Source organism: Vibrio proteolyticus NBRC 13287 (assembly GCF_000467125.1).
Lineage (GTDB): Bacteria > Pseudomonadota > Gammaproteobacteria > Enterobacterales > Vibrionaceae > Vibrio > Vibrio proteolyticus.
Genome location: NZ_BATJ01000027.1, coordinates 1 through 57,671, shown reverse-complemented (window position 1 = coordinate 57,671; position 57,671 = coordinate 1). Strand labels below are relative to the sequence as shown.

Below are 57,671 nucleotides of genomic sequence, written 5' to 3'. Positions count from 1 at the left end.
CGAACAATACGCAGAGCATTGCGAGTAATAATTAGTTACACTTGGGCTTCTCCTCAACACTCTTATTGGGAAAAGAAAACAAATGGATATCAGCCGTCGTCAATTCGTCAAAACGTCGTTCGCCTTATCAGCTATGTGCGTGATGCCTGCGTGCTCTTTGGTGCAATCTCGCGGTCGTGACGGCCGGTATATTTACGACTTGACTGCACAGCCTGCGAGCGCCGAGTTAGTGCCTGGTTTCACGACTTCGGTGTTAGCGTTCAACGGTCAGATCCCAGCGCCGACAATTCGCTGCCGGCAAGGAGAAAAGGTCACCATTCGTTTTACCAATAAACTGGATGAGCCAACTACCATCCATTGGCACGGGCTGCGTATCCCGATTGCTATGGATGGTGTAGCGTTCCTCAGCCAGCCGCCTATCATGCCTGGTGAGACGTTTATATACGAATTTACGCCACCAGACGCAGGCACATTTTGGTATCACCCACATATGAATAGTGTCAAGCAGCTCGGTATGGGATTGGTGGGGCTGATCATTGTTGAAGAGGCAGACCCGGTTCATTTCGACGAAGAGCACGCTTTAATGTTGAAACACTGGCATTTGGATCCGCAGGGTCAGTGGAAAGATTTGATGATTCCACGCTATAGCGCACGCATGGGCACACCAGGTGAGTGGGGGACCGTCAATGGAGTCCATGAGCCGGTCTATTCACTGAAAGCGCATGCCACTGTGCGTCTGAGAATTGCGAACGTCGACAATACAATAACGTATCCGGTTGCCGTCGAAGGAGCCGAGGCCTGGGTCATCGCCATTGATGGTAATCCGGTAAAGACGCCAGTGAAGCTCACTCAGCATAAAATTGGCCCAGGTATGAGGGTTGATATTGGCTTGGTGGCGCCCAAGGCAGGAGAGCGGGTTTATGTGCGTCAAATGAAAGGCAAATTCCCATTTCCTCTGTGTGAGTTTAAGGTGATGTCATCAGAACTACCATCTGGTCAGTCTTTGCCTACTCTGCCACTCAACCCGGTACCGTCAGTTGATCTGGCCAATGCACAGGAAATCGACTTTGTATTTGAGTGGGAAGGCGCTATTACCCCAGCCGATCCATCCGGGCATGCGATGCCGACCTTCTGGTTAGTTAATAAGCGCGCCTGGGAGGGTATGAGTGCGACATCCATTCCCGAACCGCTGGCGTATTTAGAACGTGGGAAAACGTACATTTTTGACCTTAAGAACGTCACCCAGTACCACCACCCAATCCATTTACACGGACATACTTTTACCGTATTGGAACTGAATGGAAACAAGCTTGCAGAACCGTTTCATACCGATACGGTGTTACTGGGCAAAAATGGCAGCGCTAAGGCGGCATTCGTGGCGGACAACCCTGGGCGCTGGATGTACCACTGTCATGTGATTGAACACATGAAAACCGGCCTCATGGGTTTTATTGAGGTAAAGTGACGCCTGTAACTTTTAAAATCTATTTCAGAAACACAATCTTATTACTGCGGATTTAACCCTTGGATCGCTCGATTTTTCAGCGAATAAGATTACAATGTTCGCATCAAAAATTAAGGGGTTACTATGGGGCAGTTATCCATTCTCGGCTTTATCGCTGTCGGCGGCGCATTTGGTGCGTGTTCGCGTTATCTGATCTCTGAATTGTGCGTGGTGTTGTTTGGGCGGGGCTTTCCCTACGGGACGTTGACGGTCAACGTTGTGGGGTCATTCATCATGGGCGCATTGATCGCACTGTTTGAAAATGAAATGCTCGCCACCGAACCATGGCGCCAAATCATCGGTCTGGGCTTCCTTGGAGCATTGACGACGTTTTCGACCTTTTCAATGGACAACGTGTTGATGTTGCAACAAGGTGCTTTTTTCAAGATGGGCCTCAATATCTTGTTGAACGTGGTATTGAGTGTTTCCGCCGCCTGGGTGGGTTTTCAGTTGTTGATCAAAAGTTAGATAAAATTTGTACAGGTCGGCTTGGTTTAACCAAGCCGTTTTTATATACTGATTTTACTTGTCGGAGTGCCATAAGGCTGAGACCGTTAATTCGGGATCCGTTGAACCTGATCAGATTAGAATCTGCGAAGGGAACAAGAGAAGATATCTACACCAGAGTTCTATCTGGTCGACCTATCAAATAATCGAATGCTGTTTAGACGAAGAGCACCTGCATAATCTGTCCATCATTCGATTCCTCTTGTCGCATCTATCCGCCAAGCATTTTTATCCCCAATACCAATAAGGAAAAATGCTATGTCGAGTCGCAAACAAGCGAGACTGGAAGCCAAACAGTTCATTGAAACACTCTCGGTACAGCCGTACCCAAATTCCACAAAAGTATATGTAGAAGGTTCACGTCCAGATGTTCGTGTACCTATGCGTGAAATAGCGCTAGCAGATAGTCTGATTGGTGGCACAAAAGAAGCGCCTATTTTCGAGCCGAATGAAGCCGTCCGAGTCTACGATACGTCAGGTGTTTATACTGATCCGAACTACGATATTGACCTTTATAGTGGCTTACCAAAGCTAAGAGAAAGCTGGATTGAAGAGCGCGGTGACACAGAGTTACTTGATGAAGTAAGCTCGGTGTACACCAAAGAACGCTTAGAAGACGAAACACTAGACGATCTTCGATACGGTAATCTACCACGTATTCGACGTGCCAAAGATGGGCAGTGCGTGACTCAGTTACACTATGCTCGCAAAGGTATTATCACCCCAGAAATGGAATTCATCGCGCTACGTGAAAATATGGGACGCGCTCAATACCGTGATGAAGTGCTGAATCAACAGCATCCGGGTCAAAGCTTCGGAGCGAACCTTCCAAAAGACATTACCGCCGAGTTTGTGCGTAAAGAGGTCGCCGAAGGTCGCGCGATTATCCCTTCTAATATCAACCACCCAGAATCCGAACCAATGATCATTGGCCGCAACTTCTTAGTTAAAGTGAATGCCAACATTGGTAATTCATCCGTGACGTCTTCCATTGAAGAAGAGGTTGAAAAGCTAGTTTGGGCCACTCGCTGGGGTGGTGATACGGTGATGGACTTATCGACGGGGCGTAATATTCACGAAACTCGCGAGTGGATTCTACGTAACAGTCCAGTGCCGATCGGTACCGTACCAATGTATCAAGCGCTTGAGAAAGTGAATGGTGTTGCGGAAAACCTTAACTGGGAAGTGATGCGCGATACTCTGATTGAGCAAGCAGAGCAGGGCGTTGACTATTTCACTATCCATGCCGGTTTACTACTTCGCTATGTGCCAATGACTGCAAAACGCGTTACCGGCATCGTTTCTCGTGGTGGTTCTATTATCGCGAAATGGTGTTTAGCCCATCACCAAGAAAGCTTCTTATATACCCACTTCCGAGAGATCTGTGAGATCTGTGCCAAGTATGATGTGGCACTTTCTCTCGGTGATGGTCTGCGCCCTGGTTCGGTGGCTGATGCTAACGATGAAGCGCAATTTGCTGAGCTGCGCACCCTGGGTGAACTGACCAATATTGCTTGGGAATATGATGTACAGGTCATCATCGAGGGGCCTGGACACGTACCTATGCACATGATTAAAGCCAATATGGAGGAGCAACTCGAGCATTGTCATGAGGCGCCGTTTTACACCCTTGGTCCACTGACCACGGACGTGGCTCCGGGCTATGACCATATCACCTCCGGTATTGGCGCGGCGATGATCGGCTGGTATGGCTGTGCGATGCTTTGCTACGTTACTCCTAAAGAACACCTCGGACTGCCGAATAAAGAAGACGTTAAGACCGGTTTGATCACCTACAAACTGGCGGCGCATGCGGCGGACTTAGCTAAGGGACATCCTGGGGCTCAGGTTCGCGATAATGCGCTTTCCAAAGCGCGCTTCGAATTTCGCTGGGAAGACCAGTTTAACCTGTCACTTGACCCTGATACCGCTCGCGCTTTCCATGATGAAACCCTGCCTCAGGAATCAGGTAAGGTAGCGCATTTCTGTTCCATGTGTGGGCCTAAGTTCTGTTCAATGAAGATTTCGCAAGAGGTGCGGGAGTATGCGAAAGACACCGAACAAGTGGCTGCGGACCAGGCTATCTCGATCAAAATGCTTGATGACCCGCTAGAAGGCATGCGCCAGAAATCACAAGAGTTCAGAGAGTCAGGCTCTGAGCTGTACCACCCAGCAGTGCATGTGGAGGTCAGCGACTCATGAGTAAAATCCTAGTTCCGTCATCCTTGATTGAACTAACTGGCTTAGTTCAACAATGTTTGTTGTTGGCGAAAGAGCAGGGTTTTAGCATCGAAGACATTGAGTTGGGTGTTAGCCCAACTCAATCTATTCAGCTTGTTCGTGACCAACACATTACGTACGTTACTACGGATCTGATTGATGCCCATAACGCCGATCCAGAGCGCTCTTTGGCGCTTTGTTATCGCTCTGGTTTATCAGTAGAAGCGTGCCTAGAACAGTCTTCGACATCGGTTTTGATTGGCATTTTTGACGACCAGGCTGTCAATCCACAGGGCGAGGTATCTCAACTTGATATCTGGCGTCATCCAATCGACCATGAAGTGAGAGCGCTTTCCGTTAAGGTCAAACTCAACACTGTGTTTGTACCTGAGCATCACCTAGCATGGGTGGTGGCATTGACTGTGCTCGATTTTCCCATCGAAGATGCGCTGACACTCGCCCGAGGAATGACGACACAACAGACGAATGTTTCACGTGAAACACGCTTGGTTCAAAACCACAATGTGGAGCGAGTCAATCAGTGGGCGTGCCAGTTCGATGATTTTCCCACCCCAGTGCTTGACGATCAGCGCTTAGGCATCCGAGTCGGATGGTCAGCGCAAGGCGAGCGCGTCCGCTTTTCAACCTTAGCGAAGCAGAGTTTAGGGCTCTACCCAGTGGTGGATGATGTCACTTGGATCGAGCGTTTGCTGCCATTGGGCATCCATACTATCCAACTGCGTATCAAGAATCCGCAACAGGCTGATTTAGAACAGCAGATCATTCGAGCAATTGAGTTAGGTCGTCAATACCAGGCCCAAGTGTTTATCAATGACTATTGGCAGCTTGCGATTAAGCATGGTGCTTACGGTGTGCATCTCGGTCAGGAAGATATTGAAGAGTCGAATTTGGCCCAACTCACCAAAGCCGGTATTCGTCTTGGTCTCTCCACTCATGGCTATTACGAACTGCTTCGTATCGTACAAATTCATCCTAGCTACATCGCGTTAGGACATATCTTCCCAACCACCACCAAACAGATGCCATCTAAGCCGCAGGGGTTGGTGCGTTTGGCGTTATATCAAAAGCTGATCGATAGCATCCCTTATGGCGCAACACAGTCTGATGTTGGTGCCCAAGCAGAGCAGGGGGTAAGTGCTGGCATGTTCGGTTATCCAACTGTCGCGATTGGTGGCATTGCCCCGTCCAACGCTGAGCAAGTCTGGCAGACGGGCGTCTCAAGTTTAGCGGTCGTTCGAGCCATAACATTGGCAGACTCACCTAAGTCTGTCATTGCATTTTTCACTGCTCTGATGAAGGAAAGACAACTTACGTTTGCCGGCCTGAACAACGAATCTACAGATGGCGTAAGGGATAAACATGCTCACGGATAAGCAGTTCCTTCGTTATCAACGCCAAGTCGCGCTGCCTGAAATCGCAGAAAGTGGGCAAGTGCGACTGAGCGAATCGCACGTGCTGATTATCGGCTGTGGCGGCTTAGGGAGTGCGGCGAGTTTGTACTTGGCGTCGGCGGGCGTCGGTAAGCTAGTAGTGGTTGATGATGATGAGGTTGAGAGCAGTAACCTGCAGCGTCAGGTGATTTATCGCGAACGAGATCTCCAAGTCACCAAAACGCAAGCCACCGTAAGACAGCTCACTGAACTCAATTCGATGGTTCAGGTTCGTGCTCTCAACAAGCGTTTAGACAAAGCGCAACTGCAGCTTGAAGTCATGCTGGCGGATGTGGTGTTGGACTGCACTGACAACATGCCCACTCGTCAGCTGATTAACCAGGTTTGCTTTGAACAAAACACACCACTTATCTCAGCAGCCGCTATTGGCTGGCAAGGGCAATTTGCCGTCTTTGACTATCAAACACCAAGTCAGGATGGGGTGGAGAGCAAAGCTTGTTACCGCTGTTTGTATCCGTTTGATGAACACCAACAACACCAAAAATGTAGTCAGAGCGGCGTTGTCGGTCCGGTGGTGGGCACGCTTGGCAACTACCAGGCCCTGGCGGCGATCCAGAAACTGGCAACTGGGACGTTTCATGTCGAAACCGCCACGTTGCATCTGTTTGATGGATTGAAGATGCAATGGCAAACCATGGGGATCAGCAAAGACAAACAATGCCAAGTTTGCGCTCAAGTTTAGCGGGCGAACTTTGTCGCGCTAAATTTCCCCATCACCGATATAAGCAATGGCCGGAATCAAGAGAGTTGGAAGCAATGACGTCATCAGAACAACAAACAACACAATCGCTAGCTGCGCACTTAGATGTGCTCACTATTGTCATCAATGACCAGGCTCATCAAGTGGCCAGCGAGTTAAATCTACAGCAAATCATTAGCCTGTTTGAGTTGCCGGAAATGGGGTGTGTTGTTGCCATTAACAACAGCATTGTGCCGCGCAGCGAGTGGGCCAGCACCGTTCTTTCACAGGGAGATCGCATCTCCTTGTTTCAAGCAATCGCAGGGGGGTAAAGTCGATGCTTAACATTGGTGATAAACAATTCGAATCACGACTGTTCACCGGAACAGGTAAATTTGCCAACAGCCGACTAATGGCGCAAGCGATTCACGCGTCGGGCTCTCAACTTGCGACCATGGCGTTAAAGCGCGTTGACGTGAACGACCAGCAAGATGATATTTTGCTGCCGTTGGTTCAAGCGGGGGTGAACTTACTGCCCAATACCTCCGGTGCTAAAAATGCCAGAGACGCTGTGTTTGCCGCGCAACTGGCGCGTGAAGCGCTGGGGACCAACTGGCTGAAACTGGAAATTCACCCAGACCCTAAGTACTTGATGCCGGATCCCATTGAGACACTAGCGGCTGCTGAGCAGTTGGTCCGAGAAGGATTCATTGTGCTTCCTTACTGTCATGCTGACCCTGTGCTGTGCAAGCGACTGGAGGAAGTAGGCTGTGCTGCAGTGATGCCATTGGGGGCGCCGATTGGTTCGAACAAAGGCATTGTTTCTCACGATTTTCTGGAAATCATCATCGATCAAGCCAATGTCCCGGTCGTGGTAGATGCAGGTATCGGAGCACCTTCACATGCGGCTCGTGCCATGGAGATGGGGGCCGATGCAGTTCTGGTCAACACGGCGATTGCGGCATCGAGCGATCCTATTGCGATGGCGAACGCTTTTAAGTTGGCGGTTGAGTCAGGGCGTATGGCTTATGAAGCCGGTCTTGCGGGTAAAGTGTCTCATGCGGTTGCGTCGAGTCCACTGACTTCATTTCTGGATGAGTTTTAAGTTCTAAGCGAGGAAAACATGAGCTTCGTAGAGCAATTTAAACAGCTCAATTGGGATGACATTTCGATGTCGATTTACGCCAAGACAGCGCAAGATGTCGAGCGGGCATTAAGTAAACCCAAGCGTGATCTGGAAGATTTTAAAGCGCTAATTTCACCTGCTGCAGAGCCTTATCTGGAGCAGATGGCGCAGTTGTCATACTCGGCGACTCGTAAACGTTTTGGTAATACCATGTCGCTTTATATTCCATTGTACTTGTCTAACTTGTGTGCCAACGCTTGTACGTATTGCGGCTTCTCCATGGAGAATCGTATCAAGCGTCGTACGTTGAATAGGGAGGAAGTGTCAGCGGAAGTGGCGGCCATCAAGCGCATGAAGTTTGATAGCGTATTGCTGGTTACCGGTGAACACGAAACCAAAGTCGGGATGAAATACTTCCGCGAAATGGTGCCGATGATTAAACAGCGCTTTAACTATCTGGCGATGGAAGTGCAGCCGCTTGACCAAGACGATTACGCCGAGCTTAAGGCGTTGGGTTTGGATGCGGTGATGGTGTATCAAGAGACTTATCATCCTTCGACGTACGCCGAGCATCATTTGCGTGGCAATAAAATGGATTTTGTATACCGACTGGATACACCAGATCGCTTAGCAAAAGCGGGAATCGATAAGATTGGTATTGGCGCCTTAATCGGGTTAGAAGAGTGGCGCACGGATTGTTTCTATGTGGCGGCGCATCTCGACTATCTGGAGCATAGATACTGGCAAACACGTTATTCGATTTCATTTCCACGATTGCGGCCTTGCGCAGGCGCGCTGCAGCCCAAATCGGTAATGACGGACAAACAGCTGGTGCAACTGATCTGTGCGTATCGCTTATTTAATCCGGAAGTGGAGCTGTCCCTCTCCACCCGCGAATCTCCACAATTTCGTGACAATGTATTACCGCTTGGGATCACCAGCATGTCTGCTGCATCGAAAACCCAGCCGGGAGGGTATGCTCTGGAAGACACAGAACTGGAGCAGTTTGAGATCAGCGACGAGCGGAGCGCGGCACACGTTGAACGCATGATTCGTGACAAGGGATTCGACCCAATTTGGAAAGACTGGCACAGTGCTTATTCCGGTTAGGTGTTTCACGTGAAACAAAAAAGGCGACCTTATGGTCGCCTTTTTATTACTTTCACCGCCCTGATATTAAGCGTAATCGAGCGGCTGGGTTGCTTGTTCTAACCACTGTTTCACTTCACCATCCACCAGAGGGCTGACGTCTTGCCACACTTTCTGATGATAGTCATTGAGCCATTTCAGCTCTGGCCGCGTCAGCAGATTCACGTTGATGTTGCGTTGGTCGATCGGACAGCGTGTCAGCGATTCAAAGCCAAGCATATGATGGTCGCCTTGAGTCGCAACTTCCACCACCAGTTCCAGGTTTTCAATCCGGATACCAAACGCATCGGCACGGTAATAACCCGGTTCGTTGGACAGAACCATACCTGGTAGCAGGGCAGTCGGGTTAACCGCTTTGGCGATACGCTGCGGCCCTTCGTGTACGCTGAGGAAGTGACCAACACCGTGGCCAGTCCCATGATCGTAATCGTAACCGTTGGCCCACAGATATTGCCGCGCCAAGGTATCCAATTGGTGTCCACAGGTACCTCTCGGGAAACGTGCGGTTGCCAGTGCAATATGGCCTTTGAGGACCAAAGTGAACTGATCTTTCATTTCCTGATTCGGCAGCCCGATGGCGACAGTACGAGTGATGTCGGTCGTGCCGTCTTGGTACTGGCCACCCGAATCCACCAGGTAGAGGGTGTCCATCGTCAACTGACCCGGTTGCGGCTGATTTTCGTGATTGTAGTGACACATGGCCGCATTTTCACCGGCCGCAGAAATGGTATCAAAGCTGAGGTCAGCCAGGGTTGGATCTTGTTCTCGGCAGCGCTGGAGATGGTCGGCCAGCACAGCTTCGTCGTGCAGGCGTCCAGCCGCGACTTCCTTATCCAGCCAGCAGAGAAATTGGGTCATGGCAGCGCCGTCACGGATATGACAGGCTTTCATGCCAGCGATTTCTGTGGCGTTTTTGGCGGCTTTGGGCAGCAGGCAGGGATCGGCCGCGTTGATCAGTTGCGCGCCGGTACTTTGCAATGTCAGGGTAAACCAGGCGTTACTGGTGGCTGGGTCGACCATCACTTTGCGGCCTTCAAGCGTAGCCAGCTGGGCTTGCAGGGCGTCTGGCTCATGAACACGTACACCTTGGCCGACATGCTGTTCAAAGCCAAGTGGCAAACGCTCAGACTTAAAGAAAAAATCGACGCTGGCGTCACGATGGACAATCGCATGACACAGCACCACGGGGAGGCGTGATACGTCCAGGCCGCGAATATTGAGTAGCCAGCAGATGGAATCCAGTTCTGTCAGCAGTGCTGCATCGGCTTTTTTGGCCGCAATTAACGCTGCGATCTCTGCGCGCTTGTCGGTGCTGGATTGCCCAACCAGTGTCAGGTCCATCAGGCGAACCTCTGATTCCTGCGGTTGCGGGCGATCTTGCCACAGCTGGTCAATCGGGTTGTCGCTGACCGGACTCAGATGCAGTTCACCGTCCAGGGCCGTTTGTGCCGCAGACAGCCAACTGGCGCGGTGCATTCTCGGATCGTAAGCGACTTTGGCGCCACTGGCGAGCTGAGTTGTCAGCCAGCCCAAAAACGGTTCTTCAATCAGGTGACGATATTCAAATACGTCGGCAGGGACCTGTTTGCGTACCTGTACCGTATAGCGGCCATCAACAAAAATCGCTGCGTTATCGCGGGTGATCACCGCGGCGCCGGCTGAGCCGGTGAAGCCGGTGGCCCAGAGTAGACGCTCGTTGTGGGCCGGTACGTATTCACCTAAATATTCGTCTTCATGCGGAATAATGAGCGCATCGTAGCTGTGTTGCTCCAGCCAGTTGCGTAGCGCATCGACGCGTTCGGAAATGTGATTTTGCATCTGAAAGTATCCTTTTGCTAAACGTCCTTTTGGGCAGAACTGTATGGTCTGAGACCTGGTCGACTAAGCTACTCCTTTTACGTCGGAGCTGCAAACGCTGGCCGACAATTATCTGAGGTGCAGAGTTTTCTCTTTAATAATATCCCGCAGCCAGCGCAAAGCGGGGTCACTTTCTCTGTCTCTGTGCCAGAAAAGAGTGTAAGCCATCGGAGGAAACTCCATTGGCAGTGGCAGGACCACCAAATCCATCTGTTTGGCGACCAACAAGGTAAAGTGGCTCGGGGCCGTGAAGACGAAGTCAGTGTAGGTACATAAGCTGGCGGCGCTGTTGAAGTCAGGCACTACAATGGCGATGTCGCGTTCACAGCCCATGTCCGACAGGCGGTAGTCCAGCAACCAGCGGTCGTACCCGTCGCAGCGGACCTGAACGTGACGCATGGCCAGATAGGTGTTTAGGTTCCAGGGTTGTTTGAGGGCCGGATGATCTTTGCGCATGACGCACATTTGTACGTCACGATAGATCTCCTGCTCGCAGATGTCGTCGGGAGGGTACATGGTCAGTTTCGCATCGTTGACGTCGATGTCTTTGCCCGTGATGCCAAGATCCAGTTCGCCCATCTGCAGGCGTTTAAACGTGTTTTCATTCCACACATGCATGGAGATGTTGAGGTTGGGACCATGTTGAAAAATCGCTGGCAGGAAATGCGGCAGGATCAACGGATAGACACTTTCAACCGCTGCAATATGGAAACGGTATTCGCTTTCACTCGGGGAAAACTCAGGTGGCTGGGTGATCATTTCGAGCTGATTGACCAACATTTCCAGTTTCGGTTTCAGGTAGAGTGACTTGGGGGTCGCTTTTAAGCCATGAGAGGTGCGAATGAACAAAGGATCATCAAACTGCTCACGCAATTTGGCCAAGGCTTTGCTGACCGCTGATTGGCTGAGGCACAAGCGCTGCGCGGTGCGAGTTACGCTCAGTTCTTCGATCAGTACATTGAGACACACCAGCAGATTGAGGTCGATGCGCGCCAGTTTTTCGATGTTCATGGTGTTTTTCTGATTTGGAATATTGGTAATGAGTATAAGCCATTTTTACTCATATCTGAATCTGGGTAAGATGGCCGCCGTTTTGATGAATTTGTTGGAGTATCTTGTGTCTCAATCCGGCCCGGTTCCTATCAGTAAAGTGCAGTTGGCACTGCTGACCTTATTGGTGTTGTTCAGCCCATTGGCGATCGACATCTACTTGCCGGCATTGCCGCAGATTTCGCAGGCGTTTCACGTGGAACACGCGTTAGCACAAGATACGATCACCTGGTTTCTGTTTGCCATGGGCGTCGGTCAATTGTTTGCCGGTCCACTGGCGGACAAACTCGGACGTCGAACTGTTGCATTGGGTGGCATCAGCATCTACGCCCTGAGCGCCTTATTGGCGTGGGGGGCTCAGAGCATTGAGTGGATGTTGATGGCCAGACTGCTACAAGGCTTAGGTGCATGTGCGACATCGGTAGCAGCCTTTGCAACAGTTCGCGATATCTTTGGTCCGGAGAAAAGCGGCCGAATGATCAGCTACCTGAACGGCGCCATCTGCTTCATTCCGGCATTGGCGCCCATCCTGGGCAGTTGGCTAACGCAGCAGTTTGGCTGGCGAGCCAACTTCAGCTTTATGGCACTGTATGCTCTGACTGTAGGAACGTGGTTGCTGATCAACATGAAAGAAACCAACCCCAGCAGCGAGAAACAAGCGGTGTTTAAGCTGGAGCGTTACTGGTCGGTAGTGAAAACGCCGTCTTTCCTGTTTCATGCCTCTTTGTGCATGTTGGCAATGGCGGTTATTCTGGCGTACGTGACATCCGCCCCGGTGGTGCTGATGGAAGGGCTGGGGTTAAGTATGAACCAATTTACGTTCTGGTTTGGGGTCAATGCGGCGATCAACATTGTTGCTTGTATGACGGCTCCAAAATTCATGGAACGCTTCGGGACCCACACAACGTTGTTGGTTGGCATCGTGACCTTGCTGGTCGCTGGCGGCGTAATGTTGGCACTGGCCGGAACGGCAACCGCACTGGCGTTCATGTTGCCGATCTTCCTCTCTTCTGTCGGGTTTGCCTGGATTCTCGGTGCGGCTGCCGGAAAAGCGCTGGCACCGTTTGGGGATAAAGCCGGTACGGCTGCGGCGTTGTTGGGGCTGTTTCAGATGAGCGGTTCCGGCCTGGTGGTGGGGACGATGCAGCGCCTAAATCTGGACCCGCAACATATGATTGCTTTGCAGATGTGGCTGGTGGCGCCAGCCGTGATCATTCTGCTGTCGAAAGCAGGCCGGCGCTGGCATTATGCGGCGGCGTAAGCGCCTGATACAAATGAAGTGAATAGATGTTTGATAACAACCAAAAGGCGTGTATATTTGTTCTTCTTTTTGTGTTGCAAACCTATTTAGATTGGAACCTCAATAACTATGTCAATGACAACGTATGAAATGGCCAAAGTGCTGGAGCAGCTGGAAGAGTCTCCAGAGAAGATCATGTTTGGCAAATTACTCAATGAGTTGGGTAACCAGAGCAGTGAGCGTATTCGCAGCGCTGCCAAGCAAGTGCCGTTACATATGCTGCGTGATATCGTCTATCAGTTCCAGCAAGTTATCGATGCACGCAAAGGCGAAGAAGTGGATATGCTGGCTCAGCAACTAAAAGAACAAGGCATCACTGCCGAAGAGCTGAAAGCTTACCTCAGCCGCTAATGCTTCACAATACAAAGGCCCCGATACGTATCGGGGCCTTTGTCGTTTCAGGGGTTGACGTTGCGGTTGATCGGATTTTGCAGTGAGATCAGGGTTTCGGTCGACTGCACTTCATCAATGGCCTGCAGCTTATCGATCAGCACGTATTGCAGTTCTTCAATCGATTTGCACATCAGCTTGACGAAAATGTTGTACGCCCCGGTGGTGTAATAGGCTTCCACCACTTCGTCGAGCGCATTGAGCTTTTCCAGCGCGGAATGGTAGTCACGGGCCGCGTTCAGGTTGATGCCGATGAAGCAGCACACGTCGTAACCGAGCTTTTTGGTATCGACGATCACTTCCGTGCCCTGGATGATTTGTGCCGATTTCATTTTCTCGATCCGCACATGAATGGTGGCCGGACTGACCTGAAATTGCTTGGCCATTTCCGCATAAGGCGTACGGGCGTCTTCCATCAAGGTTTTTAAAATGGCCCGGTCGAGATCATCGAGTTTGGCTTCATGGCTCTGCATCATGCATCCTGTTTAAAAAGTTCAGCGCGCTACGGCACGTGATAAAAGTATAAATTATCATCAGTTATGATACTGTCTTATCACTGACGAATGAAGAGAGAGTGTAGAGCGTGCGAGTTGTCTTGTGTCTGATCGCGTTGTTGTTAAGCGGCGTTGCGTCCGCCACGGACCGCAGTGTGCTCATCGTTCACTCGTATCATCTCGGTTTCTTCTGGACCGATGCCTTCCAACATGGTGTCGACGACGTCCTGACACCGCATACCGACATCAAAACCCGTGCGGTCTACCTCGACACCAAACGGCTGCAGTCCGCGCTGTATTTTGACCAGATCTACCAGCTGTACAAAACGCTGCTGGAGCAGGAGCGTTATGATGCGGTGCTGGTAAGTGACAATAATGCGCTGAGCCTGATGCAGCGTCTGGCGCCGCAACTGGGCGACACGCCGGTGATCTTCGGCGGTATCAATAATTACTCACGTGAGATGCACCGTGATCTGCGTGCAACCGGGGTAACAGAAGACATTGATATCGAAAGTAATATCGCGTTAATCCGCCGATTGCAACCCAATGTCGAACGGATTTATGTCGTGACCGACTTTTCCCGTACCGGGGCTGCGGTGCGTCAGCAGCTCAACCACTTTATTGCGCGGTCGCCGCAGTACCAGTCGCTGATCCAGCCGCTGGTGCCGGATACCTTTGAGCATCTCTACCAGCGCGCAGCAGGTATGAATCGCAACGACGCCATTTTGTACTGGGTGTATTACCGTGACCAGCAAGGCGAGGTCAGTGATCTGGTGCAGTGGAATACTTTTATTCACCACGCTCAGGCGCCGGTCTACGTGGTGCATGATCTCGGCATTGGCAACGGGGCCATTGGCGGCGTGGTTCTCAGCGGTCACTCGCAAGGTAAAGCGGCCGCCGACACCTTGCTTGAGGTACTGGCCAACCCGTCGGCGCCACTGCCCAAGGTCAAACGTGTTCCTCCGGAAATCAAACTCGATTATCAGGCCGTGACCCGTTGGGGGCTGGGTATTGAAGGGGAGCCCGCCGGGGTGTTCTTTAATAAACCACTGCCGTTTGCCGAACGTTATCAGCGTGAGCTCGAACTGCTGGTGATGACTGTGCTGGTGTTGTCGCTGATCCTGCTGAGCTTGATCTATTACACCCGGCGGCTGAAAAAGAGTGAGCAGATAGCCCGCCACAGCCAGGTGCTGCTCGAATCGGTGTTTGATCAGAGTTATCACTACATCGGTATGTTGGATCAACATGGCCGGATCGTATCAAGCAACAGCAAGTTGCAGGAGCTGCTCTATAACCCTCAGTATCAACTGGACAAACCGTTGTGGCAGCACAAACATTTGGAGGCGGGCTCAGCGCAGCGTATCAAACACTATTTCGCTGCGCAGCAAGCGTCGCGTCCGGCGCAGTTTGAAGTGGAAGTGTGGCACCCGGAGCACGGGGTGCAAATTCTCGAGTTGTCCCTGAAACCATTACCCAAAGATGTCGGCCAGCAGGTGCGCTTTCTGCTTGAAGCGCGTGACATCACTTCACGCAAACAGACCGAAGACAAACTGATGCAGCGGGAAGCCAGCCTCAGTCACTATTACGATCAGCAACCGGTGATGATGCTGACGCTTAATGAGCAGAACCGTATCCAACAGGTGAACCGCTTTACCGAGCAGATGCTCGGCTACGAAGAGCAGCAGTTGCTTGGTCATCGGCTGCGCGAATTCTATCTGCACGCCGATGCCATTGTACCGCGTCAGGTGCTGCTGCAGCCTAAGCAGGTGGCTAAAGGAGTCTGGCAGCGGGAGATCGAATATCTCCACGCTGATGGGCATGCGATGTGGGTGCGCGAGAACATCCGCCCATTGGCAGAAACCGGCCATTTGCTGATTGTCGGGGAAGACGTGACCGAAACGCGGAAGCTGGCCGATCAACTGGCGTATCAGGCCCGTTATGATTTGCTGACGGACACTTACAACCGTAACCAGTTTGAACTGGAACTGGACAAAGCCCTCAGTGAAGTGGAAAGCCACCTGCGTACCCACGCCATGCTGTATCTTGACCTGGACCAACTGAAGGTACTCAACGACACCGCCGGGCATGAGGCGGGCGATGCCGCGATCAAGTTCTGCGCCAGCATGCTGCAGGAGATCCTGCCGTACAACACGATTCTGGCGCGCATGGGCGGGGATGAATTTGCGCTTTTGCTCAAAGACTGCACCGAACGCGACGCGGTACACGTGGCGCGCAGTATCATCAGTACCCTGGCTGAGCAGGCGTTTATCTGGAACGACATTCGACTCAATCTGACCTGCTCGATTGGGATTCGCTTGATAGACCATACTGCCACGTCCCCCCAGATGGTACACGCACAGGCGGATACCGCCTGCCATGCAGCCAAAGAAGAAGGGCGTAACCGCTTCAACCTCTATTGCCAGGACGATCAGGATCTGCGGCGTCGCGAACTGGAAATGGAGAGTGTCAGCCTGGTGCATGATGCGCTGGCGAATCAGCGGATTGAACTGTTTGGCCAACGGATCCTCAATGTGTCGCAACCAGCGGACAGCCTGTACTGTGAAGTATTGGTGCGAATTCGTAATTCAGACGGTGAGTACATTTCGCCTGCGATCTTTATGCCCGCTTCCGAGCGCTACAACATCGCGCATCTGATTGATAAGGTAGTGGTTAGCCAGAGCCTGGCGTATTTCGCATCCCATCCGGATGCGCTGGCCCGACTGGACTTGGTGTCGATCAACTTGTCGGGTCACTCAATGGGCAACCGCGAATTTGTTCAGTTTCTGTTGCAGGCGCTGGCCAGCAGTCCGGTTCCGTGCGGGAAGATTTGTCTGGAAATCACGGAAACGGCGGCAATGAGCAATATGGAGCAGGCGATCTCGCTGTTCAGTCAGCTCAAACAACTGGGGTGTCTGATCGCGCTGGATGACTTCGGCTCCGGCCTGTCGTCGTTTGGTTACCTGAAACGCTTACCGGTGGACATCGTCAAAATTGACGGTTTGTTCGTGCGTGATATTGACCATAACGAGATGGATCGCCTGATGGTGCGTTCGATCAACGATCTGGCCCAGCAGATGGGTAAACGGACCGTGGCGGAATTTGTCGAAAACCGCGCCATCTATGAGCATCTGGTAGCGTTGGGTGTGGATTACGCTCAGGGGTATCTGATTGGCCGGCCGAAACCGCTGGCGGAACTGATGAGCGAACTGATGGGTGAGGGCGGGCTCGATTTTGCATAGCCTCAGCGTGGTGACGGTGAGTGAAATTGGGTACACTGCGCGCCGTGTAATGAATCTAGTGGAGAAGCCACTTTGCAGCTGCAACTGATATGCGAAGACCCCAATCAAGCCTCACGTCTCGATGAGATCGGCCAACGCTGGCACCTGCAGCACACCCCGCAGAGTGAATTTGCTCTAGTGCTGACGGCGCAGCGTCTGGAGCTGCGTAAGCTCGACGAGCCCAAACTGGGCGCGATTTTTGTTGACCTGGTGGGCGGGGCGGTTGGGCACCGACGCAAATTCGGCGGCGGTAAAGGTCAGGCGATTGCCAAAGCGGCCGGGCTTAACAAAGGCGTCACGCCTACCATACTGGACGGCACGGCGGGCCTGGGCCGTGATGCGTTTGTGTTGGCATCGTTAGGGTGCCAGGTACAGATGGTTGAACGGCATCCGGTAGTGGCGGCCTTGTTGGAAGATGGCCTGTTGCGCGCGGGTCAAGACACGGAAATTGGCCATTGGGTGCAGGAGCGAATGACCTTGCTGCATGCGTCCAGCCATGATGCGCTGGCCCAGTTGGCGGCAGATGCGGAGTTTGTCCGTCCGGATGTGGTGTATCTCGATCCCATGTACCCGCATCCGGAAAGCAAGAAAAAATCCGCTTTGGTGAAAAAAGAGATGCGGGTGTTTCAGTCGCTGGTCGGCGCGGACACCGATGCGGATGCGCTGTTGCAGCCGGCCCTGGCTTTGGCCAGCAAGCGGGTGGTGGTTAAGCGCCCGGATTACGCTGAGTGGCTGGCAGGGCATAAGCCAACCATGGCCATCGAAACCAAGAAAAATCGCTTTGATGTTTACGTGAATGCCGCAATGGCGGCAGATTGACTTTACCAGGACGATTTGTGCTTGCTTAAACGCGTCGCTGCGGTTATATCTAATTAAGAACTCTTCGTATTCTTGGCTTTGGAGTGGTGGCATGGCGAAACGTTTTTGTAAGCTGGATCGACGCGACATCGCGGCCAGCCTGGGCGAGATCCAGTCATTGGTGGCGGCGCCGAAGTACCTGTGTCGCTCCTGTGCGCGCGCATCGGCCGATAAGAGCGCGTTGTGCAAGCCGATGGCGCTGCCAGTAAGCGACGCCTCACCAGCCATTTCAGCCGATGAGCGCGAGCTTATCATACCGGTTGCAGTCGATAAAGACGGTGTGGCTCAGCCAGTGTCGAAAAAAGCGCTCAAGCAGGCCAAAAAGAGCGCCAAGAAGCAGGCTAAATTTCATAAAAAGATGAAGAAGGTGCTGAAAAAACAGCAAAAGCTGCTGAAAAAGCATCACAAACTCGAGCGCCAGTTCAGCCGTGTCAATCAGCGTCTGACGACGCTAAACCCAGCCGACAGCAGTGCCGCTCGGATGCACTGATGAAACGAGATAAAAACGCCCGCATCATGCGGGCGTTTTTTTATGCCGTTAGGCGTTCTGATAACGGCGTTCAATACGGCGTTTGACCCAGGTTTCATTGACCCACAATGACAATAGGATCACCGCACCTCCCAGCGCCAGACGCATCAGATCGACATCGCGGTTCCAAATCAAAATATTGACGATCAGCCCCGCCGGCACCAGAGCGTTGTTCATCACTGCCAGCGCGCCAGCGTTAACCTGACAGGCGCCGCAGTTCCAGGCGAAATACCCCAAGCCAGACGCAATCAGACCCAGGTAGATCAGCACGCCCCATTGCAGTGACGTGGCAGGCAGTTGGTGCGGATTCCCCAGTAGCGCAAACGCCACCAGTGCGACACACAGTGCCCCAAGGTAAAAATAGCCGAATACGGTATGCTGCGGCAATTCAACCGGCTCACGCTCCATGACGTATTTATAGCCGACCTGACCGATGGCAAAACACAGGTTGGCGCCCTGAACCACCAGAAAGCCCTGCATAAAATGCTCGTTGACGCCGGCAAATTTGATCACTGCGGCACCAGCGACGGCGATCATCGCGGTCAGCAGATACCAGGGGGAGAAGCGGCCTTTGAGCAGGTCATAAATCAGGGTGACGTAAATTGGCGTGAAGACAGTAAACAGCAGTACCTCCGGCACCGACAGCAGCAGGAAGGATTGATAGTAAAAGCAGTACATCAGGCCGAGCTGCACGCCACCAATCGCCATCAGCTTCACGATTAAGGGTTTGGCAACGCCACGGAATTTGAGAAAAGGCAGAAACACTAAGCTGGCGAGGGCTACTCGCATCAGCACCGAAAACCAGGAATCGACCTGACCGGCCAGATAAACGCCGATCAGGCTAAAAGAAAACGCCCACAACAGGGTGACTGCAGATAAATAGGTCATAACAAATCAGAGTGATGAATATTTGCTCTGCAGTCTAACCGAGTTTTGTCGTGTCGTCAGTCTTTGAGTGGTACTACCAACATGTCGACCGGAGAACAGTTGATCAACTGGCGAGTTGAGGACAATAACTTACTCCAGAAATCCTGATGGTGACCGCAGACCACCAGATCGATGGCGAACTCCTGGATGGTATCGCACAGCTCGTTGCTCAGGTCGCCACTGCCGACTAAGGTATGCTTGATTGGGTACTGCGCGTGATTCGCCAGTGCTCTGAGCTGATCCTGTGACGCTTCCATTGCCTGATGCTGAGTTTCGGCCAGATTAATGTCGATCAGTCCGGTGTACAGCTCCGCGTAGTTAACGTCGATATGAATGAACGACACTTCAGCCTCCAGGGGTTTGGCCAGTGCCACGGCTTTTTCGACCAGTTTCTTGCTGTCTTCAGACAGATCCACGGCGACTAAAATGTGTTGATAACTCATGGTGCTATCTCCTTATTGGGGTCTATCTACAGGTTAGCATCCGGTGCGGATAATTTTTGTCGTGGCGATCTCATATCTACATCCGCCGGGCGAAGTGTTATGGTTGGCAAAGTGATATAGTAACGACAATACAATCAGATACAGTGACTAGGAGTACCCGATGTTGTCTCAAGCGATGGTCGATCAGCTCAATGAGCAAATTAATCTCGAATTTTTCTCATCCAATCTATACTTACAAATGAGTGCCTGGTGTGAGGACAAAGGATTTGACGGGGCGGCTGAATTTCTTCGCAAACACGCCGTAGAAGAGATGGAGCACATGCAGCGTTTATTCACCTACGTGAGCGAAACGGGTGCGATGCCGATTCTGGGTGCGATTGACGCACCGAAACACACCTTCGCCAGCTTAGGTGAAGTGTTTCGTGAAACCTATGAGCATGAGCAGATGATCACCGATAAAATCAATAAGCTCGCTCATCTGGCATTCACCAGCCAGGACTACTCAACGTTTAACTTCCTTCAGTGGTACGTTGCGGAGCAACATGAAGAAGAGAAGTTGTTTAAAGGGATTTTAGACAAGCTGGAACTGGTCGGCGAAGATGGTAAAGCGTTGTTCTTCATCGATAAGGATCTGGCGGCAATGGCAAAAGAAGGCTCATCTTCAATCATGGATGCCTCTGCTGAATAAGTTGGATTCAGCGTAAAGATAATCGACAGATCGTCTTTTCCTTTCGGGCACCGGTATGAAGATGTAGGGAGGAAAAGATGATCAGTGGAGACACCATTCTATTTGCGCTAATGCTTGTCACTCTTGTCAATATGGCAAGGTACTTCACCGCACTACGTTCTCTTCTTCATATCATGCGCGAAGCGCACCCTTTGTTGTATCAGCAGGTCGATGGCAACGGCTTTTTTACCACCCATGGTAACGTCACCAAACAGGTGCGGTTGTTTCACTACCTGAAAAGTAAAGAATACCATCATCATCACGACGAACTGTTCACCCACAAATGCGATCGGGTGCGGGAGCTGTTTGTGCTGACCACGGCGCTGCTGCTGGTGACGCTGATGGCCGCTCTGGTGTTGTAAGTGGTGAATTGGCAAGCCGTGCATTTGCCGTTAGAATAGCGCCCGAATGGCAAGGATGTGCACCCGCACATCCTTTTTTATTGCACAAGAGCCGGGAAAGACCATGAGTGAGAAGTTTGACGTTGTGATTATAGGTGCGGGTGCTGCCGGCCTGATGTGTGCGGCGCACGCCGGTCGGCGTGGCCGGCGGGTGCTGGTGCTCGATCACGGCAAAAAACCGGGCCGTAAAATTCTCATTTCTGGTGGTGGTCGGTGCAACTTTACCAACTATGATGTGTCCGCCGCTAACTACTTGTGCCGCAATCCGCATTTCGTGAAATCGGCCTTGTCTCAGTACACCAACTGGGATTTCATCACCATGGTGAGCAAGTACGAAATTGAGTTTGAAGAGCGTGATCATGGTCAGCTGTTCTGCGTCAACTCCGCCAAAGACATCGTGAACATGCTGTTGAGTGAGTGTGACCAGCCCAATATTACTCTGCGCTATCAACAGGAAATTCTCCACACCGAGCAGACGCCGCAAGGTTTTGCGGTGAACGTGGCGGGTCAGACGATCGAATGCCAGTCGCTGGTGGTCGCCACCGGGGGGCTATCGATGCCGAAACTCGGGGCCACCCCATTGGGTTATCGTTTGGCGGAGCAGTTTGGCTTATCGGTGGTACCGACCTGCGCGGGACTGGTGCCATTTACGCTGCACAAAGCCGATAAAGAAGCGTTTGCCGAGCTTTCCGGAATCGCGGTTCCTGCGGAGATCACTGCCCAAGATGGCACGGTATTCAAAGAAGCGCTGCTGTTTACCCACCGAGGTTTATCCGGACCTGCGGTGCTGCAGATCTCTTCGTTCTGGAGAGCCGGTCAGAGTGTGACCATCAATCTGGTGCCGGATGCGGATGTCGGCCAGTTGCTGACGTGTTCGCGCGAGAAACACCCCAACCAGAGCCTCAAAAACACTCTCTCCAAGGTGCTGCCGAAACGTCTGGTGGAAGTGTTGATTGAACGTAAAGAGCTGTGCGACAAACCGCTTAAACAGTTCAACAGCCATGATCTGGAAGCGATTGCGCAGCATCTTGAGCATTGGACAATTGCCCCCAACGGCACTGAAGGTTATCGTACTGCGGAAGTGACGTTGGGTGGGGTGGATACCCGGCACCTATCGTCCAAAACCATGGAATGCACCAGCGTCAAAGGCTTGTATTTCATCGGTGAAGTGATGGACGTTACCGGTTGGCTCGGCGGTTACAACTTTCAGTGGTGCTGGTCGAGTGGTTATGTAGCCGGTCAGTGGGTGTGATCAGTCCAGCCTCCGATTGTAGACCACAAACTCATTATCTCGCACGTAGTGGTGTTGCTCATACAGCGTCTGAGCGGGGTGATTGTCTTGGGCGGTGCTGAGCATGATAAATGCGGCATCGCTCTCGCGGCCGAGTTGATCGGCCCGCTCTAGTAATGCCTCTGCGACTCCGTGTCGGCGCGCTGGCGGCGTGACGTACAGATCGTACAACAGCCAGATGCGCTTCATTTCCAGTGAACAAAACAAAGGGTAGAGTTGGCAAAAACCAGCCACAGCGCCGTCCAGCTCCGCATAAAAAATCCGTGATTGGCCCAAGTTCAGGCGCTCGGTCAGGTACTGCTGTGCCTGCATGGTGGTTTTTTGCACCTGATAAAAGTTCAGATAGCCCATGTACATGGGCAATACCCGTGGAACGTGTTGCGGCTCGGCGGCATAGATACGAAGTGTCATGATGGTGTCCTCTAGTGAAAACCACATCCTAGTCACACCACGTGGCACAAGTCCTCAAGATAGATACGGAATAGCTAAAACGTTATCAGGCACACCGGGGTTGATATCAAGATTTTCTCAACGCGTGTATTGCCCTGTGCTCGTCTCAGAGCGCAAGCCGGGTGGATGATCCGGCCGATTCAGGCACCCTTAAGCAGGGTGGTGGCGGCTTCGGCGTCCATCGGGCGGCCGAGGTGATACCCCTGACCGTAGCAACAACCCTGGCGCAGCAGGTAGTCTTGCTGCTGCGAATTCTCTATTCCTTCCGCAATCACTTTCAACCCCAGAGTGTGGCCCATGGCAATGATCGCGTTGACGATGGCGTTGCTGTCGGTGTCATCCGGCACATCACTGACGAACGAACGATCGACTTTGAGTTTATGCAGTGGCAGGCCTTTCAGGTAGGAAAGGGAGGAATAACCGGTACCGAAGTCATCCAGGGCGATTTCAACGCCCAACTGGCGAACCTGATCGAGATACCGAATGGCCTGCTCCTGATCTTCCATCAGCAGCCCTTCCGTGATCTCAATTTCCAGCCGGTTGGCCGGGAAGCCGGTGTCATGCAGAATTGCTTCCAGACGTTCGGTAAATTCGCTTTGCTGCAATTGAATGGCCGAAACGTTGACCGCCAGTTTGCCAAACTCATAGCCTTTATCCAGCCAAGTTTTACCTTGCCGACAAGCGGTGGTGAGTACCCACTTACCCATTGCCTGCATTAAGCCCGATTTCTCCGCAATCGGGATAAACTGGGCTGGCGAGATTGCACCGAGCTCTGGGTGTTGCCAGCGGATCAGAGCTTCAAAGCCAGTCAGATGGGCGTCGGCCAGTTGATACTGGGGTTGGTAGGCGAGCGAAAACTGCCCCAGCTCGAGTGCTTCATGCAGCGCCGACTGCAGCCGCACATGCGACACCGCGACATCCGTCAGCTCCGGGGTGTAAAAGGCGTAACCGTTGCGGCCATTCTTTTTGGCCTGATACATCGCTGTATCGGCGTTTTTGAGTAAGGTTTCTCCGTCGTCACCATCACAAGGGAACATCGCGACACCGATGCTGGTCGACAGGCGCAGGGCGGCGCCTTCGTGCGGAGAAAACGTCTGCTGGAAGCTGGAGAACAGGCGCTGCATCATCAGTGACAAGTCGGCGGTGCTGTCGAGGTCACTGAGGATGATCACAAATTCATCCCCACCGATACGGGCGATGTGATCCTGGTGACGCAGATGCGCTTTCAGTCGGGTGGCAAGCTCAGACAATATTTTGTCGCCACTGAAATGGCCCAGACTATCGTTGACGTGTTTGAAATGGTCGACATCCAGTACCAGGGTTGCGAAAGATCGGCCGCTTTCGCGGCTGGCGACAATCTGTTCGTCGAGCAACTGAATCAGGTGGGTACGGTTGGGCAAATCGGTCAGCGGGTCGAAATACGCCATCTGCTCGATTTTTTCTTCATGCTCTTTATAGAGAGAGATGTCCTCAAACACACAAATGTAATTCATCAACTGTTTGTATTCGTCGTATACCGCGCTGATGGTAGCCAGTTGTGGGTAAACGGAACCGTCTTTGCGCCGGTTGATGAATTCGCCTTTCCAGCGTCCGTCCCGTTTCAGTTGTGCCCACATGTCGCGGTAAAATGCGCGATCGTGGTGGCCGGACTGCAACAGGCGGGGATTATGGCCGATCACGTCCTGCGGCGGATAACCAGTGATGTCGCTGAACGCGGCGTTGATTTCGACGATCTTGCCGTCGGCATCGGTGATCACCACACCCTCATGGGAGTTGCTGAAGATTTTGGTGGCGATGCTGAGCTGATTTTCGACCTGTTTGCGCTGGGTGGCATTACGTGTCATGCCGAGAATACCGACCAGGCGCTGCTGGTGATCAAAGATGGGGGCCTTGATGGTCTCATACCACTGTTTGTCGCCCCGGGTGCCTTGATCGCAGCACTCATCGACGGTCATGGCTTTGCCGTGTTCCATCACCTTGTGATCGGAAGCGATGAATTTTCGCGCCAGCTGCGGACTGAACAACTGATGGTCGCTGGCACCGACGATCTCACTCAGCGTACGTCCCCAGGCTTGTTCAATCGCCAGGTTACCCATGATGTATATCCCGTTTGGGTCTTTGACCCAGGCGTGATCGTCCAGGCTGTTTATGAACTGCTGCAAAGTGGGCAGCGTCAACGATTGCCCGAGAGTGTGGGTCAGGCTGTCGGCGGCAGTGCGTGTTAGCCAGGCCGTTTGCGGATGCGCAGATTTGACAGCCAGCAGCGCGATCAGTGTAGACGCATCCTGCCAGATAGGCGCCAGAGTCACACCGCTGTGCTGGCAGTGATACAGCTCGGATTGGCCCGGATACCATGAGGCCAGCTCCGCTGTCACGTGAAGTGAGTCTCCCAGCACAGGTTGGTGCGGCATATGGCCACTCAGCAGGGCACATTGGCCGCTCAGTAAGGTGCGCAGTTGATGCAGTGCCTGTGTGATGGCATCAGCATGCAGGCTGATTAATGGGTTATGAGACATAGAATTGTGTTTGACCAATGACGTCTGTTTGCCACCGGCTGCGTGAGGCCGGTGCGGGATTTGGTATCTATTATTGACTTTATTATTAATCCAGTTCACGTGGAACTGATGGAATAATCCCACTAAAGCAGCGACTTAGCCGTGTTGTAAAGTCAAAGTGTTATCTTGGTTCAAAAATGACGAGGCGGATTTGCAAGCCAATCAATCGGTTTGCGGGGTAAGCCAGCGCCTGCGATACCGAGCCGCGGGCGCTGCGTTGTGACGCTACTCAGATGCTGATGAACGGTCGGGATCGTGGCGACGGGTTTTGATCTGCTGGATCGCCAGCCCGGTGATGATCAGCATCAGGCCGATCAGTGTGGTCGGATGGATCTGCTCACCGATAATGGTGGCCAGTAGCAACAGTGAAATAAATGGCGACGCAAAGATAAGATTGCTGATCCGGGCAGTGTTGCGGGTGGACTTGAGAGCGGTGAGCCACAAAACAAAGGTAATGCCCATCTCAAACAGTCCTACATAGCCCACCGCCAGCCAGCCCCGGACACTGATGTCTGACCAACCGGCGCCTTCCCAGCCACTGATTGCCAGCGCAAACGGAATGGCGACCAGAAAACCGAGCAGTACGCTGATGACAGGATCGGCGTGGTTTTTGGTATTGAGAATCCAGTAACTGGCCCACAACAGGGTTGAGAGTAACGCCAGTCCGACGCCGAGCGGGCTCTCAAAGTGCATGCCGAGAACATCGCCCTGTGTTGCAATGACCACCACGCCAAAATAACTGAACGCGCACGCCAGCCAGTCCTGTTTGCGAATTTTCTGGCCGAGAAATACCGCGGCCATCAAGGTCAGGGTAATTGCCCAGCTGTAGTTGATGGCCTGAGCCTGTGAGGCGGGCAGCAGATCATACGCTTTAAACAGAATCAGATAATAGCCAAGCGGATTGATCAGCCCGAGCAGGACAAAATAAAGCGGATTGGCACTGAACGTCGGCACTACCTGAGGCAGCTTCCCTTGCAGTGCACAAACCAGCGTCAGTGCCAGCGCAGAGACGATGCTGGCGACAGTCAGCATTTGCACCGGTGTGAATTCGGCCAGCGTGAGTTTAAATGCCGTGGCGACTGTGGACCACAGCAGCACCGCAGACAGCGCAAATCCGAGCGCGCGGCGTTCGTTCATGATATTCCTTATCGACGAGAGGCAGAGCAAAACGCCTAGTCTAGCTGCTCGATATCTGGACGACAAACTGGACATTTATCCAGTGTCGAAATACCATGATAAAAAACGTCTGACACGGGTTAAACCTTTATTATGCAATGGATTCTGGAACATCAAGGCTGGTTGCTCAGCGCGATAGCAAGTGCGCTGGCTGGCGGTGTCGCCACCGGGTGGTGGGTCAAACAGAAGATGCGCTATCAAAATCAATTGCTTGAACAGCAGCTGAATGCCAATCAACAGTGGCATGACACTCAGCTCGACCAGTTACGTCAGGAACTGACTCAGGCGCAAACGGAGTTAGATGAGCTGGACAATGAACGCGACAAAGCCGAATACGAACGGCGTCAGTCGCATGGCAAACTGATGGCGGTGATGGAAAAGCTGCGTTATTTCGACACGGTCAGACAGGAACGTCAGCAATACGCGGATCAGCTCAATCAGGTGCGCGAACAAAAGTCTCAGCTCGAAGCCCGGTTACGAGAGCAGGAAGCGCGCCATGAACAGGCAATGCTCGCCAGTCAGGAGAAACTGGAGTTGCTGGAGAAAGCGGAAGAGCGGCTCAAGCAGCAGTTCGAGCATCTGGCCAATCAATTGTTCGAAAGCAAAACCGCGAAAGTTGACCAGCAGAATCGTCAGAGCCTGGACGGCATTCTGACGCCGCTGCGTGAGCAGTTGGAAGGGTTTAAACGTCAGGTCAGCGACAGTTTTACTCTTGAAGCCAAAGAGCGTCACACGCTGGTGCACGAATTGAAGAAACTGCAGCAGCTCAACGAGCACATGACCCGTGAAGCGGTGAATCTGACACAAGCGCTCAAAGGCGATAACAAGCAGCAGGGCAACTGGGGCGAAGTGGTGCTGGCCCGGGTACTGGCCGAATCCGGTCTGCGTGAAGGCCATGAGTACCAGACCCAGGTCAGTTTGCACAACGAGGCGGGCAAGCGTTATCAGCCGGATGTGATTGTGCATCTACCACACGATAAGCAGGTGGTGGTGGACTCGAAAATGGCGCTGGTGGCTTACGAGCGGTACTTTAACGCCGACACTGACGCGCAGCGTGAACGTGCGCTGAGCGATCACCTGTTGGCGATCCGTGCGCACATCAAGGGATTGAGTCACAAAGATTATCACCAGCTCAAAGGAATACAGAGTCTCGACTATGTACTGATGTTTATTCCGGTTGAACCGGCCTTTCAGGTCGCGATTCAAGCGGATCCGAGTTTGGTGAAAGACGCCATGGAGCACAACATCATTTTGGTCAGCCCAACGACGTTACTGGTGGCGCTGCGCACCATCGATAACCTGTGGCGCAATGAGCGTCAGAACCAGAACGCCCAGATCATCGCGGAGCGGGCGAGCAAGTTGTACGACAAGCTGCGCCTGTTTGTCGACGACATGGAAAGCCTGGGCGGGGCGCTGGATAAAGCCAATCAAAATTACCAGGGCGCGATGAATAAACTGGCCACCGGGCGCGGGAACGTCATCCGACAGGCGGAAAGCTTCAAACAATTGGGTGTCGAGGTCAAACGGCCGATTTCGTCTGCTCTGAGCGACATCGCGCAAAATGAGGCTTTCGCAGAAAATGACTCGTTAGTAGAAAGACATCACGCTGAGGATAAAGTAAACTAACCGCCCGCAGCAAAGAGGCCGATTGAGCCTCTCATCGTCAGTGTTAACGCTGCTCAAGAGGACAGAGAATGACGGATACCAACGTGCAAGCCGAAACGGCACCAGATCATCAGGAAACCACCCATTTCGGTTTCACCACGGTCAAAAAAGACGAAAAAGTGGCGAAAGTGGCCGAAGTCTTCCACTCCGTGGCCGCGAAATACGACATCATGAACGATCTGATGTCTGGCGGCATCCACCGCTTGTGGAAGCGTTTTACCATTGACTGCAGCGGCGCACGTCCGGGTCAGCGTATTCTTGACCTCGGGGGCGGGACCGGTGATCTGACGGCGAAGTTTTCCCGCATCGTCGGAGAAAAAGGCCATGTGGTGCTGGCGGACATCAATAACTCGATGCTTAACGTGGGCCGCGATAAGTTGCGCGACAGCGGCATTGTGGGCAACGTGCATTACGTGCAAGCCAATGCGGAAGCCCTGCCGTTCCCGGACGACTATTTTGACGTGATCACCATCAGTTTCTGCCTGCGCAACGTGACCGATAAAGACGCGGCGTTGCGTTCGATGTTCCGGGTGCTCAAACCGGGTGGCCGCCTGCTGGTGCTGGAATTCTCTAAGCCGGTGCTGGAGCCGTTGTCGAAAATTTACGATGCGTACTCCTTCCACCTGCTGCCCAAAATGGGGCAACTGGTGGCCAATGACGCCGAAAGTTACCGTTACCTGGCCGAGTCAATTCGTATGCACCCGGATCAGGAAACACTGAAAGGCATGATGGAACACGCCGGGTTTGACAACACTTGTTACTACAACCTGACCGGCGGCATTGTCGCGCTGCACCGTGGCTACAAATTCTGAGGGTGAAGCATGCCATTTGAACCCCTGGTCACCGCGGCCATCGAAACCACCCTCAATACCCTGATTCAAGACGACCCCGAGCTGGGTCGTCGTCTCGGCCGACTCAAAGGTCAGGCGATTCAGGTGCATCTGAAAGAATTCAATAAAACCCTGACGTTCCTGTTCAGCCAGCAAATCGATGTGCTGGCCAGCTATGAAGGTCTGCCTGATTGCTACCTGTCACTCAATGTCGCGGTGTTACCGCAACTGCGTGAGCAGGCCAACATCACCAAGTTGATCAAACAGGACCAGTTAGTGCTGGAGGGCGACATTCAACTGGCACAGAAATTTGCTCAGTTGATGACTGACTGTAAGCCGGATATCGAAGAATGGCTGTCGCGTTTGACTGGCGATGTAGTGGCACATACTCTGGTGCAGGGCGCAAAAAATGTCGGCCACCTGATGGCGTCGCAGGCCCGCAAGCATCAAAGTCATCTGGCTCAGGTCATTACCGAAGAATGGCAACTGGCACCCGCGCCACTTGAAGTGGCGCATTTTTGTGATCAGGTCGACGAGGTGCGCAGCCAGGCCGCCCGGCTTGATGCCCGACTTAACCAGTTGCTGGAGAAAACATGACGCCAAGCGAGCTCAAACGTCTTTATCACATCGTCCGGGTCCAGTTGGAGTACGGTTTGGATGAACTCCTGCCGAGCGAACATCAGTTGACCAAAGCGCCATTGCTGGCGCGTAAATCTCTGTTCTGGATTAAGAACCAACATGCGGACAAGCCACTTGGCGAGCGTCTGCGTCTCGCGCTGCAGGAGCTGGGACCGGTGTGGATCAAATTCGGCCAGATGATGTCGACCCGCCGCGATCTGTTTCCTGAGCACATCGCCGATCCGCTGGCGTTGCTGCAGGATCAGGTGTCACCGTTTGATGGTCACCTGGCGCGCGCGCAAATGGAAAAAGCGCTCGGCGGCAGCCTGGATAACTGGTTCAGTGACTTTGAAGTTGTCCCGTTGGCGTCGGCGTCGATTGCTCAGGTGCACACCGCCAAACTCAAAGAGTCGGGGCGGGAAGTGGTGCTTAAAGTGATCCGACCGGATATTCGCCCAGTCATTGATGCAGATCTAAAACTCATGTACCGGATGGCGCGTATAGTCGCCAAGGCGCTGCCTGAAGCTCGGCGTTTGAAACCGGTTGAAGTGGTTCGCGAGTACGAAAAAACGCTGCTCGATGAACTCGATCTGCGCCGCGAAGCGGCCAATGCGATTCAGCTTCGGCGCAACTTTGAAGGCAGTGAAGAATTGTATGTTCCTGAAGTCATTACCGATTTCAGTAATGAAACTGTCATGGTTTCTGAGCGAATATACGGGATTCAGGTCTCTGATATTGAGGGGCTCAAAGCCAACGGCACCAATATGAAGTTGTTGGCCGAGCGTGGCGTGAGCGTGTTTTTCACTCAGGTATTTCGAGACAGCTTTTTTCATGCCGATATGCATCCGGGCAATGTGTTCGTTCAACCGGCGCATCCGGAAAACCCGCAATGGATTGGGCTGGATTGCGGCATCGTCGGTACCCTGAACAGTGAAGATAAGCGTTATCTGGCAGAGAACTTTCTGGCGTTTTTCAATCGGGACTACCGCCGGGTAGCAGAACTGCATGTGGAATCGGGTTGGGTTCCACGTGAAACCAACATTGATGAGTTTGAATTTGCGATTCGCGTTGTGTGTGAACCGATTTTTGCCAAACCCCTGTGCGAGATTTCTTTCGGACATGTGTTGCTGAATCTGTTCAATACGGCACGACGCTTCAATATGGAAGTGCAGCCGCAACTGGTGTTGTTACAGAAAACCTTGCTGTATGTGGAAGGGCTCGGACGTCAGCTCTACCCACAGCTGGATTTGTGGGAAACCGCGAAACCGTTCCTCGAATCGTGGATGATGAATCAGGTGGGGCCGCAAGCCGTGATCAACGCGGTGAAAGACCGGGCACCGTTCTGGGCGGAAAAACTGCCGGAGTTGCCGGAGTTGTTGTACGACAGCCTGCGTCAGGGTAAGGCCATGAACCAGCGTATGGATCAGCTTTATCAGGGCTATCGAGACAGCAAACGTCAGCAGGCGACCGGAAGATTTTTGTTTGGCGTTGGCGCCACTTTAGTCGTATGCTCGGCAATATTGGTCAACAACGCATTTGAGCAGTTGTCGGTGGTCAGTGGTATCACTGGGGTCACATTTTGGCTGCTCAGTTGGCGAGCTTACCGTCAATAGACGGTAAACTCAGAAAGTATTTTTTAAGCAGACCCGAGGTATAAAGAATGGGTGGTATCAGTATTTGGCAACTTCTCATTATTGCTGTCATCGTTATCTTACTGTTTGGCACAAAGAAACTACGCAACATTGGTGGTGACCTGGGCAGTGCCGTTAAAGGTTTTAAGAAAGCGATGAACGACGAAGACGCGTCGGCAAAAAAAGACGCCGATGCCGACTTCGAGCAAAAAAATTTAGAGCAGCAGAAAACGGACGCGACTGCTGATAGCAAGAAAGACAAAGAGCAGGCCTAACTCGTGTTTGATATCGGTTTTTGGGAACTGGTATTGATCTCTGTGGTGGCCTTGGTGGTGTTAGGTCCGGAACGATTGCCGCACGCGATTCGTAGTGTCACGAGCTTTATTCGGGCCGCGAAAAGCATGGCAAACAGCGTCAAGGACGAATTGTCTCATGAGCTGAAAGTTCAGGAGCTGCAGGAAAATCTGCGCAAAGCGGAACAGATGGGCATGGAAGACCTCTCTCCCGAGCTCAAATCGTCGGTCGAGGAGCTGAAGAAAGCCGCGCAGGACGTTCAGCGTCCTTATGCCAAACCATCGTCTCAGCCCGCGGCGGATGAGCCGTCAGCCGCCCAAGACGATGACCACGTTGCGGCTTCACAGCCAGCAGCGGACCAAGCGACCAACACGGCAGAGAAAAAAGCCGAGTAGTCTTATGACCAAAGAGCTGCATAGGGATGCGGCTCTTTTTTGATCTTTTTTGAATGAGGTTTGCCATGTCTTCGGTAGAGCAGACACAGCCTTTAATCAGCCACTTGCTCGAACTGCGTGATCGCTTGCTGCGATGCATTGTCGCCGTGGTGGTGGTGTTTGTCGGGTTGGTGTATTTCTCCGGCAATATTTATGAATTTGTTTCCAAACCTCTGGTTGAGAAACTGCCGGCCGGCGCGACCATGATCGCCACCGATGTGGCATCGCCGTTTTTCACGCCACTCAAACTGACGCTGATTGCGTCAGTGTTTGTGGCCGTGCCGTTTATTCTTTATCAGGTGTGGGCGTTTGTCGCGCCCGGTTTGTATAAGCACGAACGTCGGCTGATCATGCCATTGATGTTTTCCAGCTCGTTGCTGTTTTACTGCGGGGTGGCGTTTGCCTACTTTGTGGTGTTTCCGCTGGTGTTCGGTTTCTTTACCGCCATCTCTCTGGGCGGGGTGGAGTTTGCAACCGACATTGCCAGTTATCTGGATTTTGTGCTGGCACTGTTCATGGCGTTTGGCATCGCCTTTGAAGTGCCTGTAGCGATCATTCTGCTGTGCTGGACTGGGGCAACCGATCCTCAAAGCCTGAAAGAAAAGCGTCCCTATATTATTGTGGCGGCGTTTGTGGTCGGGATGCTGCTGACGCCGCCGGATATGATTTCTCAGACTCTGCTGGCGATTCCGATGTGCCTGTTGTTTGAAATCGGTCTGTTCTTTGCGCGCTTTTATACTCGCAAGAGTGACGACGGCGAAGCGGCGGCGGAAGAGTAATGCGTCACCCGACGCGCAAAAAGGCTGGCCAGTGCCAGCCTTTTTTGTACCTGGAGAAAAGAGCTTATCTGAGATTGAACAGGGTTTTGGCGTTATCTGTGGTCAGGTTGTCGACCTCGTCGAGACCGATCTCCCGCAATTGGGCGATGCGCTGCGCAACCAACTGTGTGTACGCCGGCTCGTTACGTTTGCCACGATGCGGCACCGGAGCCAGGTACGGACAGTCGGTTTCCAGGATGACGTAATCCATATCCAGATGCGGAATCACGTTATCCATACCGCCGTTTTTGAAGGTAGACACACCGCCGAGACCCAGGTGGAAACCTAGCCCGTTGATGGCTTGCGCTTGTGCCAGACTACCGCCAAAGCAGTGAAACACGCCGCGCAGCGAACCGTCTTGCTCCTGCGCCAGTAAGGTCAGCGTTTCCTCAATCGAATCACGGGTGTGGATCACCACTGGTAACTGGCGCTGTTTGGCCCAGTTCAGCTGGGTGACGAAGGCTTTTTCCTGCTCTGCACGGAAGGTTTTGTCCCAGTAAAGGTCAATGCCGATTTCCCCCACCGCGATAAACGGGTGCTGCTCAAACCAGCTTTCGATGGTGGCCAGTGTCTGGTCAACCTTGCTATCGACGTAACACGGGTGCAGGCCCATCATCGAACGACACACCTGTGGGTAGGCCGCTTCGGTTTTGAGCATCGGTTCAATGGAGTCCAGATCGATGTTGGGTAACAGAATGTGCTCAATGCCCTGCGCCAGCGCGCGCTGCACCACCTCATCACGGTCGTGGTCAAATTCAGAGGCGTAAATATGGGCGTGGGTGTCGATCATGGGTGTCTCTCCTGAGTGATTAGGCTTAGTATAAAACAGCCACGGGGCCTGGCTCAAACTGGCGTGACCTTAATGCAAAACAGAGCATAAGCAATAAGACTGATAGATCGTTTTGGGATTTTTGCCGTTTGTCCCTAGCGTGAAAAAGCGAGAGTGTTATGATTTCGGTCCTAGCACTTGCACCAGATAAGGAGAATAGAGTGTCAGTATCCATTCTAGGCCAGTTCCCTGGGCGCCGTCTGCGCCGCGTTCGTAAACACGATTTCAGCCGTCGCCTGGTGGCGGAAAACCAGTTGTCGGCGAACGACCTGATCTACCCGATGTTTATTCTGATGGGGAAAGACCGCCGCGAGCCGGTGGAATCGATGCCGGGCGTTGAGCGCCTGTCGATTGACCTGATGCTGGAAGAAGCACAGTACCTGGCGCAGCTTGGTGTTCCTGCTATTGCTCTGTTTCCGGTGGTGAATCAAGATGCGAAAAGCCTGTGTGCGACTGAAGCACACAATCCTGATGGTCTGGTTCAGCGCGCCGTCCGCCTGCTGAAAGAGCACGTGCCGGAAATTGGTGTGATCACCGACGTCGCACTCGATCCGTTTACGACCCACGGCCAGGACGGCATCATTGATGAAGACGGTTACGTCATCAATGACGAGACCACTGAAGTGCTGATCAAACAGGCACTGTCGCACGCGGAAGCGGGCGCAGACGTGGTGGCACCGTCTGACATGATGGACGGACGTATCGGAAAAATTCGCGCAGCGCTGGAAGAAGCGGGTTACATCCACACCCAGATCATGGCGTACTCAGCGAAGTACGCATCGGCTTACTACGGCCCGTTCCGTGATGCGGTCGGCTCATCGTCGAACCTGAAAGGTGGCAATAAGAAAACGTACCAGATGGATCCGGCCAACAGCGATGAAGCGTTGTACGAAGTGGCGATGGATGTCACTGAAGGGGCTGACATGGTAATGGTTAAACCGGGTATGCCGTATCTGGATGTCGTGCGCCGGGTCAAAACCGAACTGCAGGTGCCGACGTTTGCGTATCAGGTATCCGGTGAATACGCGATGCACAAAGCCGCGATTCAGAACGGCTGGCTGAAAGAACAGGAGATTGTGATGGAATCGTTGCTGTGCTTTAAGCGCGCCGGTGCCGACGGTATCCTGACTTACTTTGCGAAAGACGTCGCCGAATGGCTGGCTGCGGAGAACGCTGAAACAGCGAAGTTTCTGAAGCGGGACTAAGCCTCCGCGCTGCTGAAAACAGACTCATCAGGTCGGCCTCGTGCCGGCCTGTTTCGTTATGATGGAGTGAGGAGAAGAAACATGGCGGTGACGATTCGTCAGGGATCATTGCAAGAAGTCATTCAGGTGGTTGAGCAGATTGCGGAATTTGCGCAAGGGGAGAGTGTCGCGACGCTTAAAGAGCGGATTGCGGACAAACCACACCTGACGCTGGTGGCGGAAGAGGCAGGGGAGCTACTGGGATTTAAGCTCGGTTATCAGCTCGACGCTGACACGTTTTACAGTTGGTTTGGTGGTGTGTCGCCGCTGGCAAGAAACAAAGGTGTCGCGCAACAACTGCTGGATGTGCAAGAGCAGTGGGCGTGTGCACAGGGTTATCGCCGGATCACCGTCAAATCCCGTAACCAGTTTCCGGCCATGCTACGTTTGCTGCTGCGTAACCAATATCTGATTGCCGGTTTTGAGCCACACCAACCACTGGAAGATGCCCGAATTCACTTTGTGAAAACCTTGTCTCCGGTGATAAAAAATTAAATGAGATTTTTTCTCATTTAACTGTTGACGACTTAAATGAGAATGATTATTATTAATCTCGTCTTAGGGAATGAGGAAAGTTCACAAGGACGTTGATTTACCGCTTAACTTTGGGTTGAAAGGTGATGAGACAGCACTTTCTGAGCTTGCACGCATTCTTTTTGACACGACATTGCTCACATTGCTTCCAGTGTAATTTATAGCTTTATGGCAAAGCATGACCATTCTTAATGAAGAAAGCTTTGACCCCTTTTTGCTAGGCGACATCTTAGGATGTCGCTTTTTTTATGCCCGTTATTTGAGCGCAGTCCGGATGAGGTGGGCAAAAGGGCACCAAGGGTCTTTTCCACAAGCGAAGATCGTGTGAGGATCGTGGGTGAGGGGATCGATCTTCTTATTTTTCGTTAATATTCATGGCATTAAATTTAGATTAAGACAGTTTGAGTGATAAAAAAAAACCAGTGGATAAATAATATAAACAGAGTTATCCACAGGTGGGGCGTGGTGGCGCTGGATCGTTAAGCAAATGTGTGAGTAAGGTTCACCGAGTTAAAATGGATTCATCCCGGCAGTCATGGCATCCTAAGCAGCTCTTTTTACGCTTATGTTTGGATACTCTAAATTATGGCCAGTATTCCTGATAATCCGTTGATTCTTATCGACGGCTCTTCGTACCTTTATCGCGCGTTTCATGCCTATCCGGGCACGATGAGCAATGGTGAGATCCCGACCAACGCGGTGTATGGCGTGGTCAACATGCTGCGCAGCATGATGCGCCAGTTCTCCTCGGATCGCATCGCGGTGGTGTTTGATGCCAAAGGCAAAACCTTCCGTGATGATATGTATCCGGAATACAAAGCCAACCGTCCGCCGATGCCAGACGATCTGCGTTGCCAAATTGAACCTTTGCATGAGGTGATTCGTGCGATGGGATTGCCTTTGATCGTGATCCCCGGGGTGGAAGCCGATGACGTGATCGGCACGCTGGCGCATCAGGCGTCTCAGGCGGGCATGCCTGTGTTGATCAGTACCGGTGACAAAGACATGGCGCAGCTGGTCGATGACAACGTGACGTTGATCAACACCATGACCAATGTAGTGATGGATCGTGAAGGCGTGGTGGAAAAGTTTGGTATTCCACCGGAACTGATCATCGATTATCTGGCGCTGATGGGCGATAAAGTGGACAACATTCCGGGTGTGCCGGGCGTGGGCGATAAAACGGCCACCGCTCTGTTACAGGGGATCGGCGGATTGAATCGCCTCTACGAGCAACTGGATGACATTGCGGCGCTGGGTTTTCGTGGCTCGAAAACCATGGCCAAAAAGCTGGTTGAGAACAAAGACAACGCTTACCTGTCTTATGAGCTGGCGACCATCAAGCTGGACGTTGAACTGGAAGAAACCCCTCAGTCACTGACGAAAGCGCAGCCGGATGTTGATAAGCTGGTACAACTCTACAGCCAATTGGCGTTCAAATCCTGGCTGAATGAGTTGTTGGACGGCAGCAGTCCGGTGATTCAGGCGGATGAGCAGGCCGGCACCAGCAGCCGCAGCGGGGGCGCAGCTCAGGCGGCACTGGACACTTCGGCAGTGACCATAGATCGCAGCCATTACGAGACCATTCTTGATGAGAGCAGCTTCCAGACTTGGCTGGAGCAGCTCAAAGCGGCAGAGGTGTTTGCCTTTGATACCGAAACCGACAGCCTGGATTACATGGTCGCTGACCTGGTTGGGGTGTCGTTTGCGACGCAAGCCGGAGTTGCGGCGTATGTGCCGGTGGCGCACGATTATCTGGATGCACCCGAGCAACTGGATCGTGATTGGGTACTGGCGCAACTGAAACCGATTCTGGAAGACGACAGCCAGGCGAAAGTGGGGCAGAACCTCAAGTACGACGCCAGCGTGTTGGCGCGTTACGGTATTGAGATGAAGGGCATTGAGCACGACACCATGCTGGAGTCTTACGTACTCAACAGCGTGGGTGGCAAGCACGATATGGACAGCCTGGCATTGCGCTTTTTGCAGCACAGCTGCATTTCCTTTGAGCAGATTGCCGGGAAAGGTAAGAATCAACTGACGTTCAATCAAATCGATCTCGAACAAGCCGCGCCTTACGCCGCAGAAGATGCCGACGTAACCTTGCGTTTGCATCAGCGTCTGATCGCCAATATTGAACAGGACGACAAGCTGGCCAGTGTCTACCGCGAAATTGAGATGCCTCTGGTGCCGGTACTGTCACGTATTGAGCGCACCGGGGTGTTGATCGATGACATGAAGCTGGCTGCCCAGTCTCAAGAAATTGCGCTGCGTCTCGACGAGTTGGAGAAGCAAGCTTACGACGTGGCTGAGCAGGAGTTCAATATGAACTCGCCTAAGCAGTTGCAAGCGCTGTTATTTGAGAAGATGGGTTTACCTGTTGTTAAGAAGACACCATCAGGCACACCATCGACCAATGAAGAAGTGTTGCAGGAGCTGGCGCTCGATTACCCACTACCAAAACTGATCCTGGAATACCGTGGCCTGGCCAAACTCAAATCCACCTATACCGATAAACTGCCGAAGATGATTAACCCTGAAACGGGCCGAGTGCATACTTCTTACCATCAGGCGGTAACCGCGACAGGGCGTCTATCTTCAACCGATCCGAACTTGCAGAACATTCCAATCCGTAATGAGGAAGGGCGCCGGATCCGTCAGGCGTTTGTGGCGCCGCACGGCTACAAAATCATGGCGGTCGACTACTCGCAGATTGAATTGCGGATTATGGCTCATCTGTCGGGCGACAAAGCGCTACTGGAAGCATTCCAGCAAGGTAAAGATATCCACGCGGCGACCGCGGCGGAGATCATTGGGGTCAACATCGAAGACGTGACCAGTGAACAACGCCGCCGCGCCAAAGCGGTCAATTTTGGCCTGATTTACGGCATGAGTGCGTTTGGTCTGGCTAAACAGCTGGGCATTCCGCGTGGTGAAGCGCAGCAGTACATGGACACCTACTTTGAGCGCTACCCGGGAGTGATGCAATATATGGAAGACACCCGCAGTACGGCGGCGGATCAGGGCTACGTTGAGACTATCTTTGGCCGCCGGTTGCATCTGCCGGAGATCACTTCACGAAACGGTATGCGTCGCAAGGCGGCTGAGCGTGCGGCGATCAATGCACCGATGCAGGGTACGGCGGCGGACATCATCAAAAAAGCCATGTTGCTGGTGGCTGATTGGATTGAGCAGGAAGGCCAGGGACGCGTGAAACTGTTAATGCAGGTACACGATGAACTGGTGTTCGAAGTGGAAGAGTCATCTTTGTCCGAAATTGAAAGTAAAGTACAAGAATTGATGGAGTCGGCCGCGCAGTTGGATGTACCTCTGGTCGCTGAAGCGGGCCATGGTGACAACTGGGATCAAGCGCACTAACCACTTTTTGTGCTGAATGTCTGAAAATATATGAGCCAGTGCACAAACACTGGCTTTTTTTTGTCTCTAAAAAAGACTTGGCCCTGGATACGTGTATGTTGCTTAATAAAAATTTAATGAAAAAAAACTACAAAAAGAGTTTTCATTTCTGACCAATTGTTGTACATTAAGCGGCGTAGGGTACAGAGGTAAGATGTTCTATCTTTCAGACCTTTTGTTTCACGTTATTGGATTAGGCTGATTCAGCCGCCCCAGTCAGTATTTGACTGGGGCGTTTTTTATTGGGCCAACGCCAGAGCACCACTCCCACCTTCACTGCGCCAAGACGACTCAGCGTCCATTGCTTCATTCGCGGATACTTCCGTCACGAAATGATCGGTAATAAACCACAATTTTGTAATTTATCACCAATCACAGTTTTGTTATTTCAGAAAGAAAACTAATACCACATTTCGGCGCGAAATGAGCAATCTAAAGATACTAACTATAAGATTATCATGATCTTACTTTGAGTCTTTGAGGCAAATAAGGAGAGGTTGAAGTGTAAAATTGCACGGTTGAAAAATCGCCGGCTTTAGTGAATCCTTAGTCACATAATAATAATTACCTCCTATTTCTCTCCCGTTGCCCCGCCAGGATGGTGGGGATTTTTATTTCTGGGGTCAGGCGATCAACAAACAGGTAAGAAAAAGCCCCACCGAGTGGCAGGGCTGGAAACGGGTTAGGGCAGGCTCAGTCGGCCTGTTCATCTGCTGGCGCTTCTCCCTGCTCATCGTCGGGCGCCGCTTCTTCCAACTGCAGTGCCAGCGCGGGCGCAAACCACTCATCCAATTTGTTACGCAGAATATCGACTCCGATACCTTTGAGCGACGAGAAAGCGTCCACTTTGACGTCGCCACCAAAGGCCATCGCCGCTTCACGAATTTTCAGTACCTGAGCTTTGCGTGCGCCACTTTTTAGCTTATCGGCTTTGGTTAACAGCACCAGCACCGGGATTTGGCAGTCAACGGCCCAGTAAATCAATTGCTGATCGAGATCTTTCATCGGGTGACGGATGTCCATCAGTACCACCAGACCTTTCAGGCACTGACGTTTTTGCAGATATTCTCCGAGTGACTTCTGCCACTTTTTCTTCATTTCGAGTGGCACCTGAGCAAAGCCGTAGCCCGGCAGGTCGACGATATGACAGCCTTCGGTCACCTTAAACAGGTTGATTAACTGTGTCCGGCCGGGGGTTTTACTGGTTTTTGCCAGGCTTTTTTGGTTGGTCAGACGGTTAAGAGAACTGGATTTGCCCGCATTGGAGCGACCGGCGAACGCAACCTCGATGCCTTCATCTTCTGGCAGATGACGAATATCAGGTGCACTCGTGATGAAATGCGTGTTTTGGTAATGAATTTTTACGCTCACTGTTAACTCCATCTCGACTTTGTGTAGTCGATTGATTACTTTTTTGTGAAAATGTGTAAAATAACCGTGCTCGGCATAAGGTCGCCTATTGTACCATGAGTGGCAACGCAGAGTGGTACTGGAAGCTTGATAATTATAATGGAATGTCATGAAGAAATTAGCGCTAATCTTGAGTCTTTTAGCCAGCTGCAGTGTATTAGCCCAAGGCAGCATCGAAGCTGGTAAAGCAAAATCCCAAACGTGTGTTGCCTGTCATGGAGCGGACGGCAATAGTCAACTTGCAATGTACCCTAAACTTGCAGGCCAACACGCCAAATACATTGAGAAGCAGTTGAAGGACCTTAAGTTAGGTATGACAAGTGCTGGTAAACAAGGCCGTTACGATCCGGTAATGAGTGGTATGGCGATGCCATTGACCGAAGAAGACATGGCGGACTTGGCGGCATACTACGCTTCTCTGCCCATTTCAGGTAATACAACACCGGAAAACGTGGTGAAAAACGGCCAAGCCCTTTACACCGCTGGCGATGCTGAACGTGGTTTGACCGCGTGTATCGCTTGTCATGGCCCGCGCGGCAACGGTACTGAGCTTTCAGGTTTCCCTAAAATTTCTGGTCAGCATGCTGACTACATCAAAGCTCAGCTGCAAAAATTCCGTGATGGCGACCGCAATAACGACATGAACGGCATGATGCGTGACATCGCGAAAAAGCTGACTGACGACGATATCGAGACACTGTCTAAATACGTTGGTGGTCTGCACTAAGCCTGATTCGCTCGAGCAACGGTTACAACAAACCGCCCCGGTCCTCGACCGGGGCGGTTTGTTTTTTGACCAAGATCACATCGCTACTGGCTGCCTTGCTTCGCGACTGTCTGCTGTTCGTGTAAGAGATCCGCCATACTTGTCGGGAAAAATGTAACACGATCTTTCATAACTGATTGATTTAAATGAACTCGGTTTGAAAGGCGACAAAGAATATTATTTTTTGTGTTTGCGCTCTTGCAGGTCTAAACGGCTGAGGTAGAGTAGTTCCGTCAGCAGGGAGCTGGCCACAGGATTTCAGACCAAGCAGGTCTTCAAGGATGCGGGCCATGGATGTCCGCTCGAAAGAGAAAGGATTCAGGTAAGCCAGGACGCTTACCCGATAGGGATGGTCACCTCGTCTAATGGTTTAGACAGTGAAACGGATCAGGCTCAGGATGAGCCCAGGTACAGACAGGAAGTAGCAAAAGGAAAGCCAAAATTCATCAGGATGGTGAAAAACGACACTTTTGCGCAGGGAAAGCACGAAAAACAAAAGGAATATTGGTGCACCGGAATGGGTGCAACACAGTTTCGCCACTTGATGGCATTTAGAAAGCGACGGGGTTACCTGTCGCTTTTTTTATCTCTGTTGTCACCGGTTCTCGGATTTTTTTCGCCAAACTGGTGAGAAAACACCCAATAGTGCTCCACTCTGATCGCAGTTTCTGGTATGTTGCGCATCCCTGTTTGAGGATGACCGCATGCACGATTGCCCTTTATGCCACAGCCCAGAGATTGAGTTTTATTTTCAAGACTCACGCCGCGCCTATCTTCAGTGTCAGCGCTGCGCACTGGTTTTTGTTGATCCATCTCAGCGATTGGATGCAAAGGCAGAAAAAGCTCACTATGATCTGCATGAGAACGATCCGTCGGACCAAGGCTATCGGCACTTTTTGTCGCGGATAGCGCAGCCGCTGCAAGAGCGCCTGGCGCCGCAGTCGCACGGGCTCGATTTTGGTTGCGGTCCGGGGCCGACTTTGTCGCTGATGCTCGAAGAGCAGGGGCACAAAGTCAGTCTGTACGATCTCTATTACCACCCGGATAGCGGCGTGTTGGAGCATCGTTACGATTTTATGACCGCCACGGAAGTCATCGAGCACTTATACCGGCCCGATCAGGTGTGGCAACAATGGTTGAATTTGGTTAAGCCAGGTGGCTGGATTGGTCTGATGACCAAGATGGTTATCGACGTAGAGGCGTTTGCCGGATGGCACTATAAAAATGACCCGACCCATGTGGTGTTTTTTAGTCGTCAAACGTTCCGGTATCTGGCAGAGCGGGATCAGCTCAAGCTGGAATTTATAGGCAAAGATGTAATTTTACTGAGGAAACCCCAGTAATGAGTCGCAAGAAAAAAGCAAGATCAGGCGGAAATACCGACGTCGTTGTCGTCCGTAACCGCACTCAGTCAGACGTCGAAGGCCGTCTGCGTAAACGCGATAAAAAGCGCAAAGGGCTGAAAACCGGTAACCGTAACTCGGAAGCCAAAGAGCAGAAAATGCGCCAGGCTGCGCAACAACGTGATCCGCGTTTAGGCAGCCAGAAGAAAATTCCACTGGTGGTGGAAGCGCCGAAGAAGCAGAGCAAAACTCAGCGTCGCCTGTCTGCTGAGCAGGAACTGGCTATGCTGGAGAACGATGCGCAACTGAACGTATTGCTGGAACGTCTGGACAATGGCGAAAAGCTGGGCGCTGGCCTGCAAAAGTACGTGAACGAAAAACTCGATCGCATCGAGGCACTGATGAAGCAACTCGGTCTGTACGACGAGACGGATGACGAACTGGCAAGCGAGCCGGAGTCCGAACCGGCACCCGTAGCGAAAAAATCGCCGCGTCGCGCCAGTTCCGACGACGATCTGTTGTCTCAGTTTGAAGACCTGGATCTGAACGATTTTAAAGGATAGTAAACAGTGATGAACGTAACCTTACTGGCCATTGCGGGTGGAATCATTATTCTCGGCTTAGCCTCGTACGCGGGTTACCTTCTGCTCCAACTGAAGAAGCAAAAGGAGTTGCAGCAGCAACACCAGGCTTTGGCGATTCAGAAACGCAACGCCAATATTTTTGATAATGTTCAGACATTGTGCCTGGCCGGTATTCAGGGCCAGTGCGATTTGTCGGAAATCAGCATTCGTGTCTACTGCATCATGGACTATGTCCAGGGTGATGACCGGGTCGATTTTGATCAGACCTATCCGGCGATTTCTGAGTTGTACCATATTGTCAAAGACATGGCGCGCGGTGACGATCGTCAACAACTGGCGAAGAAAGAGCGTATGCAACAGAATCTGACGCGCCAGAAAGCCGAATCTCGTCTCAACGATGCCATCGTTGAAGAGCTGAAAACGCTGCATAAAAACGTTCAGCCCCTGAACAATCAGATCAACATTCAGATGATCTGAACCGAACGCATGCTAGCTCGATCACACTACACTTAAGGGTGAGTGATCGAGCTAGCAAGTTCTGAAATTTTATACCAGAAACCTCTTTTGCTACCCGGTGTCTGTCATTCCGGTGTGGCAAAATAGCCCGTCAAAGAAGCAACGCCCGTGAGGGCCTGAACGGAAAATAGCACCATGTCGCAGCAAGTCGTAGCCAGCCAGCAAATTGTGTGGGACCAAGCCGTACTCGAGAAGTACAACTATTCCGGACCGCGCTATACCTCATACCCGACCGCCCTGGAGTTTCACGAGGCGTTCACGATTGCCGATTACGACATGGCGTGCACTCAGTACCCTGAGCGACCGCTGTCGCTGTACATCCACATCCCGTTTTGCCACAAACTGTGTTACTACTGCGGCTGCAATAAAGTGATCACCCGTCACTCGCACAAAGCCGATGAATACCTGGACGTGCTGGAACTGGAGATCCGTACTCGTGCAGGTTTGCTGCAGGGACGTACAGTGACGCAGCTGCATTTTGGCGGCGGGACACCGACTTTTCTCTCGGAAGCGCAAATCAGTCGCGTGATGAATCTGCTGCGTGATGAATTTCATTTCCGTGCCGACGCGGAGATCAGCATCGAAGTGGATCCGCGTGAAATCGAACTCACGATGCTGGACCATTTGCGTAATGAAGGCTTTAACCGTCTCAGTATTGGCGTGCAGGACTTCAACAAGGAAGTGCAGAAGCTGGTCAATCGTGAGCAGGATGAAGATTTTATTGTTGCCATGGTGGCGCGTGCCAAACAACTGGGTTTTCGTTCGACCAACTTGGATCTGATTTATGGCCTGCCGAAACAGACGCAAGCCACGTTTGCCGACACGCTGAAACAGGTGCTGGCGATGGCGCCGGGGCGGTTGTCGGTATTTAACTACGCTCACATGCCGCAGCTGTTCGCTGCTCAACGCAAAATCAAGGATCAGGACTTGCCACCGGCAGAAGAGAAAATGGCGATCCTCCAGGACACGATTGCGACCCTGACCGGGGCCGGTTATCAGTTCATCGGCATGGACCATTTTGCTCGTCCGGACGATGAGCTGGCGGTGGCGCAGCGCAATGGCGTACTGCACCGCAATTTCCAGGGTTACACCACACAGGGCGACTGTGATCTGGTCGGTTTTGGTGTGTCGGCGATCTCCATGGTCGGGGACGTTTATGCCCAGAACCAGAAAGAGCTCAAACACTACTACGCTCAGGTCAATGAACAGCGCCATGCGCTGTGGAAAGGGGTTGCGCTGGACAGCGACGATCTGTTACGCCGGGAGGTTATTAAGCAGTTGATCTGTAACTTCCGTCTCGATAAACATCAGATTGAACGCCAGTTTGGTGTGCGTTTCAACCGTTATTTCGACGAAGATCTGACGCTGTTGCAGACCTTCATCGACGACCAGCTGGTGGAAGTGGATGAGCGGGAAATTCGCGTTACTCTGCGCGGCCGGCTGCTGATCCGCAATATCTGCATGTGTTTTGATAAATACTTGCGGAAGAAAGCGCGCCAGCAGCAGTTTTCCCGGGTGATTTAACCCCGCTTCCTGAAACAAGCCACGCAACTGCGTGGCTTGTTTGTATTGGTCCGGCGCCGGTTAAGGGGCAATAAATTTTCCTTCGGCCACGGTCCATAACGCTTTGATGAGCGGATTATCCAACTGCGATCGCTTGCAGCACACGCCAAGGGTAAAGGGCTTGATCGGCTCGACTTTCAGACGCTGAATTTTTTCTCTGACCGGGCTGTTATTGATCACCACATCCGGCGCGATACCCACACCACAACCGAGCGCCACCATGCTGACGATCGCTTCATGGCCGGAGACTTGAGCGTAAATGTTTGGCCGGATCCGCATCGCTTTAAACCAGGCGTTGGCCCGCTCACGGGCCGTACCGGCTTCGGGGATGATGAACGGAATCGAATCCCAGCCGGGTGACTCCTGTTGCAACTGCTCCGCAAAGCTGCTGACGCCAATCGGTGCAATCACCGACAGGGGGACTTCGCTGATGGTCTCAAACTCCAGCCGCGCAGGCAGTTGATCCGGCTTGGCCGAGATGGCGATGTCGGCTTCATCGTTGAGTATCTTGTCGATGGCCTGCGCCGGGTCGCCGGTCGAGAGTTTAAATTCAATCAAAGGGTGTTGTAGGCGCAGCTCGGAAAGCAGTTCCGGTAAGTGGCTGTAGCTGGCCGTGACCGAGCAATAGAGACGGATTTCCCCTTTCAGTTCTGCTTCATGGCCGCTCAGCTGCGCGCTGTACTGTTGCCAGTCGTTGAGGATTTTCAGCGCCACCGGCAGCAGACGCTTGCCGGCCGGAGTGAGATCGACACTGCGATTGTCACGCAGAAATAGGTTCTGACCGGTTTCGTCTTCCAGCTTCTGGATCTGACGGCTCAGTGCCGACGGGCTGATGTGCATCGCCGATGCCGTTTTGCTGAAACTTTTACTGTCACACAGATGAATGAACATCTGCAGGTGTTTGGTGTTCATGAATAGGTCACTTTCTGTTGCATTATTTGCAATAACTAATTGTGAATATATCACTTTAAGCAATTTGATGTCTGCTTTAGTATGAAATCATTCAGCGAGTCAGCGCTGACCTTTCTAGGACGAATGATTAAAGGAGAGCCCCATGGCTAACTATTTCAATACTTTGAACCTGCGTGAGCAGTTGGACCAGCTTGGTCGTTGTCGTTTTATGGATCGCAGTGAATTTGCGACGGAGGCGGATTACCTCAAAGGCAAGAAAGTGGTGATTGTTGGTTGTGGTGCTCAGGGTCTGAATCAGGGCCTGAACATGCGTGATTCGGGTCTGAACGTCGCTTATGCGCTGCGCCAGGCGGCGATCGACGAGCAACGTCAGTCATACAAAAATGCCAAAGATAACGGCTTTGAAGTCGGCAGTTACGAAACTCTGATTCCACAAGCGGATCTGGTGATAAATCTGACCCCGGACAAACAGCACACCAATGTAGTGGAAACGGTGATGCCCCTGATGAAAGAAGGGGCGGCACTGGGTTACTCCCACGGCTTTAACGTTGTGGAAGAGGGCATGCAAATTCGTCCAGACCTGACGGTCGTGATGGTGGCACCAAAATGTCCGGGTACCGAAGTGCGTGAAGAATACAAACGCGGCTTTGGTGTTCCGACTCTGATCGCGGTGCACCCGGAAAATGACCCGAAAGGCGAAGGCTGGGATATCGCTAAAGCCTGGGCAGCTGCAACTGGTGGCCATCGCGCAGGCTGTCTGGAATCGTCATTCGTGGCGGAAGTGAAATCGGATCTGATGGGTGAGCAAACCATTTTGTGTGGCATGCTGCAGGCCGGTTCCATCGTCTGCTACGAGAAGATGATTGCAGAAGGCATTGACGCCGGTTACGCCGGTAAACTGCTGCAATACGGCTGGGAAACCATCACGGAAGCGCTTAAGTTCGGTGGCATCACGCACATGATGGATCGCCTGTCGAACCCGGCCAAAGTCAAGGCATTTGAGCTGTCTGAGCAGCTGAAAGAGCTGATGCGTCCGCTGTACAACAAACACATGGATGACATCATCACCGGGCATTTCTCCAGCACCATGATGGCTGACTGGGCGAACGACGACGTGAACCTGCTGGGCTGGCGTGCAGAAACCGGTGAAACGGCGTTTGAAAACTACCCGGAATCCGACGTTGAGATTTCTGAGCAGGAATACTTCGACAACGGCATCCTGATGATCGCCATGGTGCGAGCCGGGGTTGAGCTGGCGTTTGAAGCCATGACCGCTTCAGGCATCATCGACGAGTCAGCGTACTATGAGTCGCTGCACGAGCTGCCACTGATTGCCAACACCATTGCACGTAAGCGCCTGTATGAGATGAACGTGGTGATTTCTGATACGGCAGAATACGGCAACTACTTATTTGCCAATGTGGCCACGCCGCTGCTGCGTGAACAGTTCATGCCATCGATCGGCACGGACGTGATTGGTCAGGGGCTTGGTGAGGTTTCCAACCACGTGGATAACGCCACGCTCATCGCCGTGAACGATGCGATCCGCAATCACCCGGTGGAGTACATCGGTGAAGAGCTGCGTGGTTACATGACCGACATGAAACGCATTGCGGTTGGTGGCTAAGTCGCCTCCGGCAAGAGATCGGGGGAGGGTGGCGACACGTTCTCCCCAGATGCACTCCGCACAGATCGGGGTCAATAAATACAACAAGCAAACACAACCTTAACTAAAACAAAAGGCTTGCTCCGAATGGGCAAGCCTTTTTCTTTGTCTGCGTCAGAGCGTGCAGGCGGCAGAATTACTGTTCTTTGTCCGCCAGTTTCTGCTCAATCTCGGCCAGTTTTTGCTCCATCTCGGTCAGCTTCTGGCGCGTGCGCAGCAGCACTTGAGTCTGGACATCAAACTCTTCGCGGCTGACCACGTCCAGTTTGTTTAACTGGCCCTGGATCACCTGGCGTACCTTCTGGTCCACATCGGCGCCGAGGTCTTTGACTGGCTGTGGCATGGCGTCGTGAATCTGCTTCGCGACTTGCTCTAATTTTTTGGGATCAAACATGTGTCATAACTCCTGTCCGTTTGAGATTATTTTATGTAATTGGACTGGGAAAGTCGCCCTGTTTGGCGTAAAAAAGCGAGCACAATAAAAAAAGGCCACCGAAGTGGCCTGTAAATAGAGTCAACGAGCAGATGAATTAATGGTTGTTGTCAGCTAGCTGGCGCTGAGCTGCTTTGGCCTCATCCACCCGTGCCAGCTTTTCCAGATCTTTGTCCTCGACAAACACCGGCAGTGGCTTATGTTTTTCCGCCAGATAGCTGTAGATCACTGGCAGTACGAACAGGGTAAACAGTGTCCCCAGCGCCAGACCAGCCACGATGACGATACCGATGCTGAAGCGCTGCTGCGCCCCGGCGCCCGTGGCGTACATCAATGGGATCAGGCCGGCAATCATCGCCGCCGTGGTCATCAGAATCGGACGCAAACGAACTTTGGCCGCTTCCATGACCGCGTCAATGCGGCTCAGTTTGTTGTGCAACTGTTCTTCCTTGGCCACTTCACAGATCAGAATACCGTGTTTGGTGATCAGACCGACCAGGGTAATCAACCCGACCTGAGAGTAGATGTTCATGGTCGTTGTGCCAAGGAACGCCCCCCATGCCAGCGCAATCAGTGCCCCACAAATAGCCAGCGGTACCGACACCATGATCACCAGCGGGTCTTTGACGGATTCAAATTGAATCGCCAGTACCAGGAAGATCACCGCCAGAGCCAGACCAAAGGTGGCGTACAGGGCGCTGCCTTCAGTCACGTATTGACGGGCTTCACCCATGTAATCGTGGTTGTAGCCGCGTGGCAGCTTGGTTTCTGCGATGTTCTCAAACCAGTTGATCGCGTCTCCCATTGCCGTACCCGGCGCCGGAACTGTACCTATGGTGGCGGAGTTCAACTGGTTAAAGTGCGGCAGTGAACGAGGTTCAGCAATCACATCAATGGTGATCAGGCTGCCAAGTGGGATTGCTTTACCATCCGCCGCGCGCACGTAGTAGTTGTTCATCGATTCCGGGTTCAGGCGCCACTTACGTTCAACCTGAGGGATCACTTCGTACGAACGGCCGTTGAGGTCGATACGGTTTACGTAACCGTCGGCCATCATCGTCCCCAGAGTGACCCCGATGTCTTGCATGGTCACGCCGTACGCACCAGCTTTGTCCTTGTCGATGTTGATTTTCATCGTCGCGGAGTCGTAGTTCAGATCCAGATCCGAGTAGACAAACATGGCGTTCTGGTTCACTTCGGCCAGTACGTCGGTGGCGATGGTGAACAGGCTTTCAAACGCGTTCGGTGTTGTGATGACAAACTGGATCGGCAGACCGGAGCCCGCGCCGGGCAGTTCTGGCATCTGGAACGCGGTGACCGACATGCCCGGGATGTCTTTCACCAGACCACCAACGCGGTTGGTCACATCAGCCTGGCTCGCTTCACGCTGGCTCCAAGGCACCATCGAGGCAATCCCCAGCGCCTGGTTGGAGTTCGGAACACCGGTAAACACCTGAGCAAACTGAACTTCTTTCTGATCCGACAGAATACGGTTCACGTCCGCCATGGTGTTGGCCAGATAGTCCAGGTTCGCGTTGGACTGGCCGGTACCCATCAGCATGATCACCCCTTTGTCTTCCGATGGTGCCAGTTCACTTGGAATGAACTTGAACAGCACCGGCAGACTGCCGAACACGATGATTGCAAATGCGATCACCACCGGACGGTGTTGCATCACTGCACGCAGCATGCGCTCGTAACGGTTGGTCATGCGATCCAGTAAGTGGTGCACTTTCTGCTCGAATTTGCCCGGTTGTTCATTGGCTTTAAGCATTTTCGAACACATCATCGGAGACAGGGTCAACGCGATGATACCGGAAACAAACACCGAACCGGCCAGAGTCAGGGCAAACTCTTTGAACAACGAGCCGGTGATACCGCCCATCAGCGCGATCGGGGCGTATACCGCGCCCAGCGTCAGGGTCATGGCGATAACCGGAACCGCGATTTCACGTGTCCCTATGATGGCGGCGCGGAACGGCGATTCGCCTTCTTTAATGTGCCGGTCGACGTTCTCCAGTACCACGATTGCATCGTCCACCACCAAACCGATGGCCAGAACCATTGCCAGCAGCGTCATCAGGTTCCAGGAGAAACCCATTGCCTGCATGACCATGGCCACACCAATCAGCGACAGCGGAATGGTGACGATCGGGATGATGACCGCCCGGAATGACCCCAGGAACAGGGTGATCACCACCAGTACGATGATCGCCGCTTCCACGATGGTTTTGATCACCTCGTGGATCGACTCGTTGATCGCAATCGTTGAGTCATACAGCACGTTCATCTCGATGTTGCTCGGCATGTTTTTCTTCAGATCCGGCAACAGTTTCATCACGTCCGCAGCGATGTTGATTGGGTTGGCGCTTGGTGCCGCGTTGATCGCTGCCACTACCGCTTCCCGGCCATTGGCACTGGCGCGGTAGGTGTCGTGGCTTTTCGCCAGCATGACTTTGGCAATGTCACCCAGGCGGATCACCGTGCCGTTGTCTTCGGTTTTGACCACCAGAGCTTTCAGCTCGTCGGCGTTCGACACCTGAGTATCGGCGCTGCCGTTGTACAACACGAATTCACCGACCGACTGACCCGTCGCCGACTGGTAGTTGTTGGCGTTCAGAATCGACATCACATCGGTGGCGGTCAGATCGAGCGCCGCCATTTTAGCCGGGTCCAACCATACGCGCAGGGCGTACTTAAGCCCGCCGTACAAGTCGATGCTTGAGATACCGTTCACGGCGTACAGCTGAGGGTTGATCACCCGTTCCAGATAGTCGGTGATCTGGCTTGAGTTCAGCTCAGGGCTGGTAAAGCCGATGTACAGCACCGCAGTAGTCGAACCGGTCGACATGGTAACCGTCGGGTCTTCTGCCTCTTTGGGCAACTGAGAACGTACCGAGTTGGTTTTTGCCAGGACGTCGGACAGCGCGGCGTTCGGATCGGTATTGAGTTTCATGTTGACCGTAATGGTCGACTGACCCAACACCGATTGCGACGTCATGTAGTCAATGTTGTCTGCCTGGGCGACGGCCTGTTCCAAAGGCTGGGTAATAAAGCCCTGGATCAGGTCGGCACTGGCGCCGTAGTAGCTGGTGGTGACAGTCACCACCGTATTCGTCATTTCAGGGTATTCCCGCACCTGCATTTTGAATACCGCCTGCAAACCGAGCAGGGCTATCAAAAAGCTGATCGATACCGCTAAAACCGGACGTTTAATGAAAACATCAGTAAAGCGCATGTGTCCCTCGCTTACAGCATTGGTGTTTCAGCTGGTGTGGTGGTGGCATCGCTTTCGACGATGCGCACTTTAGCACCGTTACTCAAACGTACCTGACCTGTGGTCACCACCGTATCACCCGGTTTCACGCCTTCAAGAATGTGAGCGATGTCTTTGGTGCGTTCACCCACTTTTACCACGTGTTGCTGAACGCGTTTCTCACCATCTTTATCCGTGATCACGTAAACATTGTTGCCGTAAAGCGTGAAAGTGATGGCAGTTTGCGGTAGCGTCACCTGGTTTGCCAGCTTCGGCAGGATGATGTGCGCGCGGGCAAACATACCGCTGCGCAGCTTACCGTCGCTGTTCGGGATGTCTGCCTGAACCTGAATCAGACCGCTCTGCACGCTGACGGCAGGCTCAATCGCAGTGATCGCCCCTTTGAATGGCTGATCCGGGTAAGCATCGACAAAGATATCGACTTCCTGCTTTAGACTGATACGAGAGATATCGCGCTGAGGCACGGTGAAGCGCAGACGCATCACGCTGGTGTCTTCCAGACGCACAATCTCGGTACCGGTTTGCAGGTACTCACCCAAATACACGTTACGGATACCAACCACACCAGCAAATGGCGCTTTGATTTCACGGCGGTCAATGGTGGCTTTCAGCGACTCGATGTCTGCCGACAGTGAGTAGTAGTTTGCTTCGGCTTCATCAAACGCTTCTTTGGAAATGGAGCCTTTTTTGTACAGCCCACGGTAACGTTCGTATTTGGCTTTGGCCGCTGGCAGGCGCGCCTGCGAGCTCTTCAGGTTGGCTTTTTCCACATCAGAGTCGAGCAGGACCAGTGGCTGGCCCGATTCAACCTGAGTGCCGGATTCGAAAGTGATTTGATCAACAATGCCGGCGGTTTCGTTCGAAATGGTCACCCCCTGATTCGGCTCGATAAAGCCGATCGCTTCAATCACCGGTACCCAGTCGACGGCTTTGACTTCCATCGCGGTGACCGGAAATTCAGGCTCAGGCCGATTGGCCATGAATTCGGCAATCTTCTGTTGCTTGAACATGTTGACACCTATCACACTGCCAAACAGCAGTATGACGATCAGTATCATAAAGAAAGTCCACTTTTTCATTCTTATGAGAACTCCAAGTTAGTGTTTAATTATTGCATCCCAGCTGGCTTCAATGGCCGCTTCAAGTGCGTCATCGTCCAGCTGATAAAATCCCAAAGCGTGTTTTCGTGCCAACGCAACGCTGGCTTCAAAGCTCAGGCCGGATAGCACCTCATGAGCCAGAGGTTTAAACAGGCCGGTTTGTTTCCCTTCTTCGAAAAGCCGGTAAACCTTGTCAAACATTTCCCGCTCCACTTCTTTACGTGCGCAGCACTGTGAAGAGGGCAACGATTCGTACTGAACCCGGTTTTTCAGAATATCCAGATTAGAACCGGCCAGATTCCAGATGTTGAGCCACATCGTTCGATAGCGCTGTTTCAGCGGCATATCATCAGAGACTCCAGCCTGCACTTCATTGGCTATGCGTTGCGTAACATGTAAACGTACCTCATCGAGGAGATGCTCTTTATCCGAGAAATAACGGTAGATCGTGCCTGCAGCGACGCCGGCTTCGGTTGCCAGCCGGTGCATCGATAGCCCCTGAAAACCGGATTCTGCAATCAGGGCTTCCGCGGCCAGGAGTATCTGCTCACGTTTATCTACACTAGTGTTACTGGTCATAAATCCCACCACCAATGAATGAACGTTCATTTATTATAGCTCACATTGCAGGCAGTTATGCAACCAAGTATTGTGAATCGACGTAAAAAATCTTATTGCAGAGACAATAGCAATCATGCCATTGCAGCATTATTATAGTCGCCCTGTTTTTTACTGAATTGAGCTGACGATGAAGCTGAACCCAAGACAAGATGAAGCGGTGAAATATGTGTCGGGTCCGTGCCTGGTGCTGGCCGGCGCCGGCTCGGGCAAAACACGTGTGATCACCAACAAAATTGCCTACCTGGTTCAGCAGTGTGGCTACAAAGCGCGCAATATTGCGGCGGTGACCTTCACCAATAAAGCGGCGCGAGAAATGAAAGAGCGGGTGGGGCAGACCTTGGGCAAAGCGGAATCGCGTGGCCTGATGGTGTCGACGTTCCACACGCTCGGGCTGAATATCATTCGCCGTGAGTACAAAACCCTCGGGCTGAAAGCTGGCTTCTCCCTGTTTGATGATCAGGACCAGTTGGCGCTGTTGAAAGAGTTGACCGAGAAGCAGCTCGACGGCGACAAAGATTTGCTGCGTCAACTGATGAGTACGATTTCCAATTGGAAAAACGACATGCTGACGCCGGAGCAAGCCAAGGCGCATGCCCAGGGGGAACAGCAGCAGCTGTTTGCATTTTGTTTCGAGATGTATCAAAAGCAGATGCAGGCGTATAACGCCCTTGATTTCGATGACCTGATCCTGATGCCGGTATTGTTGCTGCGTCATAATCAGGACGTGCGTCAGCGCTGGCAGAACCGGATTCGCTACCTGCTGGTGGACGAATATCAGGACACCAACACCAGTCAGTACGAACTGGTGAAACTGCTGGTCGGTGAGCGCGGGCGTCTGACGGTGGTGGGCGACGACGATCAGTCGATTTACTCCTGGCGTGGCGCCAAGCCACAGAACCTGGTACTGCTTGGTGAAGATTACCCCAACCTGCGTCTGATCAAGCTTGAGCAGAACTACCGCTCGACCAGCCGGATTTTGCGCGCGGCCAACATTCTGATTGCCAACAATCCGCACGTGTATGAAAAATCTCTGTTTTCTGAAATTCCGGACGGTGAAAAACTCAAAGTCCTGTTGGCCAAGAATGAAGAGCACGAAGCGGAACGGATCACTGGTGAGCTGATTGCGCACAAATTTCTTAACCGCACCGATTACCGTGACTATGCGATTTTGTACCGCGGTAATCACCAGTCGCGCCTGATTGAAAAGTCATTGATGCAAAACCGAGTGCCATACAAGTTGTCCGGCGGCACGTCGTTTTTTGCCCGAGCTGAAATCAAAGACATCATGGCGTATCTGCGGGTGCTGGTGAATCCGGATGATGACAACGCGTTTCTGCGCATCGTTAACACGCCCAAACGGGAAATCGGCCCGGTGACGATGGAGAAGCTTGGCAGTTACGCCAACATGCGGGGCAAAAGTTTGTTCGAGGCCAGTTTTGAAATCGGACTTGAACAACACCTCAGTGGTCGCGGGTTGGAGACTCTGCGCCGTTTCACTCACTGGCTGGTGAAAATCGGCGATCAGGCCGAGCGGGGAGACACCGTCGAAGCGGTCCGTTCCCTGGTACGTGACATCAATTACGAAGACTGGTTGTACGAGACGTCTGCCAGTCCGAAAGCGGCCGAGATGCGGATGAAAAATGTCTCGGATCTCTATTCGTGGATTGTCTCTGATCTGGAAGGCGATAATTACGATCAGGAAGAGAAGACCCTCAAAGAGGTGGTTCAGCGCCTGACACTACGCGACATGATGGAGCGAGGTGAAGACGACGACGACAGTGACGCGGTGCAACTGATGACACTGCACGCCTCCAAAGGTCTGGAGTTTCCGTACGTCTATTTGATTGGTTCAGAAGAGGGCATTTTGCCGCATCAGACCAGCATTGACGAAGACAATGTTGAGGAAGAACGCCGCCTGATGTACGTGGGCATCACCCGGGCACAGCGCGAGTTGACGTTTACCATGTGCCGTGAACGCCGTCAGTTCGGTGAGTTGATTAAACCGACGCAAAGCCGCTTTCTCGATGAACTGCCGTACGACGATGTGGAGTGGGAGCAGACGAAAAAACCGGTCTCCCAGGAAGAGCGCATGGCTAAAGGCCAGGCACACATTGCCAACTTACGTGCCATGTTTAACAAGAAATAACGATCAAAAAAGGCTTGCCACTGGCAAGCCTTTTTTCTCGATGCTGGTTACAGGCCTTCGATCATGTGCTCGATGGCGGCAACGATTTCGTCATCGCTACAGTCCATACAGGTCCCGCGCGGTGGCATGGCGTTAAAGCCGTTGATCGCGTGATCTTTCAACACGTCTTTTCCTTGCGCGATACGCGGACCCCAGTCTGCCGCATTACCGGTCTTGGGTGCGCCACTGACGCCAGAGGCGTGACAGGCGATACAGAAGGTGCCGTAAACGGTTGCGCCGTCACGTGGGCCACTTGGTTTCTCAACCACAGGCTCGCTGCCCGCCAGATACACGTCACCGACAGGTTTGATGCGCTCTGCGATGACATCGTGGTTTTCTTGGCTGACGCTTGCTGCAAAAGAGGCACCAGAAAAAGTGAACGCAGCGACCAAGGCAATGATAATTTTTCGAGACATATCCATTAAACTCACTTTACATTCCTGAAGGTAAGTGCGTGCTTACCTGATTATTAGAGTGGGTTTGATCTACAGCGTTAGATGCTGTTAAATCAATGTAAATATTGGGTGATTATATCCCGATAACTTGTTGCATTAAACAACAAGTTATCAGCTTCAGGGGGTGTGTCACATCGTCAACGTCGGACATTCAGTGTTTAATTGCCCAAAAAGGCGTCAAACGGTAAAAAAAGTTAAAAAAGTACTAGACGGCATAGTGTGATATACGTATTATTCCACTCCGCCGATAGGGCATGCGCCCGTAGCTCAGCTGGATAGAGCGTTGGCCTCCGGAGCCAAAGGTCGAAGGTTCGAATCCTTTCGGGCGCGCCATTTCATCCCGGAGGATGTTTATCGGTACAAAATATAGTGGTGGCTATAGCTCAGTTGGTAGAGCCCCGGATTGTGATTCCGGTTGTCGCGAGTTCAAGTCTCGTTAGCCACCCCATTTCTCGGTGAATAGCGCAGTTTGGTAGCGCATCTGGTTTGGGACCAGAGGGTCGGGGGTTCGAATCCCTCTTCACCGACCATATTTTAGTTTATGGCGTCAACGCGGTAAACATGACAATTTGATGGTGGCTATAGCTCAGTTGGTAGAGCCCCGGATTGTGATTCCGGTTGTCGCGAGTTCAAGTCTCGTTAGCCACCCCATTCTCGGTGAATAGCGCAGTTTGGTAGCGCATCTGGTTTGGGACCAGAGGGTCGGGGGTTCGAATCCCTCTTCACCGACCACATTAAGAAGCCTCGTCAGAAATGACGAGGCTTTTTTTGTTTGTTTTGCTTGCGTGGCGCGTACGTGTTGTCGCCCAGTGACCCGCTCCGGCTTAGCAAATCTATCGGCTGCCTCGGCGCTAACGCCTTCATTTAACCTCATCTGCTACGTTCCCACGGATACCCATTGTCGTTAATGGGACAATTCCGCGTCATGCCGCGCGTTAAGCGTCTGTCCGATCACACAATATTGTATTTTTCTCGATTTATAAGGGATTCCCTCACGGAAGACGGTTTTTTTGTCTATCTTGATATCTGGTAGTGCGTCAGGCGATTTAGGCTTTTTGATAGTTTTATTGACTAAATATTTACCCAGATTCTTGTAGGTAATATCGTGTAAGGAAAAATATCTGGTTTTTGTTTCTGTAATGTTAATGGAAAACTAGCGGGAAAATTTGAAGTTTAATTCAGTGGCTGATTTTTATTTTGTTTTATGTTTTTGCTGTGAAATAGCAGTAAAGTCTAACTTTGTCACCTAGAGTGGACGAGCTACAGCACCTTGGTTGGCAAGATGATATGCATACAAGCTGCATTTTTATATGGCTTAATTGCTTTTAATTTAACCGCTTTCGATTTTTTATACTCTGTTTGTTGCTTTTGTGTAAAATTTTTGCCACATTGATGAGCTTGTAAATTGCCAGCATTTTATACTGGCAGGAATGGATTCAATTTTTCAGACAGGGCAGAAAACTGCCGAAGCAGTAGAGGTCTGGTAATGTCACTTTTAGAAGTTAAAAATCTTCGTATCGAGTACCCGTCGCGCCACGGAGTGCATGTGGCCGTGAAAGCGTTATCGTTCAATATTGAACGTGGCGAAATCGTAGGTGTGGTCGGTGAGTCGGGGGCAGGGAAATCGACCGTGGGTAATGCGGTGAGTGATTTGCTCAGCCCGCCGGGCCTGATCGCCAGCGGTGAGGTGTTTCTCGATGGCGAAAAGGTATCGGGCCTGTCACCAGAAGCGATGCGTAAAGTGCGCGGTTCTAAAATCGGATTTATCTTTCAGGATCCGATGACGTCGCTCAATCCGCTGTTCACGGTCGAACAACAACTGAAAGAAACCATTCACGCCAACATGAAAGTCAGTGATGACGAAGCGTATCAGCGCGCATTGTCACTGATGAATCAGGTCGGTATTCCGCAGCCGGAAAACCGCCTCAAGCAGTATCCTCACCAATTCTCCGGCGGCATGCGTCAGCGGGTGGTGATTGCGATCGCCTTGGCGGGTGAGCCCGATCTGATCATTGCCGATGAACCAACGACGGCTCTGGACGTATCGATCCAGGACCAAATCCTCAGCCTGATCCGTGATCTGTGCATCAAGAACAATGTCGGCTGTATGCTGGTGACCCACGATATGGGAGTGGTCTCTAAC

51 protein-coding genes, 5 tRNA genes and 1 riboswitch are annotated in these 57,671 nt (G+C 52.3%); of the genes, 40 read left to right on the top strand and 16 right to left on the bottom strand.

Annotated features, from left to right (window positions below):
• The first annotated feature begins 82 nt into the window (after nucleotides 1–82).
• The 8 genes from VPR01S_RS20640 (at nucleotide 83) to thiH (ending at nucleotide 8,618) form a co-directional block, all read left to right on the top strand.
• Nucleotides 83–1,465 carry a multicopper oxidase family protein gene (locus tag VPR01S_RS20640; RefSeq protein WP_021707312.1) on the top strand — a complete coding sequence of 461 codons (1,383 nt, stop codon included), beginning with the start codon at nucleotides 83–85 and terminating at the stop codon, nucleotides 1,463–1,465.
• Between the two features lie 123 nt (nucleotides 1,466–1,588).
• Nucleotides 1,589–1,972 carry a fluoride efflux transporter CrcB gene (gene crcB, locus VPR01S_RS20635; protein WP_021707311.1) on the top strand — a complete coding sequence of 128 codons (384 nt, stop codon included), beginning with the start codon at nucleotides 1,589–1,591 and terminating at the stop codon, nucleotides 1,970–1,972.
• Between the two features lie 52 nt (nucleotides 1,973–2,024).
• Nucleotides 2,025–2,123: riboswitch (TPP riboswitch) on the top strand.
• Between the two features lie 146 nt (nucleotides 2,124–2,269).
• Nucleotides 2,270–4,213, top strand: coding sequence for a phosphomethylpyrimidine synthase ThiC (gene thiC, locus VPR01S_RS20630; RefSeq protein ID WP_021707310.1), 1,944 nt, complete (start codon nucleotides 2,270–2,272; stop codon nucleotides 4,211–4,213).
• On the top strand, nucleotides 4,210–5,625 hold the full coding sequence (locus VPR01S_RS20625; RefSeq protein ID WP_021707309.1) for a thiamine phosphate synthase: 1,416 nt from the start codon (nucleotides 4,210–4,212) through the stop codon (nucleotides 5,623–5,625). The genes thiC and VPR01S_RS20625 overlap by 4 nt, the downstream gene beginning before the upstream one ends.
• A complete protein-coding gene (locus VPR01S_RS20620) occupies nucleotides 5,612–6,385 on the top strand; it encodes a HesA/MoeB/ThiF family protein (RefSeq protein ID WP_021707308.1) in 774 nt (257 codons plus the stop codon). The genes VPR01S_RS20625 and VPR01S_RS20620 overlap by 14 nt, the downstream gene beginning before the upstream one ends.
• A gap of 74 nt (nucleotides 6,386–6,459) precedes the next feature.
• The gene (gene thiS, locus VPR01S_RS20615) at nucleotides 6,460–6,714 is read left to right on the top strand and encodes a sulfur carrier protein ThiS (RefSeq protein WP_021707307.1); all 255 of its coding nucleotides are present in this window, start codon (nucleotides 6,460–6,462) and stop codon (nucleotides 6,712–6,714) included.
• A 5-nt stretch (nucleotides 6,715–6,719) separates the two neighbouring features.
• The gene (locus VPR01S_RS20610; protein WP_021707306.1) at nucleotides 6,720–7,487 is read left to right on the top strand and encodes a thiazole synthase; all 768 of its coding nucleotides are present in this window, start codon (nucleotides 6,720–6,722) and stop codon (nucleotides 7,485–7,487) included.
• A gap of 18 nt (nucleotides 7,488–7,505) precedes the next feature.
• Nucleotides 7,506–8,618, top strand: coding sequence for a 2-iminoacetate synthase ThiH (thiH, locus tag VPR01S_RS20605; protein ID WP_021707305.1), 1,113 nt, complete (start codon nucleotides 7,506–7,508; stop codon nucleotides 8,616–8,618).
• A gap of 66 nt (nucleotides 8,619–8,684) precedes the next feature.
• On the opposite strand, the gene VPR01S_RS20600 is transcribed toward thiH, so the two are convergent.
• Entirely contained in the window at nucleotides 8,685–10,475 is a 1,791-nt protein-coding gene (locus VPR01S_RS20600) for an aminopeptidase P family protein (protein WP_021707304.1), read from the bottom strand.
• Between the two features lie 108 nt (nucleotides 10,476–10,583).
• Nucleotides 10,584–11,525, bottom strand: a complete 942-nt coding sequence (locus VPR01S_RS20595; protein ID WP_021707303.1) for a LysR family transcriptional regulator — start codon at nucleotides 11,523–11,525, stop codon at nucleotides 10,584–10,586.
• An 85-nt stretch (nucleotides 11,526–11,610) separates the two neighbouring features.
• On the opposite strand from VPR01S_RS20595, the gene VPR01S_RS20590 reads away from it, so the two are divergent.
• Both VPR01S_RS20590 and tsrA read left to right on the top strand, forming a co-directional pair.
• Nucleotides 11,611–12,825 (top strand): multidrug effflux MFS transporter, encoded by a 1,215-nt coding sequence (locus tag VPR01S_RS20590; protein WP_052035787.1) that lies wholly within the window; start codon nucleotides 11,611–11,613, stop codon nucleotides 12,823–12,825.
• Nucleotides 12,826–12,933: 108 nt separating this feature from the next.
• On the top strand, nucleotides 12,934–13,215 hold the full coding sequence (gene tsrA, locus VPR01S_RS20585) for an H-NS-like global regulator TsrA (protein WP_021707301.1): 282 nt from the start codon (nucleotides 12,934–12,936) through the stop codon (nucleotides 13,213–13,215).
• Between the two features lie 47 nt (nucleotides 13,216–13,262).
• Here tsrA and asnC read toward each other — a convergent pair whose 3' ends face one another.
• On the bottom strand, nucleotides 13,263–13,727 hold the full coding sequence (asnC, locus tag VPR01S_RS20580) for a transcriptional regulator AsnC (RefSeq protein WP_021707300.1): 465 nt from the start codon (nucleotides 13,725–13,727) through the stop codon (nucleotides 13,263–13,265).
• 110 nt (nucleotides 13,728–13,837) lie between these two features.
• Between asnC and VPR01S_RS20575 the strand changes: the two genes are divergently transcribed.
• The 3 genes from VPR01S_RS20575 (at nucleotide 13,838) to VPR01S_RS20565 (ending at nucleotide 18,374) form a co-directional block, all read left to right on the top strand.
• Entirely contained in the window at nucleotides 13,838–16,987 is a 3,150-nt protein-coding gene (locus VPR01S_RS20575; RefSeq protein ID WP_021707299.1) for an EAL domain-containing protein, read from the top strand.
• A gap of 72 nt (nucleotides 16,988–17,059) precedes the next feature.
• Nucleotides 17,060–17,845, top strand: a complete 786-nt coding sequence (locus tag VPR01S_RS20570) for a class I SAM-dependent methyltransferase (RefSeq protein ID WP_021707298.1) — start codon at nucleotides 17,060–17,062, stop codon at nucleotides 17,843–17,845.
• Between the two features lie 91 nt (nucleotides 17,846–17,936).
• Nucleotides 17,937–18,374, top strand: coding sequence for a hypothetical protein (locus tag VPR01S_RS20565; protein WP_021707297.1), 438 nt, complete (start codon nucleotides 17,937–17,939; stop codon nucleotides 18,372–18,374).
• A 48-nt stretch (nucleotides 18,375–18,422) separates the two neighbouring features.
• Here VPR01S_RS20565 and VPR01S_RS20560 read toward each other — a convergent pair whose 3' ends face one another.
• Both VPR01S_RS20560 and uspA read right to left on the bottom strand, forming a co-directional pair.
• Nucleotides 18,423–19,301 (bottom strand): carboxylate/amino acid/amine transporter, encoded by an 879-nt coding sequence (locus VPR01S_RS20560; RefSeq protein WP_021707296.1) that lies wholly within the window; start codon nucleotides 19,299–19,301, stop codon nucleotides 18,423–18,425.
• Between the two features lie 56 nt (nucleotides 19,302–19,357).
• A complete protein-coding gene (uspA, locus tag VPR01S_RS20555; protein ID WP_021707295.1) occupies nucleotides 19,358–19,783 on the bottom strand; it encodes a universal stress protein UspA in 426 nt (141 codons plus the stop codon).
• A 160-nt stretch (nucleotides 19,784–19,943) separates the two neighbouring features.
• Between uspA and ftnA the strand changes: the two genes are divergently transcribed.
• From ftnA to VPR01S_RS20540, 3 genes are all read left to right on the top strand, one after another.
• Nucleotides 19,944–20,471, top strand: coding sequence for a non-heme ferritin (ftnA, locus tag VPR01S_RS20550; protein WP_021707294.1), 528 nt, complete (start codon nucleotides 19,944–19,946; stop codon nucleotides 20,469–20,471).
• 77 nt (nucleotides 20,472–20,548) lie between these two features.
• A complete protein-coding gene (gene uspB, locus VPR01S_RS20545) occupies nucleotides 20,549–20,872 on the top strand; it encodes a universal stress protein UspB (protein WP_021707293.1) in 324 nt (107 codons plus the stop codon).
• A gap of 103 nt (nucleotides 20,873–20,975) precedes the next feature.
• A complete protein-coding gene (locus VPR01S_RS20540; RefSeq protein WP_040903234.1) occupies nucleotides 20,976–22,163 on the top strand; it encodes a BaiN/RdsA family NAD(P)/FAD-dependent oxidoreductase in 1,188 nt (395 codons plus the stop codon).
• On the opposite strand, the gene VPR01S_RS20535 is transcribed toward VPR01S_RS20540, so the two are convergent.
• The 3 genes from VPR01S_RS20535 to VPR01S_RS20525 all read right to left on the bottom strand — a co-directional run bounded on the left by VPR01S_RS20535 (nucleotide 22,164) and on the right by VPR01S_RS20525 (nucleotide 26,344).
• Nucleotides 22,164–22,613, bottom strand: a complete 450-nt coding sequence (locus VPR01S_RS20535; protein ID WP_021707291.1) for a GNAT family N-acetyltransferase — start codon at nucleotides 22,611–22,613, stop codon at nucleotides 22,164–22,166. It abuts the gene before it with no gap.
• A gap of 179 nt (nucleotides 22,614–22,792) precedes the next feature.
• Nucleotides 22,793–25,168, bottom strand: a complete 2,376-nt coding sequence (locus tag VPR01S_RS20530; protein ID WP_081693218.1) for a putative bifunctional diguanylate cyclase/phosphodiesterase — start codon at nucleotides 25,166–25,168, stop codon at nucleotides 22,793–22,795.
• 264 nt (nucleotides 25,169–25,432) lie between these two features.
• Nucleotides 25,433–26,344 (bottom strand): DMT family transporter, encoded by a 912-nt coding sequence (locus tag VPR01S_RS20525; protein WP_021707289.1) that lies wholly within the window; start codon nucleotides 26,342–26,344, stop codon nucleotides 25,433–25,435.
• A gap of 132 nt (nucleotides 26,345–26,476) precedes the next feature.
• On the opposite strand from VPR01S_RS20525, the gene rmuC reads away from it, so the two are divergent.
• From rmuC to tatC, 7 genes are all read left to right on the top strand, one after another.
• A complete protein-coding gene (rmuC, locus tag VPR01S_RS20520; RefSeq protein WP_021707288.1) occupies nucleotides 26,477–28,009 on the top strand; it encodes a DNA recombination protein RmuC in 1,533 nt (510 codons plus the stop codon).
• Nucleotides 28,010–28,077: 68 nt separating this feature from the next.
• Nucleotides 28,078–28,860 carry a bifunctional demethylmenaquinone methyltransferase/2-methoxy-6-polyprenyl-1,4-benzoquinol methylase UbiE gene (ubiE, locus tag VPR01S_RS20515; RefSeq protein ID WP_021707287.1) on the top strand — a complete coding sequence of 261 codons (783 nt, stop codon included), beginning with the start codon at nucleotides 28,078–28,080 and terminating at the stop codon, nucleotides 28,858–28,860.
• Between the two features lie 9 nt (nucleotides 28,861–28,869).
• Nucleotides 28,870–29,475: a ubiquinone biosynthesis accessory factor UbiJ gene (locus tag VPR01S_RS20510; protein WP_021707286.1), complete on the top strand. Its 606-nt coding sequence runs from the start codon at nucleotides 28,870–28,872 to the stop codon at nucleotides 29,473–29,475.
• On the top strand, nucleotides 29,472–31,109 hold the full coding sequence (ubiB, locus tag VPR01S_RS20505) for a ubiquinone biosynthesis regulatory protein kinase UbiB (protein WP_021707285.1): 1,638 nt from the start codon (nucleotides 29,472–29,474) through the stop codon (nucleotides 31,107–31,109). Before VPR01S_RS20510 ends, ubiB begins: the two co-directional genes overlap by 4 nt.
• A 47-nt stretch (nucleotides 31,110–31,156) precedes the next feature.
• Complete coding sequence (gene tatA / locus VPR01S_RS20500) at nucleotides 31,157–31,402, top strand: Sec-independent protein translocase subunit TatA (protein ID WP_021707284.1); 246 nt, start codon at nucleotides 31,157–31,159, stop codon at nucleotides 31,400–31,402.
• Nucleotides 31,403–31,405: 3 nt separating this feature from the next.
• Nucleotides 31,406–31,816: a Sec-independent protein translocase protein TatB gene (gene tatB, locus VPR01S_RS20495; RefSeq protein ID WP_021707283.1), complete on the top strand. Its 411-nt coding sequence runs from the start codon at nucleotides 31,406–31,408 to the stop codon at nucleotides 31,814–31,816.
• A 65-nt stretch (nucleotides 31,817–31,881) separates the two neighbouring features.
• Complete coding sequence (gene tatC, locus VPR01S_RS20490; RefSeq protein WP_021707282.1) at nucleotides 31,882–32,634, top strand: twin-arginine translocase subunit TatC; 753 nt, start codon at nucleotides 31,882–31,884, stop codon at nucleotides 32,632–32,634.
• 64 nt (nucleotides 32,635–32,698) lie between these two features.
• Here tatC and VPR01S_RS20485 read toward each other — a convergent pair whose 3' ends face one another.
• The gene (locus VPR01S_RS20485; protein ID WP_021707281.1) at nucleotides 32,699–33,463 is read right to left on the bottom strand and encodes a TatD family hydrolase; all 765 of its coding nucleotides are present in this window, start codon (nucleotides 33,461–33,463) and stop codon (nucleotides 32,699–32,701) included.
• A gap of 200 nt (nucleotides 33,464–33,663) precedes the next feature.
• On the opposite strand from VPR01S_RS20485, the gene hemB reads away from it, so the two are divergent.
• The 4 genes from hemB (at nucleotide 33,664) to spfP (ending at nucleotide 38,899) form a co-directional block, all read left to right on the top strand.
• On the top strand, nucleotides 33,664–34,707 hold the full coding sequence (hemB, locus tag VPR01S_RS20480; RefSeq protein ID WP_021707280.1) for a porphobilinogen synthase: 1,044 nt from the start codon (nucleotides 33,664–33,666) through the stop codon (nucleotides 34,705–34,707).
• An 81-nt stretch (nucleotides 34,708–34,788) separates the two neighbouring features.
• A complete protein-coding gene (locus VPR01S_RS20475; protein WP_021707279.1) occupies nucleotides 34,789–35,241 on the top strand; it encodes a GNAT family N-acetyltransferase in 453 nt (150 codons plus the stop codon).
• Between the two features lie 624 nt (nucleotides 35,242–35,865).
• Nucleotides 35,866–38,658 carry a DNA polymerase I gene (gene polA, locus VPR01S_RS20470; protein WP_021707278.1) on the top strand — a complete coding sequence of 931 codons (2,793 nt, stop codon included), beginning with the start codon at nucleotides 35,866–35,868 and terminating at the stop codon, nucleotides 38,656–38,658.
• A gap of 193 nt (nucleotides 38,659–38,851) precedes the next feature.
• Entirely contained in the window at nucleotides 38,852–38,899 is a 48-nt protein-coding gene (gene spfP, locus VPR01S_RS23265; protein WP_438356636.1) for a small protein SpfP, read from the top strand.
• Between the two features lie 491 nt (nucleotides 38,900–39,390).
• Here the strand turns inward: spfP and yihA are convergent, their stop codons facing one another.
• On the bottom strand, nucleotides 39,391–40,068 hold the full coding sequence (gene yihA, locus VPR01S_RS20465) for a ribosome biogenesis GTP-binding protein YihA/YsxC (RefSeq protein ID WP_021707277.1): 678 nt from the start codon (nucleotides 40,066–40,068) through the stop codon (nucleotides 39,391–39,393).
• Nucleotides 40,069–40,216: 148 nt separating this feature from the next.
• Between yihA and VPR01S_RS20460 the strand changes: the two genes are divergently transcribed.
• From VPR01S_RS20460 to hemN, 5 genes are all read left to right on the top strand, one after another.
• Complete coding sequence (locus tag VPR01S_RS20460) at nucleotides 40,217–40,834, top strand: c-type cytochrome (RefSeq protein ID WP_021707276.1); 618 nt, start codon at nucleotides 40,217–40,219, stop codon at nucleotides 40,832–40,834.
• Nucleotides 40,835–41,577: 743 nt separating this feature from the next.
• Complete coding sequence (locus VPR01S_RS20450; protein WP_021707275.1) at nucleotides 41,578–42,216, top strand: class I SAM-dependent methyltransferase; 639 nt, start codon at nucleotides 41,578–41,580, stop codon at nucleotides 42,214–42,216.
• Nucleotides 42,216–42,779: a Der GTPase-activating protein YihI gene (gene yihI, locus VPR01S_RS20445; RefSeq protein ID WP_021707274.1), complete on the top strand. Its 564-nt coding sequence runs from the start codon at nucleotides 42,216–42,218 to the stop codon at nucleotides 42,777–42,779. The genes VPR01S_RS20450 and yihI overlap by 1 nt, the downstream gene beginning before the upstream one ends.
• Before the next feature lie 9 nt (nucleotides 42,780–42,788).
• Nucleotides 42,789–43,277, top strand: a complete 489-nt coding sequence (locus VPR01S_RS20440) for a DUF2489 domain-containing protein (protein WP_021707273.1) — start codon at nucleotides 42,789–42,791, stop codon at nucleotides 43,275–43,277.
• 174 nt (nucleotides 43,278–43,451) lie between these two features.
• Nucleotides 43,452–44,840, top strand: coding sequence for an oxygen-independent coproporphyrinogen III oxidase (hemN, locus tag VPR01S_RS20435; RefSeq protein WP_021707272.1), 1,389 nt, complete (start codon nucleotides 43,452–43,454; stop codon nucleotides 44,838–44,840).
• Between the two features lie 60 nt (nucleotides 44,841–44,900).
• On the opposite strand, the gene ilvY is transcribed toward hemN, so the two are convergent.
• Nucleotides 44,901–45,791: an HTH-type transcriptional activator IlvY gene (gene ilvY, locus VPR01S_RS20430; protein ID WP_040903231.1), complete on the bottom strand. Its 891-nt coding sequence runs from the start codon at nucleotides 45,789–45,791 to the stop codon at nucleotides 44,901–44,903.
• A gap of 142 nt (nucleotides 45,792–45,933) precedes the next feature.
• Here ilvY and ilvC point away from each other — a divergent pair, with 142 nt between their 5' ends.
• On the top strand, nucleotides 45,934–47,418 hold the full coding sequence (ilvC, locus tag VPR01S_RS20425; protein ID WP_021707270.1) for a ketol-acid reductoisomerase: 1,485 nt from the start codon (nucleotides 45,934–45,936) through the stop codon (nucleotides 47,416–47,418).
• A 175-nt stretch (nucleotides 47,419–47,593) separates the two neighbouring features.
• On the opposite strand, the gene ubiK is transcribed toward ilvC, so the two are convergent.
• The 4 genes from ubiK to VPR01S_RS20405 all read right to left on the bottom strand — a co-directional run bounded on the left by ubiK (nucleotide 47,594) and on the right by VPR01S_RS20405 (nucleotide 52,846).
• The gene (ubiK, locus tag VPR01S_RS20420) at nucleotides 47,594–47,851 is read right to left on the bottom strand and encodes a ubiquinone biosynthesis accessory factor UbiK (RefSeq protein WP_021707269.1); all 258 of its coding nucleotides are present in this window, start codon (nucleotides 47,849–47,851) and stop codon (nucleotides 47,594–47,596) included.
• Between the two features lie 136 nt (nucleotides 47,852–47,987).
• Nucleotides 47,988–51,128, bottom strand: a complete 3,141-nt coding sequence (locus tag VPR01S_RS20415; RefSeq protein WP_021707268.1) for a multidrug efflux RND transporter permease subunit — start codon at nucleotides 51,126–51,128, stop codon at nucleotides 47,988–47,990.
• 11 nt (nucleotides 51,129–51,139) lie between these two features.
• Entirely contained in the window at nucleotides 51,140–52,246 is a 1,107-nt protein-coding gene (locus tag VPR01S_RS20410; RefSeq protein ID WP_021707267.1) for an efflux RND transporter periplasmic adaptor subunit, read from the bottom strand.
• An 18-nt stretch (nucleotides 52,247–52,264) separates the two neighbouring features.
• A complete protein-coding gene (locus tag VPR01S_RS20405; protein WP_156008765.1) occupies nucleotides 52,265–52,846 on the bottom strand; it encodes a TetR/AcrR family transcriptional regulator in 582 nt (193 codons plus the stop codon).
• A 169-nt stretch (nucleotides 52,847–53,015) separates the two neighbouring features.
• Between VPR01S_RS20405 and rep the strand changes: the two genes are divergently transcribed.
• Entirely contained in the window at nucleotides 53,016–55,034 is a 2,019-nt protein-coding gene (rep, locus tag VPR01S_RS20400; protein ID WP_021707265.1) for a DNA helicase Rep, read from the top strand.
• Between the two features lie 47 nt (nucleotides 55,035–55,081).
• Here the strand turns inward: rep and VPR01S_RS20395 are convergent, their stop codons facing one another.
• On the bottom strand, nucleotides 55,082–55,495 hold the full coding sequence (locus tag VPR01S_RS20395; protein WP_040903228.1) for a c-type cytochrome: 414 nt from the start codon (nucleotides 55,493–55,495) through the stop codon (nucleotides 55,082–55,084).
• Between the two features lie 289 nt (nucleotides 55,496–55,784).
• Between VPR01S_RS20395 and VPR01S_RS20390 the strand changes: the two genes are divergently transcribed.
• From VPR01S_RS20390 to VPR01S_RS20365, 6 genes are all read left to right on the top strand, one after another.
• A tRNA-Arg gene (locus tag VPR01S_RS20390) sits at nucleotides 55,785–55,861 on the top strand.
• A 39-nt stretch (nucleotides 55,862–55,900) separates the two neighbouring features.
• Nucleotides 55,901–55,976 (top strand) — tRNA-His (locus tag VPR01S_RS20385).
• A gap of 5 nt (nucleotides 55,977–55,981) precedes the next feature.
• Nucleotides 55,982–56,058: transfer RNA gene (locus VPR01S_RS20380), tRNA-Pro, on the top strand.
• 45 nt (nucleotides 56,059–56,103) lie between these two features.
• Nucleotides 56,104–56,179 (top strand) — tRNA-His (locus VPR01S_RS20375).
• Between the two features lie 4 nt (nucleotides 56,180–56,183).
• Nucleotides 56,184–56,260 (top strand) — tRNA-Pro (locus VPR01S_RS20370).
• Between the two features lie 754 nt (nucleotides 56,261–57,014).
• On the top strand, nucleotides 57,015–57,671 hold a 657-nt coding region (locus VPR01S_RS20365), incomplete at its 3' end, for an ABC transporter ATP-binding protein (RefSeq protein WP_040903239.1).

Excerpts from the sequence above, each read along its gene's own strand:
- VPR01S_RS20620 (WP_021707308.1), top strand. The coding sequence starts at position 5,612 with ATGCTCACGGATAAGCAGTTCCTTCGTTATCAACGCCAAGTCGCGCTG.
- VPR01S_RS20460 (WP_021707276.1), top strand. The coding sequence starts at position 40,217 with ATGAAGAAATTAGCGCTAATCTTGAGTCTTTTAGCCAGCTGCAGTGTA.
- hemN (WP_021707272.1), top strand. The coding sequence starts at position 43,452 with ATGTCGCAGCAAGTCGTAGCCAGCCAGCAAATTGTGTGGGACCAAGCC.
- thiH (WP_021707305.1), top strand. The coding sequence starts at position 7,506 with ATGAGCTTCGTAGAGCAATTTAAACAGCTCAATTGGGATGACATTTCG.
- ftnA (WP_021707294.1), top strand. The coding sequence starts at position 19,944 with ATGTTGTCTCAAGCGATGGTCGATCAGCTCAATGAGCAAATTAATCTC.
- uspB (WP_021707293.1), top strand. The coding sequence starts at position 20,549 with ATGATCAGTGGAGACACCATTCTATTTGCGCTAATGCTTGTCACTCTT.
- ilvY (WP_040903231.1), bottom strand. The coding sequence starts at position 45,791 with ATGAACACCAAACACCTGCAGATGTTCATTCATCTGTGTGACAGTAAA.
- ilvC (WP_021707270.1), top strand. The coding sequence starts at position 45,934 with ATGGCTAACTATTTCAATACTTTGAACCTGCGTGAGCAGTTGGACCAG.
- tsrA (WP_021707301.1), top strand. The coding sequence starts at position 12,934 with ATGTCAATGACAACGTATGAAATGGCCAAAGTGCTGGAGCAGCTGGAA.
- yihI (WP_021707274.1), top strand. The coding sequence starts at position 42,216 with ATGAGTCGCAAGAAAAAAGCAAGATCAGGCGGAAATACCGACGTCGTT.
- VPR01S_RS20475 (WP_021707279.1), top strand. The coding sequence starts at position 34,789 with ATGGCGGTGACGATTCGTCAGGGATCATTGCAAGAAGTCATTCAGGTG.
- thiS (WP_021707307.1), top strand. The coding sequence starts at position 6,460 with ATGACGTCATCAGAACAACAAACAACACAATCGCTAGCTGCGCACTTA.
- VPR01S_RS20625 (WP_021707309.1), top strand. The coding sequence starts at position 4,210 with ATGAGTAAAATCCTAGTTCCGTCATCCTTGATTGAACTAACTGGCTTA.
- VPR01S_RS20610 (WP_021707306.1), top strand. The coding sequence starts at position 6,720 with ATGCTTAACATTGGTGATAAACAATTCGAATCACGACTGTTCACCGGA.
- VPR01S_RS20530 (WP_081693218.1), bottom strand. The coding sequence starts at position 25,168 with ATGTCTCATAACCCATTAATCAGCCTGCATGCTGATGCCATCACACAG.
- ubiB (WP_021707285.1), top strand. The coding sequence starts at position 29,472 with ATGACGCCAAGCGAGCTCAAACGTCTTTATCACATCGTCCGGGTCCAG.
- uspA (WP_021707295.1), bottom strand. The coding sequence starts at position 19,783 with ATGAGTTATCAACACATTTTAGTCGCCGTGGATCTGTCTGAAGACAGC.
- tatC (WP_021707282.1), top strand. The coding sequence starts at position 31,882 with ATGTCTTCGGTAGAGCAGACACAGCCTTTAATCAGCCACTTGCTCGAA.
- thiC (WP_021707310.1), top strand. The coding sequence starts at position 2,270 with ATGTCGAGTCGCAAACAAGCGAGACTGGAAGCCAAACAGTTCATTGAA.
- VPR01S_RS20535 (WP_021707291.1), bottom strand. The coding sequence starts at position 22,613 with ATGACACTTCGTATCTATGCCGCCGAGCCGCAACACGTTCCACGGGTA.
- VPR01S_RS20560 (WP_021707296.1), bottom strand. The coding sequence starts at position 19,301 with ATGACCTATTTATCTGCAGTCACCCTGTTGTGGGCGTTTTCTTTTAGC.
- ubiK (WP_021707269.1), bottom strand. The coding sequence starts at position 47,851 with ATGTTTGATCCCAAAAAATTAGAGCAAGTCGCGAAGCAGATTCACGAC.
- rmuC (WP_021707288.1), top strand. The coding sequence starts at position 26,477 with ATGCAATGGATTCTGGAACATCAAGGCTGGTTGCTCAGCGCGATAGCA.
- VPR01S_RS20410 (WP_021707267.1), bottom strand. The coding sequence starts at position 52,246 with ATGAAAAAGTGGACTTTCTTTATGATACTGATCGTCATACTGCTGTTT.
- VPR01S_RS20565 (WP_021707297.1), top strand. The coding sequence starts at position 17,937 with ATGGCGAAACGTTTTTGTAAGCTGGATCGACGCGACATCGCGGCCAGC.
- crcB (WP_021707311.1), top strand. The coding sequence starts at position 1,589 with ATGGGGCAGTTATCCATTCTCGGCTTTATCGCTGTCGGCGGCGCATTT.
- VPR01S_RS20540 (WP_040903234.1), top strand. The coding sequence starts at position 20,976 with ATGAGTGAGAAGTTTGACGTTGTGATTATAGGTGCGGGTGCTGCCGGC.
- asnC (WP_021707300.1), bottom strand. The coding sequence starts at position 13,727 with ATGCAGAGCCATGAAGCCAAACTCGATGATCTCGACCGGGCCATTTTA.
- VPR01S_RS20600 (WP_021707304.1), bottom strand. The coding sequence starts at position 10,475 with ATGCAAAATCACATTTCCGAACGCGTCGATGCGCTACGCAACTGGCTG.
- VPR01S_RS20510 (WP_021707286.1), top strand. The coding sequence starts at position 28,870 with ATGCCATTTGAACCCCTGGTCACCGCGGCCATCGAAACCACCCTCAAT.
- ubiE (WP_021707287.1), top strand. The coding sequence starts at position 28,078 with ATGACGGATACCAACGTGCAAGCCGAAACGGCACCAGATCATCAGGAA.
- VPR01S_RS20450 (WP_021707275.1), top strand. The coding sequence starts at position 41,578 with ATGCACGATTGCCCTTTATGCCACAGCCCAGAGATTGAGTTTTATTTT.
- VPR01S_RS20405 (WP_156008765.1), bottom strand. The coding sequence starts at position 52,846 with ATGACCAGTAACACTAGTGTAGATAAACGTGAGCAGATACTCCTGGCC.
- VPR01S_RS20415 (WP_021707268.1), bottom strand. The coding sequence starts at position 51,128 with ATGCGCTTTACTGATGTTTTCATTAAACGTCCGGTTTTAGCGGTATCG.
- rep (WP_021707265.1), top strand. The coding sequence starts at position 53,016 with ATGAAGCTGAACCCAAGACAAGATGAAGCGGTGAAATATGTGTCGGGT.
- VPR01S_RS20395 (WP_040903228.1), bottom strand. The coding sequence starts at position 55,495 with ATGGATATGTCTCGAAAAATTATCATTGCCTTGGTCGCTGCGTTCACT.
- tatA (WP_021707284.1), top strand. The coding sequence starts at position 31,157 with ATGGGTGGTATCAGTATTTGGCAACTTCTCATTATTGCTGTCATCGTT.
- VPR01S_RS20525 (WP_021707289.1), bottom strand. The coding sequence starts at position 26,344 with ATGAACGAACGCCGCGCGCTCGGATTTGCGCTGTCTGCGGTGCTGCTG.
- VPR01S_RS20485 (WP_021707281.1), bottom strand. The coding sequence starts at position 33,463 with ATGATCGACACCCACGCCCATATTTACGCCTCTGAATTTGACCACGAC.
- VPR01S_RS20440 (WP_021707273.1), top strand. The coding sequence starts at position 42,789 with ATGAACGTAACCTTACTGGCCATTGCGGGTGGAATCATTATTCTCGGC.
- VPR01S_RS20640 (WP_021707312.1), top strand. The coding sequence starts at position 83 with ATGGATATCAGCCGTCGTCAATTCGTCAAAACGTCGTTCGCCTTATCA.
- VPR01S_RS20590 (WP_052035787.1), top strand. The coding sequence starts at position 11,611 with ATGAATTTGTTGGAGTATCTTGTGTCTCAATCCGGCCCGGTTCCTATC.
- polA (WP_021707278.1), top strand. The coding sequence starts at position 35,866 with ATGGCCAGTATTCCTGATAATCCGTTGATTCTTATCGACGGCTCTTCG.
- VPR01S_RS20595 (WP_021707303.1), bottom strand. The coding sequence starts at position 11,525 with ATGAACATCGAAAAACTGGCGCGCATCGACCTCAATCTGCTGGTGTGT.